At 67.1% G+C, this 57,671-nt stretch carries 32 protein-coding genes and 3 pseudogenes (1 of these 35 running past the window's edge); 24 read left to right on the forward strand and 11 right to left on the reverse strand.

Annotated features, from left to right (window positions below):
* The 4 genes and pseudogenes from EET13_RS32790 to EET13_RS13675 form a co-directional block, all read left to right on the forward strand.
* Positions 1-645, forward strand: a pseudogene (locus tag EET13_RS32790) (phosphopantetheine-binding protein); the annotation flags it as partial.
* Positions 646-1,020: 375 nt separating this feature from the next.
* Positions 1,021-6,495, forward strand: coding sequence for an amino acid adenylation domain-containing protein (locus tag EET13_RS13665; RefSeq protein ID WP_425294241.1), 5,475 nt, complete (start codon positions 1,021-1,023; stop codon positions 6,493-6,495).
* 20 nt (positions 6,496-6,515) lie between these two features.
* Positions 6,516-8,237 (forward strand): ABC transporter ATP-binding protein, encoded by a 1,722-nt coding sequence (locus EET13_RS13670; protein ID WP_122442802.1) that lies wholly within the window; start codon positions 6,516-6,518, stop codon positions 8,235-8,237.
* A 20-nt stretch (positions 8,238-8,257) separates the two neighbouring features.
* Complete coding sequence (locus EET13_RS13675; RefSeq protein ID WP_122442803.1) at positions 8,258-10,609, forward strand: MMPL family transporter; 2,352 nt, start codon at positions 8,258-8,260, stop codon at positions 10,607-10,609.
* Between the two features lie 81 nt (positions 10,610-10,690).
* Here EET13_RS13675 and EET13_RS13680 read toward each other — a convergent pair whose 3' ends face one another.
* Positions 10,691-11,554, reverse strand: a complete 864-nt coding sequence (locus tag EET13_RS13680) for an SCO6745 family protein (RefSeq protein WP_122442804.1) — start codon at positions 11,552-11,554, stop codon at positions 10,691-10,693.
* Positions 11,555-11,693: 139 nt separating this feature from the next.
* Between EET13_RS13680 and EET13_RS13685 the strand changes: the two genes are divergently transcribed.
* The 5 genes from EET13_RS13685 to EET13_RS13705 all read left to right on the forward strand — a co-directional run bounded on the left by EET13_RS13685 (position 11,694) and on the right by EET13_RS13705 (position 18,480).
* The gene (locus EET13_RS13685; RefSeq protein WP_122442805.1) at positions 11,694-13,190 is read left to right on the forward strand and encodes an MFS transporter; all 1,497 of its coding nucleotides are present in this window, start codon (positions 11,694-11,696) and stop codon (positions 13,188-13,190) included.
* A gap of 91 nt (positions 13,191-13,281) precedes the next feature.
* Complete coding sequence (locus tag EET13_RS13690) at positions 13,282-14,022, forward strand: hypothetical protein (protein ID WP_122442806.1); 741 nt, start codon at positions 13,282-13,284, stop codon at positions 14,020-14,022.
* Between the two features lie 170 nt (positions 14,023-14,192).
* A complete protein-coding gene (locus tag EET13_RS13695; RefSeq protein ID WP_122442807.1) occupies positions 14,193-16,046 on the forward strand; it encodes a serine/threonine protein kinase PknE in 1,854 nt (617 codons plus the stop codon).
* Between the two features lie 134 nt (positions 16,047-16,180).
* Positions 16,181-17,044 (forward strand): cyclopropane mycolic acid synthase MmaA2, encoded by an 864-nt coding sequence (gene mmaA2 / locus EET13_RS13700; protein WP_122442808.1) that lies wholly within the window; start codon positions 16,181-16,183, stop codon positions 17,042-17,044.
* Between the two features lie 83 nt (positions 17,045-17,127).
* Positions 17,128-18,480, forward strand: coding sequence for an acyltransferase family protein (locus EET13_RS13705; protein ID WP_122442809.1), 1,353 nt, complete (start codon positions 17,128-17,130; stop codon positions 18,478-18,480).
* Here EET13_RS13705 and EET13_RS13710 read toward each other — a convergent pair.
* Positions 18,447-19,943 (reverse strand): potassium/proton antiporter, encoded by a 1,497-nt coding sequence (locus EET13_RS13710; protein WP_122442810.1) that lies wholly within the window; start codon positions 19,941-19,943, stop codon positions 18,447-18,449. The genes EET13_RS13705 and EET13_RS13710 overlap by 34 nt on opposite strands.
* Positions 19,944-20,090: 147 nt before the next feature.
* Between EET13_RS13710 and EET13_RS13715 the strand changes: the two genes are divergently transcribed.
* Together EET13_RS13715 and EET13_RS13720 are read left to right on the forward strand one after the other, a co-directional pair.
* Positions 20,091-20,795: a potassium channel family protein gene (locus tag EET13_RS13715; protein WP_122442811.1), complete on the forward strand. Its 705-nt coding sequence runs from the start codon at positions 20,091-20,093 to the stop codon at positions 20,793-20,795.
* Positions 20,796-20,869: 74 nt separating this feature from the next.
* A complete protein-coding gene (locus EET13_RS13720; RefSeq protein ID WP_122442836.1) occupies positions 20,870-23,206 on the forward strand; it encodes a Tex family protein in 2,337 nt (778 codons plus the stop codon).
* 27 nt (positions 23,207-23,233) lie between these two features.
* On the opposite strand, the gene EET13_RS13725 is transcribed toward EET13_RS13720, so the two are convergent.
* Positions 23,234-26,452, reverse strand: coding sequence for a chemotaxis protein CheB (locus tag EET13_RS13725; RefSeq protein WP_122442812.1), 3,219 nt, complete (start codon positions 26,450-26,452; stop codon positions 23,234-23,236).
* A gap of 147 nt (positions 26,453-26,599) precedes the next feature.
* On the opposite strand from EET13_RS13725, the pseudogene EET13_RS13730 reads away from it, so the two are divergent.
* Both EET13_RS13730 and EET13_RS13735 read left to right on the forward strand, forming a co-directional pair.
* A pseudogene (locus EET13_RS13730) lies at positions 26,600-28,220 on the forward strand (DUF4185 domain-containing protein); the annotation flags it as partial.
* 424 nt (positions 28,221-28,644) lie between these two features.
* On the forward strand, positions 28,645-33,741 hold the full coding sequence (locus EET13_RS13735) for a beta strand repeat-containing protein (RefSeq protein ID WP_122442814.1): 5,097 nt from the start codon (positions 28,645-28,647) through the stop codon (positions 33,739-33,741).
* A gap of 10 nt (positions 33,742-33,751) precedes the next feature.
* On the opposite strand, the gene EET13_RS13740 is transcribed toward EET13_RS13735, so the two are convergent.
* Both EET13_RS13740 and EET13_RS13745 read right to left on the reverse strand, forming a co-directional pair.
* Positions 33,752-34,192 carry a flavin reductase family protein gene (locus tag EET13_RS13740; protein ID WP_425293680.1) on the reverse strand — a complete coding sequence of 147 codons (441 nt, stop codon included), beginning with the start codon at positions 34,190-34,192 and terminating at the stop codon, positions 33,752-33,754.
* A 115-nt stretch (positions 34,193-34,307) separates the two neighbouring features.
* Complete coding sequence (locus EET13_RS13745) at positions 34,308-35,144, reverse strand: SDR family NAD(P)-dependent oxidoreductase (protein WP_122442816.1); 837 nt, start codon at positions 35,142-35,144, stop codon at positions 34,308-34,310.
* Positions 35,145-35,290: 146 nt separating this feature from the next.
* Between EET13_RS13745 and EET13_RS13750 the strand changes: the two genes are divergently transcribed.
* The gene (locus tag EET13_RS13750; RefSeq protein ID WP_483237988.1) at positions 35,291-36,520 is read left to right on the forward strand and encodes an NRAMP family divalent metal transporter; all 1,230 of its coding nucleotides are present in this window, start codon (positions 35,291-35,293) and stop codon (positions 36,518-36,520) included.
* 9 nt (positions 36,521-36,529) lie between these two features.
* Here the strand turns inward: EET13_RS13750 and EET13_RS13755 are convergent, their stop codons facing one another.
* The gene (locus EET13_RS13755; protein ID WP_122442818.1) at positions 36,530-37,906 is read right to left on the reverse strand and encodes an FAD-binding oxidoreductase; all 1,377 of its coding nucleotides are present in this window, start codon (positions 37,904-37,906) and stop codon (positions 36,530-36,532) included.
* A 157-nt stretch (positions 37,907-38,063) separates the two neighbouring features.
* Here EET13_RS13755 and EET13_RS32295 point away from each other — a divergent pair, with 157 nt between their 5' ends.
* Entirely contained in the window at positions 38,064-40,970 is a 2,907-nt protein-coding gene (locus EET13_RS32295) for an ATP-binding protein (protein WP_122442819.1), read from the forward strand.
* A 3-nt stretch (positions 40,971-40,973) separates the two neighbouring features.
* Here the strand turns inward: EET13_RS32295 and EET13_RS13765 are convergent, their stop codons facing one another.
* Positions 40,974-41,243, reverse strand: coding sequence for a DUF4242 domain-containing protein (locus EET13_RS13765; RefSeq protein WP_122442820.1), 270 nt, complete (start codon positions 41,241-41,243; stop codon positions 40,974-40,976).
* Between the two features lie 112 nt (positions 41,244-41,355).
* On the opposite strand from EET13_RS13765, the pseudogene EET13_RS13770 reads away from it, so the two are divergent.
* From EET13_RS13770 to EET13_RS13780, 3 genes and pseudogenes are all read left to right on the forward strand, one after another.
* Positions 41,356-42,958, forward strand: a pseudogene (locus tag EET13_RS13770) (molybdopterin-dependent oxidoreductase).
* A 285-nt stretch (positions 42,959-43,243) separates the two neighbouring features.
* Positions 43,244-44,269, forward strand: a complete 1,026-nt coding sequence (locus tag EET13_RS13775) for an alpha/beta hydrolase (RefSeq protein ID WP_122442837.1) — start codon at positions 43,244-43,246, stop codon at positions 44,267-44,269.
* 121 nt (positions 44,270-44,390) lie between these two features.
* Positions 44,391-45,842 (forward strand): serine/threonine-protein kinase, encoded by a 1,452-nt coding sequence (locus EET13_RS13780; RefSeq protein WP_122442821.1) that lies wholly within the window; start codon positions 44,391-44,393, stop codon positions 45,840-45,842.
* Between the two features lie 18 nt (positions 45,843-45,860).
* Here EET13_RS13780 and EET13_RS13785 read toward each other — a convergent pair whose 3' ends face one another.
* On the reverse strand, positions 45,861-46,166 hold the full coding sequence (locus EET13_RS13785) for a hypothetical protein (protein WP_122442822.1): 306 nt from the start codon (positions 46,164-46,166) through the stop codon (positions 45,861-45,863).
* Positions 46,167-46,475: 309 nt separating this feature from the next.
* Between EET13_RS13785 and EET13_RS13790 the strand changes: the two genes are divergently transcribed.
* Entirely contained in the window at positions 46,476-49,118 is a 2,643-nt protein-coding gene (locus EET13_RS13790) for an FHA domain-containing protein (RefSeq protein WP_122442823.1), read from the forward strand.
* Between the two features lie 168 nt (positions 49,119-49,286).
* Here EET13_RS13790 and EET13_RS13795 read toward each other — a convergent pair whose 3' ends face one another.
* A complete protein-coding gene (locus EET13_RS13795) occupies positions 49,287-49,862 on the reverse strand; it encodes a GNAT family N-acetyltransferase (protein WP_244603903.1) in 576 nt (191 codons plus the stop codon).
* Positions 49,863-49,868: 6 nt separating this feature from the next.
* Between EET13_RS13795 and EET13_RS13800 the strand changes: the two genes are divergently transcribed.
* From EET13_RS13800 to EET13_RS13810, 3 genes are read left to right on the forward strand one after another with little or no spacing between them, the layout of a single operon-like run.
* Positions 49,869-51,491 (forward strand): class I adenylate-forming enzyme family protein, encoded by a 1,623-nt coding sequence (locus EET13_RS13800; protein WP_122442824.1) that lies wholly within the window; start codon positions 49,869-49,871, stop codon positions 51,489-51,491.
* Entirely contained in the window at positions 51,478-52,251 is a 774-nt protein-coding gene (locus EET13_RS13805; RefSeq protein ID WP_122442825.1) for a class II aldolase/adducin family protein, read from the forward strand. Before EET13_RS13800 ends, EET13_RS13805 begins: the two co-directional genes overlap by 14 nt.
* A 6-nt stretch (positions 52,252-52,257) precedes the next feature.
* Positions 52,258-53,526, forward strand: coding sequence for an amidohydrolase family protein (locus EET13_RS13810; protein WP_122442826.1), 1,269 nt, complete (start codon positions 52,258-52,260; stop codon positions 53,524-53,526).
* Between the two features lie 5 nt (positions 53,527-53,531).
* Here the strand turns inward: EET13_RS13810 and EET13_RS13815 are convergent, their stop codons facing one another.
* Positions 53,532-53,948 (reverse strand): CBS domain-containing protein, encoded by a 417-nt coding sequence (locus tag EET13_RS13815; RefSeq protein ID WP_122442827.1) that lies wholly within the window; start codon positions 53,946-53,948, stop codon positions 53,532-53,534.
* 338 nt (positions 53,949-54,286) lie between these two features.
* Between EET13_RS13815 and EET13_RS13820 the strand changes: the two genes are divergently transcribed.
* Positions 54,287-55,933, forward strand: coding sequence for a PE family protein (locus tag EET13_RS13820; protein ID WP_122442828.1), 1,647 nt, complete (start codon positions 54,287-54,289; stop codon positions 55,931-55,933).
* Positions 55,934-55,949: 16 nt separating this feature from the next.
* Here the strand turns inward: EET13_RS13820 and EET13_RS13825 are convergent, their stop codons facing one another.
* On the reverse strand, positions 55,950-56,732 hold the full coding sequence (locus EET13_RS13825) for an SDR family oxidoreductase (protein WP_122442838.1): 783 nt from the start codon (positions 56,730-56,732) through the stop codon (positions 55,950-55,952).
* A gap of 273 nt (positions 56,733-57,005) precedes the next feature.
* On the opposite strand from EET13_RS13825, the gene EET13_RS13830 reads away from it, so the two are divergent.
* Positions 57,006-57,671, forward strand: the 5' portion of a protein-coding gene (locus EET13_RS13830; protein ID WP_122442829.1) for a class I SAM-dependent methyltransferase. Its footprint extends 153 nt past the window's final position; only the first 666 of its 819 coding nucleotides appear in the window; its start codon is at positions 57,006-57,008; its stop codon lies beyond the right edge, outside the window.

Genomic DNA, 57,671 nt, shown 5'->3' on the forward strand with positions numbered 1-57,671 from the left:
GGGTATTGGCGTCGGGCGGGGTTGAGTGCGTCGCGGTTTGTGGCGTGTCCGTTTGGTGGCCATGGGTTGCGGATGTATCGCACTGGGGATCTGGTGTGCTGGGGTGCCGACGGGCAATTGCGTTACCTAGGCCGCGCGGATGAACAAGTCAAAATCCGCGGCTACCGCATCGAACTCGGCGAAATACGAACGGCATTGGCCGGCCTGCCCGGGGTGGAGCAGGCGGCGGTGAGCGCCCGCGAAGATCGCCCCGGCGACAAACGGCTGGTGGGCTACATCACCGGGACCGCGGAGCCGTCGAAAGTCCGTGCCGCACTGGCCGACCGGCTACCGGCCTACCTGGTGCCCGCCGCGGTGGTCGCGCTCGAGGAGCTGCCGCTGACACCCAACGGCAAACTCGACACCCGCGCCCTGCCGGCGCCCGAATACGGCGACGACGACCGCTACCGCGCCCCGGCCAGCCCCACCGAGCAGATCCTCGCCGGCATCTACGCCGAAGTGTTGGGCCTGGAGCGGGTTGGCGTCGATGAGTCGTTCTTCGATCTCGGTGGGGACAGCATCTCGTCGATGCAGGTGGTCGCGCGGGCCCGGGCCGCCGGTGTGATGTGCCGGCCGCGCGACATTTTCGTCGAGCAGACCGTGGCCGGGCTGGCCCGGGTGGCCCGGGCGGCCGAGAGCCCGGGCGGCGTGGGTGACGACGGTGTCGGTGAGGTGTTGCCCACCCCAATCATGTGCTGGCTGCAGGGTATTGAGGGCCCGATAGGGCAGTTCAATCAGACGGTGGTGGTGCAGGGACCGGTGGGGGCGACCGGAGCCGATGCCCTGGTTCTGTTGCAGGCCTTGCTGGACCGGCATGCCATGTTGCGGTTGCGCGTCGCCGAAGGTGGCGCCGCGGGGTGGTCGTTGACGGTGCCCGAACCGGGTGCGGTGCCGGCGGGCGACTGCCTGCACACCGTGTCGGTGTTGTCCGACGAGGCGTTGGTGGCGGCGCGGTCGCGGCTGGATCCGGTTGCGGGGGTGATGCTCAGCGCGTTGTGGGTGGCCGCCACCCGGCAGCTGGTGTTGATCATTCATCACCTGGCCATCGATGGGGTTTCCTGGCGAATCTTGTTGGGGGACTTGAATATCGCGTGGGTGCAACATCGTGGTGGGCAACCGGTGGCGCTGCCGCCGGTGGGAACGTCGGTTGCCTGGTGGGCATCGCTGCTGCAGGAGTACGCACGGTCTGCCGCGGTAGTTGACCACGCGGGTGTCTGGCGGCAGGTGGCCGCGCTGCCCGCGGTGTTGCCGCCGATACGTGCGGCAGTGGATACCTATGCCAATGCGGGGCAGTTGTCGGCGCTGCTGGACGCGGAGACCACGCGGCTGCTCTTGGGTGAGGTGCCCGCGGCGTTTCATGCCGGCGTACACGACATCCTGCTGATCGGGTTCGGGCTGGCAGTGGCGGAGTTCTTGGGCACCGGCGACGCGCCGGTGGGCATCGACGTAGAAGGCCACGGTCGCAACGAGGAGGTGGCGCCGCACCTTGACCTGTCGCGCACCGTGGGCTGGTTTACCACCAAGTACCCGGTGTCGCTCACGGTGGGCGGGCTGCGCTGGGCGCAGGTGGTGGCCGGTGAGGCGGGCCTGGGGGCGGCGGTCAAGGACGTCAAGGAGCAGCTTCGGGCGCTGCCGGACGGGCTGACCTACGGTGTGTTGCGGTATCTCAACACCGAAGTCGACCTGGCCGGTCCGGATCCGGCGATCGGGTTCAACTACCTGGGGCGGTTGGGCGCCGGGCTGGAGCCCTCAGCTGCGGGTTGGCGTATCTCTCATGAAGGTGCGGCGTTGACCCGTGCTGCGACGGCGGTGGCCATGCCACTCGCGCACACCATGGAACTCAACGCGGTGACCGTCGACACCGAGGCCGGTCCGAGCCTGCACGCCAACTGGATGTGGGCGCCCTCGGCGCTGGATCGGGCGCAGGTCAGTCGGCTGAGCCGGTTGTGGTTTGAGGCCCTGGGCGGGATCTGTGCGCATGTTCGCCGTGGCGGGGGCGGGCTGACCCCCTCCGATATCGCGCCGGCGCGGTTGAGTCAGCAGCAGCTCGATGAGCTGGCGCACCAATACCGGATCGCCGACGTGTTGCCGTTGACCCCGATGCAGCAGGGTTTGTTGTTTCACGCCAGCACCGCACAAGGCAACGACGATGTGTATGCGGTGCAGCTGGAGTTGGCGCTGGCCGGTGCGCTGGATGCGGACCGGTTGCGCGACGCGGTGCACACCGTGGTCGCCCGCCATCCCAACCTGGTGGCCCGCTTCTGCGACCAGTTCGAGGAGCCGGTGCAGATCATCGCGGCTGATCCGGTGCCGGGGTGGCGGCATGTCGAGCTGGAAGCGGCAGCCGAACTCGATGAACAGGTGGTGCGGGTGTGCGCCGCCGAGCGTGCCGCCGTGTGCGAGCTGGGCGGCGGGCCGGCTCTTCGAGTGGCGTTGATCCGCATCGGCGAAGATCGCTATCGACTGGTGCTGACCAATCACCACATCGTGGTCGACGGTTGGTCAATGCCGATCCTGCTGCGCGAAATCTTCGCCGGCTACTACCGGCAGCCCCTGCCTGCAGCCGTTCCCTATCGCCGGTTTGTGACCTGGCTGGCCCGTCAAGACCGCGACGCAGCCCGCGAGGCGTGGCGAAAAGTGTTGGCCGGCTTTGCAACTCCCACCCTGGTCGGTCCCCCGGACCGGTTCGGGCCGGGGCAGCAACAGGTGGCGACGTTTCGGCTAGCCGAGCACACCGCCCGCGCGGTCAGCGAACTGGCCCGCTCGTGTCACACCACCGTCAACACGGTGCTGCAGGGCGCCTTCGCGCTGCTGCTGAGCTCGCTGACCGGCCAGCACGACGTGGTCTTCGGCACCACCGTCTCGGGACGGCCCACCGAGCTGGCCGGCGCCGAGTCGATGGTGGGCCTGTTCATCAACACGGTGCCGGTACGGGCCACCATCACCGCGACAACCACCACCGCCGGCCTGCTCGGCCAACTGCACCACAGCCACCAGAACACCCTGGAGCACCAGCACCTGCCGCTGCCCGACATCCACCGCATCACCGGCCACCACCAACTCTTCGACACCGTATTCGTCTACGAGAACTACCCGATCGACACCGGCGCGCTGCCCGGTCGCGACCACCTCGCCATCACCGCCGTCACTACCCGCGAACGCACCCATTACCCGCTGGTGCTGCAAGCCTCGCCGGGCCGCGAACTGGCCCTTCGCGTCGAGTTCCGTAGCGACGTGTTTGACGCCGCCGCTATCGATGCGCTGATCGGCCGGCTGGAGCGGGTGTGCACGGCGATGACGGCCGATCCGGCGCGGCGGCTGTCGACGCTGGATCTGCTTGATTCCGGTGAGCATGCCCGGCTGGATGCGATCGGCAATCGGGTGGCGCTGACCCACCCGGCACCCACACCGCCGTCGATTCCGGCGCAATGGGCGGCCCAGGTGACGCGCACGCCGGAGGCGGTGGCGCTGAGCTTCGCGGGCCAGTCGATGACCTACCGCGAACTCGACATCGCGTCAAATCGGTTGGCGCACTTATTGAGCGGGCACGCGACCGGGCCGGGACACACGGTGGCGCTGCTGTTGCCGCGCTCCGCGCAGGCCGTCATCGCGATCCTGGCGGTGCTCAAGACCGGGGCGGCATATGTGCCGATCGATCCGGATTCGCCGCCCGCCCGGATCGGGTTCATCATTGCCGATGCCGCGGTGAACGTGGCGATCACCGCCGCGGCGCTGCGCCCGCGGCTTCCTGGACACGACCTGGTGGTCGTCGACGCGGACGATCCCGCGATCGACAGCTATCCCACTGAGGCCTTGCCGACGCCGGCGTCCGACGAGATCGCCTACCTGATCTACACCTCGGGCACCACCGGGGAGCCCAAAGGGGTGGCCATCGGCCATGGCGGCATCGCGCCTTTGGTGACCGCCCGGGTCAAACGATTGGCTATTACGCCGCAGAGCCGGGTGTTGCAGTTCGCGCCGTTGGCCTTCGATGCGTCGGTGGCCAATGTGTGGTCGGCGTTGTTGACCGGGGCGGTGGCGGTCATTCCCGACGATGCGCAGGCGATGCCCGGGGAGGAGTTGGTCGATTTCATTGCCGGCCAGCAGGTTTCGCATGCGCTCTTGACGCCCACAGCCCTTGGTGTGCTGCCCGCCGAGCGACTGCGCGGGGTCAGGCTGAGCGTCGGCGGTGAGGTGTGCACCCCCGAGCTGGTGCAGCGTTATGGTGCGGGGCCGGGCCTGGTTAACGAGTACGGCCCGAGCGAGACCACCGTGGACGTGGCGATCACCGATCCTCTCCTGCCGGAATCGGTGGTGACGCCGATCGGGTGGCCGGTCCCGGAAACAGCGTTGTTCGTGCTGGATGGGTGGTTGCGGCCGGTGCCGGTTGGCGTGGTGGGCGAGTTGTATGTGGCCGGCGCCGGGGTGGGGGTGGGCTATTGGCGCCGCTCGCAGCTGACTGCGTCACGGTTTGTGGCCTGCCCGTTCGGCAGGCCCGGGATACGGTTGTATCGCACCGGGGATTTGGTGCGCTGGCGCCGCGATGGGCAGCTCGACTACCTCGGGCGTACCGATGAGCAGGTAAAGATCCGCGGTTACCGCGTCGAGTTGGGTGAGGTACGCGCGGTATTGGCTGGACTTGCCGGCGTGGATCAGGCGGCCGTGGTCGTGCGTGCGGAGCGCCCCGGCGACAAACGGCTGGTGGGCTATGTGACCGGGACCGCCGACCCGGCCGAACTTCGCGCCGCGCTGGCCCGGCGGCTGCCGGCCTACATGGTGCCGACCGCGGTGGTGATTCTTGACGGCCTGCCGCTCACGGTCAACGGCAAACTTGACACCCGCGCCCTGCCGGCCCCGGAATACCGGCACGACGGTCGCTACCGCGCCCCGGCGACGCCGACCGAGCAGCTGCTGGCCGGCGTCTACGCCCGATTGCTCGGCCTGGAGCAGGTGGGCGTCGATGACTCGTTCTTCGACCTGGGCGGTGACTCACTGTCAGCGATGCGCCTGGTCGCCGCCATCAACACCGCCCTGGATGCCGGTTTGTCCGTGCGTACCGTGTTCAGCGCGCCCACCGTGCGCGCTTTGGTCCAGCAGCTGGGCAAACCTAGCGGCTCGGTCAGCCTCGAGTCGGTGCACGGCCGCGAGCCCGCGCAGGTGCATGCCGCTGATCTCACGTTGGATAAGTTCATCGACGCCGCGACGCTGACGGCCGCCCCGGCGCTGCCGAGACCGGGCACCGAGGTGCGCACGGTGCTGTTGACCGGGGCCACCGGTTTTCTGGGGCGCTATCTGGCCCTGCAATGCCTGCAACAGATGGAGTTGGCCGAAGGCAGGCTGATCTGTCTGGTGCGGGCCGACTCCGACGAAGCGGCGCGGCGCCGGCTGGACAAGACCTTCGACAGTGACCCGCGACTGCTGCGGCATTTCCAGGAGTTGGCAGCCGACCACCTGGAGGTTGTCGCCGGCGACAAGGCCGAGCCCAACCTGGGCCTGGACCCGCAGACCTGGCAGCGGCTGGCCGACACCGTCGACCTGATCATCGATTCGGCGGCGGTGGTCAACGCCGTCCTGCCCTACCGCGAGCTGTTCGGGCCCAACGTCGGGGGCACCGCGGAGCTGATCCGGCTCGCGCTGACCACCAAGCTCAAGGCCTACGCGTATGTGTCGACCGCCGACGTCGGCGCGCAGATCGAGCCGTCGGCGTTCACCGAGGACGCCGACATCCGGGTGATCAGCCCCACCCGCGTCGTGGATGCCAGCGTGGCCAACGGCTACGGCACCAGTAAGTGGGCCGGAGAGGTGCTGCTGCGCGAGACCCACGAGTTGTGCGCCCTGCCGGTGACGGTGTTTCGCTGCGGAATGATCCTGGCCGACCCCGCCTATGCGGGCCAGCTCAACGTGTCCGACGTCGCCACCCGGGTGGTGCTGAGCCTGGTGGCCACCGGCATCGCGCCCGCCTCGTTCTACCGGCTGGGCTCCGACGGCCGCCGGCAACGCGCCCATTTCGACGGCCTGCCAGTCACATTCGTCGCCGAGGCGATCGCCACGCTGAGCGCCCCCGTCGGGGACGGTTACCACACTTACCACGTGATGAACCCGCACGACGACGGCATCGGACTCGACGAGTACATCGACTGGCTGATCGAGGCCGGCTACCCGATCCGGCGCATCGACGACTTTGCGGAGTGGGCACAGACCTTCGAGGCCGCCCTGGGTGCCCTGCCGGAGCTGCAGCGCCGCCACTCGGTGCTGCAGATGATGCTGCTGAACAATTTCACGCGGTTGCGGCCCCTCGAGCCGGCCCGTGGCGCGCACGCCCCGACCGACCGATTCCGTGCGGCGGTGCGAGAAGCAAAAATTGGCCCCGACAAACACAATCCGGACATTCCGCACGTCTCGGCGCCGACGATCATCAACTACGTCACCGATTTGCAGCGACTCGGATTGCTGTAGCCGGGTTGAGAACTCACACCATGCTCACACTGCTTCGCGCTCATTGGGTTTCGATCACGGTGAGCATGACGCTGCTCGGCATCACCACGGTGCTCACCCTGCTGCAGCCCCTACTGGCCGGTCGGCTCGTCACCCGGGCCGCATCGGGCGCCCCGATTCTCTCGCTGGCCGTCCTGCTGTTGAGCATGCTCACCGGACAGTTCCTGCTGGATGCGCTGGGGCATTTTCGGCTGGAGCGGACCGGCGAGAAGATTGTGCTGGAGTTGCGGGCCGTCTTCACCAATCATGTTGTGCGCCTGCCTATCGGGCTGCTGGACCGGGGCCGCACCGGCGAGCTGCTGGCCCGCGGAACAAGCGACGCCGGCCTGTTGCGCGACATGCCACGCGCCGTTGCCGATGTCGCGTTCGGAACGCTGACCCTGATCGGTGCCAGCATCCTGATGTTCTCGATCGACGCGGTTACCGTCAGCGTCGTGGTGGCCGTTATGGCGGTGGCGTTCGCCGCCGGCGGTCCCTTCCTCTCACGAATCCAGCGCGCCTCCCTGGACCGTCAAGTCGCGCTGGGCGACTACACGGCCGGCTTGGACCGCGCCCTGGGTGCCGCACGGACCATCAAGCTGTTCGGCGCCGAAGACCGCGAAGTGAAATCCATTGGCGTCAGCGTGCACTTCGCCTACCAGGCCGGCGTCCGCATCGCGTCGGCCGCCGCCATCGACACCTCGCTCATCCGGTTGGGCGTCACCGGCTCGTTTCTGGCGATCATGATCATTGACGGGCGTCGCGTCGCCGACGGCGAGTTACCCGTCGGCCAATTCGTCAGCCTGTTCGCCTTCGCCATGTACGCGGTCTTTCCGGTGACCGCCGGCATCGCCGCACTCAACGGCCTGCGGACCGCGGCCGGCGCGTATCAGCACCTCACCGCCACCTTGCGGGACCTGCCCGAGGGCGACCCGCCCACCCTGGCCGTTACGGCCGGCGCGGAAATACCGTGCATCCCCCAGCCGGCCCAAAACAGCGCTCCGCTGGTTGAATTCGAGCACGTGTCGTTTTCCTACGGCAAGCATCTCGTCCTCGACGACATCTCCTTCACCCTCGGCGCAGATCGAATCACCGCGCTGGTCGGGCCGTCCGGCTCGGGTAAGTCGACCATCCTGGCCCTGCTGTGCCGTTTCCACGACCCCGACGCCGGCACGGTGCGCTGGGAGGGCCGCGATCTGCGTGGTGTCGGGCTGACGGAACTGCGCGGCCGGCTCGGGCTGCTGGAACAGGACGCGCCCGTGCTCAACGGCACCATCCGCGACAACCTGCTCATCGCCGATCCCGGCGCCGCCGACGCCGACCTGTGGCACGTACTCGAACAGGCCAACATCGCCAACGAAATCGCCCGTCTGCCTGAACAACTCGACACCGCAGTGCTGGAGCGCGGTCGCGGCCTCTCCGGTGGCCAACGCCAACGGCTGGCCCTGGCCCGCGCATTCCTGTCGCGGTCGCAGCTGATCCTCATGGACGAGCCCACCGCCCATCTCGACCGCGCCAACGAGTACGACGTCATGACCAATCTGCTGCGGGCACGCGGCCGGCGCAGCCTCCTCGTTGTCACCCACCGGCTCTCCACCGTCACCCACGCCGACCAGATCCTGGTTATGCAACACGGCCGGATCAAGGCAACCGGCACCCACTCCGAACTGTTGCGCACGCCCATCTACCGCGCCCTGATCGAGCACGAACTGGCTCCCGGGTAACGACTTCGAAAGGAAGTGTCGTGCTGCACGCAATCGCCCGGCTAGCCATCGCAGGCCCGCGCCGGGTCATCGCCGTGGCCGTGCTGCTCATGATCGGCGCCGCGGCCTTCGGCATCCCCGTGCTCGGCTCGCTGTCGGCCGGCGGCGGGCTGGATCCCGACGCCGAATCGTCGAAGGCATCCGAACTGCTGTCGAAGAAGTTCGGTCAGGGCGACATGAACCTGCTGATCACGGTGACCTCACCCGGCGGTGCGCTCGGGCCCCACGCAACGGCGGTCGGCGCCGATATCGCGCGCCGGCTGCAAAACTCGGCGCATGTCGGGCGCGTGGTTTCTCCGTGGACCGCGTCGTCAGCGGCGGCAGGCAAGTTGATCAGCAACGACGGTACTACGGGATTGATCGTGGCCCCCATCACCGGAGGCGAGAAAACCGCCCCAAGTTATGCCCAGAGCTACGCGCGGCAGCTTGCCGACGAACTGGTGCATGACCGCGACGGCGTCACGGTGCGCGCCGGCGGGGACGCCGCGGTGGCGTGGCAGGTCAACGAGCAGACCCAGAAAGACTTGCTGCTCATGGAGTCGCTGGCGCTGCCGGTGAGTTTTGTGGTGCTGGTCTGGGTTTTCGGTGGGTTGGTCGCGGCGGCGCTGCCGGTGGCCGTCGGCCTGTTCGCAATTTTCGGCGCGCTGGCCTCGCTGCGCACCATCTCGCTGTTGGCCAACGTGTCGATCTTCGCGCTGAACCTCACCGTCGCCTTGGGCATGGCCCTGGCCGTCGACTACACGTTGTTGATTTTGAGCCGGTACCGGGATGAGTTGGCAGCGGGGCAAACTCGGGACGCGGCGCTGATCACCACCATGGCCACCGCCGGTCGCACCGTGCTGTTCTCGGCGCTGACGGTCGCGCTGTCGATGGCGGCGCTGGTGCTCTTTCCGCCCTACTTCTTGAAATCATTCGCCTACGCGGGGGTGGCGGTGGTCGCCTTCGCGGCGGCGGCCGCGATCGTGGTGACACCCGCGGCGCTCGTGCTGCTCGGCGGCAGGCTCGACGCGCTGGATGTGCGCCGGGTCCTGCGATCGCGCCGCCAAGCCCAACGCCGCAACGCACCGGTGGAGCAGCGGTTCTGGTACCGGTGGACGAGGTTGGTGACGGGCCACGCGGTGCCCATCGGAATCGCCATCACCGCACTGTTGCTGCTGCTCGGCGCACCGTTCCGCGAGGTGCGATGGGGCTTTGCCGACGACCGGGTGCTGCCCAGCTCGGCTTCGGCGCGCCAGGTCGGCGACACGCTACGCAACGGCTTCCCGGGCTACCGGACCCCGGATATCACCGTCGTGCTGCCCGACACGGCCGATCTGAGTCCGGCCGATATGGATGCCTACGCCGCCGCGCTGTCGCGGGTCCCCGACGTGTCGTCGGTGTCGTCGCCACAGCGCACCTTCATCGACGGCCGGCCGCAGCCCGGGCCGCCGGCGTCACCGAGCGCAATCAAAGACCGCAGCGCCTTTCTGACCGTGACCACCACCGCACCGCTGTACTCCACCGCCTCGACCGTTCAACTCGACCGGCTCCACGCCGTTCGGGCACCGGCGAGCCGACCGGTGCTGCTGGCCGGCGGAGCGCAGAGTAACCGCGACAGCGTGCACGCGGTGTCGTCGCGCGTGCCACTGGTGCTCACGATCATCGCGGTGGTCACCATGGTGCTGGTGTTCGTGCTGACGGGCAGCGTGGTGTTGCCGATCAAGGCAGTGCTGATGAACATGCTGTCACTGACCGCGGCGTTCGGTGCGCTGGTGTGGGTGTTCCAGGAGGGGCACCTGGGCGGGCTGGGCACCGCGGCGACCGGCACCCTGGGCGTGCAACTGCCAGTGCTGTTGTTCTGCATCGCATTTGGCCTCTCGATGGACTACGAGGTGTTCCTCATGTCGCGGATTCGGGAGTACTGGATGGCATCACACCGCGGATGGGGTGCCAACGACCGCAGCGTTGCGCTCGGTGTGGCCCATACCGGCCGGGTGATCACGGCCGCGGCGCTGATCATGGCGATCTCCTTTGCGGCGTTGATGGCCGCGCGGGTGTCGTTCATGCGGTTGTTCGGGTTCGGGTTGACGGTTGCGGTGCTGGTCGACGCCACGCTGGTGCGGATGCTGCTCGTGCCGGCGTTCATGCACGTGCTCGGCCGATTGAACTGGTGGGCGCCCAAACCGTTGGCGCGCCTGCATGATCGGTTGGGCTTCGGCGAGCACGTCGGCGCGTTCGGCACGCCACAGCGTCCAGCAGCGTCGCCGCGAACCGGCACTTCCACCTGGCGGGTGGTCGGCCGCCGAGTGCTGTTCGGCCAGCAAAACCAACCGCAGGGCGGCTCGCATCCTTGACGGTATCAGTGCGCCCCGGGGCACCGTGCCGAAGATGTTTGATCGCAACATGTTTCGAGGCGCATCCGCGGGATGTCGCGGTCAGAAATCCCGGCGCAGGCTCATCGGCGTGACCGCCGGCATGTCACCCCCGTCGATCACCGTCCGGGCGATCGGCGTCAGCGCATCAAGCAACGCCTGCAGCTCGCTGTCGTCGAGACCGTCGTAGGCGCGCAGCGCCAGCGCATCGGTGCTGGCTTCGAGGCGCTGCTTGAGGTCACGCCCGGCGGACGTCAAGGATCCATCCTCGCCGAGCAGACCGCGGCCGATCAGGCTCTGCTCGCAGGCGCGCCACTCGGCGTCGTCGTAGTGGCGGGTCTGCATGAGGTAGTCGCGGGGCACCGAGCTCGCCGCGCAGTGCAACACATTGGCCTCTCGCCCGGAGATACCGGCAGCGACCAACACCGCGACATGACCGTCGCCGCGCTGCTCGCGCAGCAACGTGGTCGCATGCCAGAGCGCGGCAACCGGATCCTGCGGCCAGGGCAAGGCGAGGTTGGCCGCGAACAATGCTCGACCGTCAACCGGCGCCCGCCGCGCCGCGTCGCCAACCAAACGTGCTGCGGTGCGGACGTTTTCGTCGTCGTCGCGCAGCCCGTAGCGCCGCAGCGCCGCAACCGCCGACGTTGCGCGGGCCCGCAACGCTAGGGGCGGCCCGGCAATTTCCCACGCCGTCGGTAGCGCCTTGCTCACCCGCGCGTGGGCGAAGTTGTAGAACAGCGCGGTCACGACTTCGGGCGGCACCTGGCCCAGCGGGGCCGATCGAGCGGCGAAATACCCCATCCAAAACCCCCGGTAACCGAGATTTGTCAAGGCCGCACGCGCCTCCGGCGCGAAGTACGTTACGGCATGGACGGGTTCGAAGCGGTCGTAGAGATGACGGGCGAGCTCAGGCGCGCGGTGCATTCCTGGAGCTAACCACTCGGTTGAGGTACGTCTGCCCGCGCATCGCTGGTCCGGCGACGAGCGCAGGTCGAGTATTGACCGCGAGTTGGCTAGTGTCGCGGACGGTGTTTGGTGCTGCCCACCCAGAACGGAGTCAGCCATGAGTGCGAGCGCGCAAACCGGAACCATCACCACCCACGTACCGGCACGGCTGGACCGGCTGCCCTGGGGGCGGTTCCACTGGCGCGTCGTTGTCGGGCTGGGCGGCGTGTGGATTCTCGACGGCCTCGAAGTCACCATGGTCGGCAACGTCTCGTCGCGCCTGACCGAACACGGCAGCGGCATCGCGCTCAACGCCGCCGACATCGGGTTGGCGGCGTCGTTCTACATCGCCGGGGCCTGCCTGGGAGCGTTGTTCTTCGGCCACCTGACCGACCGGTTCGGCCGGCGGAACCTGTTCCTGCTGACCCTCGCGGTGTACTTGATCGCTACCGTCGCAACCGCGTTCGCGTTTGCGCCGTGGTATTTCTTCCTGACGCGCTTTTTCACCGGTGCGGGCATCGGCGGTGAATACGCCGCCATCAACTCCGCGATCGACGAGCTGATCCCGGCGCGGGTGCGCGGCCGGGTGGACCTGGTGATCAACGGGACCTACTGGCTGGGCTCGGCGGCCGGCGCGGCCGGCGCCCTGTTCCTGTTGGACACCTCGCACTTCTCGGCGAACATCGGATGGCGGCTGGCCTTCGGTGTCGGCGCCATCTTCGGGATCTTCGTTCTGCTCGTCCGGCGTAACGTTCCGGAAAGCCCCCGCTGGCTGTTCATCCACGGGCGCCAGCACGAAGCCGAGCGGATCGTCGGTGAAATCGAGGCGGAGGTGGAGCGCGACACCGGCCAACCGCTGCCCGAGCCGCAAGGGCGCCCACTGCGAGTCTGTCAGCGTCATGCGATTTCGTTCTGGGAGATCGCCAGGGTGGCGTTCACCCGCTACCCCCGCCGCGCGGTACTCGGGCTGGCGCTGTTCATCGGGCAGGCTTTCCTCTACAACGGCGTGACGTTCAACCTCGGCACCCTGTTGAGCGGCTTCTACGGGGTCGCGTCCGGCCACGTGCCGGTGTTCTTCATCGTGTGGGCGCTCAGTAATTTCGTCGGGCCTCTGGCGCTGGGACGGCTGTTCGACACCGTCGGCCGCAAACCCATGATCACGTTTTCATACATCGGGTCCGCGGTCGTGGCCGTTGTGCTCGCGGTGCTGTTCGTGACTCGCACCGGTGGTGTCTGGACATTCATCGTCGTCCTGGCGGTGGCGTTCTTCCTGGCCTCGGCCGGGGCCAGCGCCGCTTATCTGACCGTGAGCGAGATCTTCCCGATGGAGACCCGGGCGCTGGCGATCGCGTTTTTCTACGCCGTCGGCACCGCGATCGGCGGCATCAGCGGCCCGTTGCTGTTTGGTCAGTTGATCAATTCCGGCCAGCGCGGCCAAGTGTTCTGGTCCTTCCTCATCGGAGCAGTGGTGATGGCGGCGGCCGGTCTGGTCGAATTGTGGCTTGGTGTGGCGGCCGAACGGCGTCCGCTCGAAGAACTGGCGTTGCCACTGACGGTCGCCGACGCAGGGCACGACGACGAAAGGGCGGATATCCGCGATGGCCAGCCCTCATGACCCGCACCGACGGGGCCGACCGGCCAGCGCGCACGCTGACCATGGTGTTCGATTACTCCGATGAGCACCGATCGACGCCGAGGATGTGGCAATGACGAGCACCCTGCTGGATGAGGCGTTGGAAGCCCACGGCGGGCCGCAGCCATGGCGATCCGCCGTCAGAATTCATGCGCGGGTACGCAGCGGCGGGCTGCTGGTCCGTACCCGCGTCCCGGGCAACCGGTTCGCCGACTACCGCGTCACGGTCGACGTCCAGGAACCGCGCACGGTCATTGACCCGTTTCCGGTTGCCGGGCAGCGCGGGGTCTTCGACAACGGGGTAGTGCGGATCGAGAGTCACGACGGCCATGTCCTCAGCTCACGGGCAAACCCGCGGCCGATGTTCTTCGGCCGCCCGGGCCTGCGCCGGAACTTTCGGTGGGATCCGCTCGATTCGGTGTATTTCGCTGGCTACGCCATGTGGAATTACCTGACCACGCCCTACCTGCTGACGCGTGAGGGCGTCGAGGTCGACGAGGCCGGGACCTGGCAGCAGAACGGGCAGACCTGGCGGCGGCTGAATGCGACGTTCCCGGCCCACATTCCCACCCACTCGCCCCGGCAGAGTTTCTACTTCGATGCCACCGCTCGGCTGCGTCGGCACGACTACGTCGCCGAGGTCGTGGGCCAGTGGGCGCGGGCCGCGCACTACTGCACCGAGCCAGCGCGTGCCGGCGGGCTGGTTTTCCAGACGCGGCGGCGGGTCTACCCGATCGGCCCTGGCAATCGTTCGCTGCCCGGCCCGACGCTGGTGTCGATAGGGCTGAGCGACCTGCGGGTGGACACCGAATAGATTCGCTGTCGCCGCCCGGCATTCTCGTTGTTCGCCGCGCCTCCTGGATGGCCAAACCGTTAGCCTTATGCCTGCACGTCACCGCGTACCGCTCGGTGGCGCCGGCAGTGGGCACAGGCGTAGGCGCTGGTCGTCGGTTGGTGGGCGCGGAAGGCGGGTGAGGAGTCGGGATGGGTGATTCGGCCGCGGATTCGCGGGAGGGTTCGGAATTCGGTCCGTATCGACTGCGTCGTCTGGTAGGTCGCGGCGCCATGGGCGACGTCTATGAGGCCGAAGACACCGTGCGCGAGCGCGTTGTGGCGCTGAAGCTGATGTCGCCGACGCTGTCCAGCGATCCGGTCTTTCGCACCCGGATGCAGCGCGAAGCCCGCACCGCGGGCCGGCTGCACGAACCGCACGTCGTGCCCATTCACGACTACGGCGAAATCGACGGGCAGCTCTACGTGGACATGCGCCTGATCGACGGCAAGGATCTGGCCACCATTTTGAAGCGCTACGGTCCGCTGACCCCGCCGCGAGCCGTGGCGGTGGTACGCCAGATCGGCTCAGCCCTGGATGCCGCACACGCCGCCGGGGTGACGCATCGCGACGTGAAGCCGGAAAACATTTTGGTCAGCGGCGACGACTTCGCCTACCTGGTCGACTTCGGAATCGCCAGCGCCACCACCGACGAGAAGCTGACGCAGCTGGGCAGCACAGTGGGCACCCTTTACTACATGGCGCCGGAGCGTTTCGGCAACGCCGAGGTCACCTATCGGGCCGACATCTACGCCTTGGCCTGCGTCTTGTACGAGTGCCTGACCGGATCACCGCCGTACCGGGGCGACCAGCTCAGCGTCATGGGCGCACATCTGAGCCAGGCCATCCCAAGGCCCAGCGCCGCTCGACCGGGGATCCCGGCCGCTTTCGACGAGGTGATCGCCCGCGGAATGGCCAAGAATCCGGCAGACCGATATGCCACCTGCGGCGACCTGTCCGCGGCCGCGTACGCGGCGCTGGCAACCCCCGACCAGGACCGGGCCACCGACATCTTGCAGCGCAGCCAGGTGGCCCAACTGCCGGCGGCGGTCGTCGGCCAGCCGCCGGCGACTTTCGCGCCGCCACTGACTCCCGCCGGGTCGCTGCCACCGACTCCCGCCGGGTCACCACCCACCGGGTGGCTCCCGCCGTTGGCGCCCGGATCGCCGGTGCCGACGGGCGCAGCAGCGCAGCCCGCGTCCTGGGCCGGCGCCACCGGATGGGCCACGGGTTACAGCGGTAGCACCGGGGCACCGTCATGGGGCCAACCGCCGGGGCCACCTTCAGTTCCGCCCGCCGGCGGCGGCAAGCCGTGGCTTTGGGTGGGTGTTGCGGTGGCCTTCGTGGTAGCCATAACAGCTGGTCTGGGCATCATTATCGCGCAGCCGTGGCGGTCGTCGGCACCGCGGCCGGGGCCTACGTCGTCGCCGCCGGCGGCCGACGCGGTTGAGCTTCGGGTGCTCAATGACGGCGTCTTTGTCGGCAGTTCCGCCGCCGCGACAACGATCGACATTTTCAACGAGCCGATCTGCCCGCCTTGCGGCGCCTTCATCAGGTCGTATGCGAGCGACATTGAAACCGCGGTGGCCGATAAGAAGCTCGCGGTGCGCTATCACCTGCTCAACTTCCTCGACGACCAATCGCACACCAAGAATTACTCGACGCGTGCGGTGGCGGCCTCATACTGCGTCGCGGCCCAAAATGATCCGAAGGTCTACAGCGATTTCTATTCCGCCTTGTTCGGCAGCGACTTCCAGCCCCAGGAAGGCGCCGCCTCCGACCGCACCGACGCCGAACTGGCACATCTGGCCCAGACCGTGGGCGCCAACACCGCGGCGATTAGCTGCATCAAGTCGGGAAGTGACCGTGGCACCGCCCAGTCGAAGGCGGCCGCTGCCAGCGAGACCCTCGCCACGTTCAGCGCCAATGGGACCCCGTTCGTGTGGGACGGCAAGAAGGCCGTGGATCTGCAGAATTCGAGCTGGCTGACCAGGCTGACCGGATGACGTGGTCCGCTTGGAATTAGCGACGCGACACGGAATCGGCTAACATTTCCCGGGCACGCCTTGGGGGATATTGTCGGTGCGCATTCGTGCGTGCACCATAATTGGTCTCTGGGCCGGAAAGGCACTAGCAACCCATGGCTGGACAGCTGACGCCGCATTTCGACGACGTGCAGGCGCACTACGATTTGTCCGACGACTTCTTCCGGCTGTTCCTGGACCCGACGCAGACCTACAGCTGCGCCTACTTCGAGCATGACGATATGACGCTGCAGGAGGCCCAGCTCGCCAAGATCGACCTGTCGCTGGGCAAGCTGGGCCTGCAGCCGGGCATGACGCTGCTCGACGTCGGCTGCGGCTGGGGCGCCACCATGCGCCGGGCGATCGAAAAGTATGACGTGAACGTCGTTGGCCTGACGTTGTCGAAAAACCAGGCCGTCCACGTCCAGACGACCTTCGACGAGTTCGACAGCCCGCGTAGCCGGACGGTGTTGCTGGCAGGCTGGGAGCAGTTCGACGAGCCCGTCGACCGGATCGTGTCCATCGGCGCCTTCGAGCACTTCGGCCACGACCGTCACGCGGACTTCTTCTCGCGGACATACCAGATGCTGCCCGCCGACGGCACCATGCTGCTGCACACCATCACCGGCCTGACCATGCAGCAGATGGTCGATGCCGGCCTGCCGCTCACCTTGTGGTTGGCCCGCTTCCTGAAGTTCATCCGGACCGAGATCTTCCCGGGCGGTCATCCGCCGACCATCGAGATGGTGGTGGAGCAGTCCACCACGGCGGGCTTCACCCTGACCCGGCGCCAATCGCTGCGACTGCATTACGCGCGGACCCTGGACCTGTGGGCCGAGGCTCTGCAGGCACACCAGGACGAGGCCATCGCGATCCAGTCCGAAGAGGTCTACGAGCGCTACCTGAAGTACCTCACCGGCTGCGCCAAGCTGTTTCGCGACGGCTATATCGACGTCAACCAGTTCACTTTGCAGAAGTAGGGATTTCGGCTGGGGCCACCTGACAACCTGGGACGGGTAGTCCTACTCATCCCAGGCGCTGTGCGGCTGCCCATGCTGGTCGCATGCCCGCGACCACGTTGAAGTCCGCTGTCAGTGCGCGTGCCATCGCGCGCCACACACCCGCTGACCGTGACCGCGCCGTTGACGTCGCCCGCCTCGGCGCGCTGGTCGTCGTGATGTTCGGTCACTGTGCGCTGCTGCTGGCCACCATCGACTCCCATGGTGTCCGAATAGCCAACTTGCTTGGCCAGCTGCCGGCGCTAACCCCAATCACCTGGCTGGTTCAGGTGATGCCGCTGTTCTTCCTGGCCGGCGGTGCCGCGGGCGCATACGGCTGGCGCCGCGGCATGCCGTGGGGCACCTGGTTGTTCACCCGGGCGCAGCGGCTGTGCCGTCCGGTGTTCTGGTACCTCGCCGCGTGGACCGCCGCTCTGCTCGTGGTGCGCGTAACCGTCGGCTCCGAATCCGCGGCGGCACTCGGGAGCGAATGCGTCGCACTGTTGTGGTTCCTCGGCGTCTATCTCGTGGTGCTTGCCTTCGTGCCGGCGTTGACCAGGTTGGGGACGGGCCGCGGGGTGGCGGTTTCGGTCGGATCGCTGCTGCTGGCAGCCGCCGTCGTCGACCAGACGCGGTTCGCGGTCGGCACTGCCGAGTCGGGTGTGGCGAACTTCGTGATCGTGTGGCTGATCCCGGTGGCCGTCGGTGTTGGCTACGCGCGCGGGCTGATCGGCCCTCGCACGGCGATCGCGACGGCCGTCGGTGCGCTCACCGCGCAGCTCACGCTCGCTCTGGTCGGGGTGTACGACGTGTCTTTGGTGGTGACAGGTGCCGAACGGACCTCCAACGTGTCGCCGCCGACGTTGTTGCTGGCGCTGCATTGCACGTGGATGTCGTGCGCGTTCGTCGCCGCCGCGGGCGTTGTCCGGCGGTGGGCTGCCCGCCCGCGCGTCTGGCACGCCGTCGCGGTGGGTAACGGGGGAGCGATGACGCTCTACCTCTGGCACATCCCGTCGATCGCGGTTGCCGCCGTTGCCCTGCACGCCGCGGGCCTCGACGCATACGACGTGCACGCGCCCGGGTTCTGGGCTCGCCTGATGCTGCGCGCAGTCGTGTTCGCCATCGTCATGGCTGTGCTGTTTCGGCTGCTCGCGCCGCTCGAGCATCGACGGCTGCCCTGGTGGGACGGGCCGGCTCACGCCACCGGCGCCCGGGCGGTGGCCGCCGGCGCACTGGTGGTCGCCGCGGGCGTGGCGCTGGTGGCGATGGCCAAGGACGGGCTCGGCGAGATCGCAGGGTGGACAGCGCTGGGATGCTTCTTGGTGGCTTTGCTGGCTGCCCGGACGAGCTCGGGTCCGGTGTCGCGGCCGGTGCCGGCCAGGCATCAGTCGGGTTCGCCGTACTCGTCGAACCAATAGGCCAATTTGCCCCGCCGGCTCACCGCGCGAAGTCGCGACTCCGCTTGCGCCCGCATCTTGCTGGTGGTGACGATGAGCAGTTCGTCGCCCCGCTCGATCCGCGTGTCGGGCATCGGGACGAAGGTGTGACCGTTGCGGATGATCAGGGTGATCACCGCCGGGTCCGGCAGCCGCAGCTCCAGCACGGTGACGTTGTGCAGGCGCGACGGTGGCTGCACTGTCATGGTCAGCAGCTCCGCGTCGAGCACATCCAGCGGCGCCGCCTCCACCTGTATCTCGCGGGTGGCTTCGCGGGAAATCAGTCCCAGCCGATGCGCGATCGGGCGCAGGCTGGGACCTTGCACCAGCGTGAACACCACGACCAGCATGAAGACGATGTTGAGCAGGCGATAACTGTCCGGGACGCCGGCAACGACCGGAAAGGTGGCCAGCACGATGGGCACCGCGCCGCGCAGACCCGCCCATGACAGGAAGACCTGGTCGCGCCACGGGATGCGAAACGTTGCCAGCGATGCCACCACCGACAGGGGCCGGGCAATCAGCAGTAACAGCAGTCCGACGACGACGGCGGCCACCACGTCGTGCGCCACGTCGCTGGGGTCCACCAGCAGTCCGAGCAGCACGAACAGCCCTATTTGTGCCAGCCAGCCGACCCCCTCGGCGAACGATCGGGTTGCCGACCGGTGCGGAAGCCCCGAGTTGGCCAGCACCACGGCGGCCAGATAGGCGGCGATGAATCCGCTGGCATGGCTTGCCCCGGCAGCCGCGAACGCCACCAGACCCAACCCGAAGGTAGCGATCGGGTAGAGGCCGGAGGCGGGCAGCGCGATCCGACGCAGCGCGAAAGCGCCCAGGTAGCCGATGGTCAGCCCCACCGCGGCGCCGGCGAGGAGCTCGAACAGTAGATCGGCGATGGCGCGCCCGGGCTCGACCGCGAAGGGCACCGCGCTGAACATCAGCACCAGGATCACCGCGGGGGCATCGTTGAACCCGGATTCGGCCTCGAGCAGCCCGGCGACCCGCCGCGGCAGCGGCAGCACCCGCAGGACCGAGAACACCGCCGCGGCGTCGGTGGAGGAAACGATGGCGCCGAGCAACAGGGCCACCTGCCAGTCGACGCGCAGCAGCAGGTGCGCGCCGACGGCCGTGACGGCCATGCTGACGAGCACCCCGACGGTGGCCAGGGTGGCAGCAGGTCTGAGCACCGTGCGGATGTCGGTGAACCGCGTGGTCAACCCGCCCTCCACCAGGATCAAGGCCAGCGCCGCCGTGCCCACGTTCCGGGCCAGCTGGACGTCGTTGAACTGCAGCCCCAGCCCGTCCTCACCGACCGCCACGCCCACCAGCAGGAAGAGCAGCATGCTGGGAAATCCCACCCGAGTCGCCAGCCGGGTGCCCACAATGCTGGCCAGCAGCACGAGGCCACCGATCAACAAAGCCAGATACAGCTGCTGCAAACTCATTTTGTTTCCGTCCAGATGGGAACTCGGCGGCGATAGCTCGGGGCGCGACGTGCTGCCAGTAAATCAGTACGGGTCGGCTCCGCTGTCGGGCGTACAGCCGGAACTGCCGCAGCCATGAGACAAGATGATTGGGTGGCGACGGGAAAAATGCGGATCGGGATTGCCGGCGCGGGCAAGGTCGGCCGGTCGGTCGCCCAGGAATTGCTGGATCGCGGGCACAAGGTCTTGCTGATCGAGCGGCAGCGGAACAACTTTGAACCACACACGGTTTCCGCCGCGGACTGGTTGCATGCCGACGCGTGCGAACTGTCGACGATGCACGAGGCGGGGGTACAGACGTGCGACGTGCTGATCGCCGCGACCGGAGACGACAAAGCCAATCTGGTGGTGGGGCTGCTGGCCAAGACCGAGTTCGGGGTGCCCCGGGTGGTGGCGCGGATCAACGACCTGCGCAACGAGTGGCTGTTCGGCCGGGCGTGGGGCATCGATGTGGCGGTCTCGACGCCGGGGGCCATGATCGCCGGTGTCGAGGGTGCCATCGACGTCGGCCACCTGGTGCGGATGATGGTGTTGCGCGAAGGCCGGGCGGCGCTGACCAAACTGACGCTGCCCGAAGACAATCCGCTGGTGGGAATGCGGGTGTGCGAGTTGGACCTACCAGCCAACACCGCGTTGGTCACCGTGCTGCGAGGTGACGCGGTCAAGGTTCCGCAGGCCGACGAGGTCCTGCGGGCCGGCGACGAGATGCTGTTCATCGCCGACAGCTTCCTGGAGCGTTCGGTGTGGGCCGCCATGTACAGCGCGCTACCGGCGCGTGCACCGACCAGGCCGGCCCGGCCGCCGTCAGCCTGAGGGATCGGCGGCTAGCGACGCGCCGTGCCCGGTTGCCCCAGCTGCGTCGGGACAATTCGGTAGGGTTCCTGCGCGTGAATCTAAGCACCGCAATCAAATCCGTCACCGCCCGGCTCGCTGAGGAACTCGCCATCGGGGAGGCCCAGGTGGCCGCCGCGGTAGGCTTGCTCGACAGCGGCGCAACGGTCCCGTTCATTGCCCGGTACCGCAAGGAGGTCACCGGAAGTCTCGACGACGGGCAGCTGCGGACGCTGGCCGAGCGGTTGCAGTATCTGCGGGAGCTCGACGAACGCCGGGCGGCGGTGCTGGCATCCATCCGCGAACAGGGAAAGCTCACCGACGAGCTAGCGGCAGCGCTCTGCGGCGCCGACACCAAGGCCCGCATCGAAGACATCTACCTGCCCTACAAGCCGAAACGTCGGACCAAGGCGCAGATCGCCCGGGAGGCGGGGCTGGAGCCGCTGGCCGATCGACTACTTTCCGACCCGGCGCTGGTTCCGGAGGCCGCGGCGGCGGCCTTCGCGTGCGCTGATGTCGCTGACGGTGTACCCGATGCCGCTGCCGCGCTGGAAGGCGCCCGGCACATCATGGTCGAGCGAGCCGCCGAGGACGCCGAGCTGGTCGGCGCAATCCGGGAGAAGTTCTGGGCGCAAGGCTCGCTTCGCAGCGCGCCGTGGTCCGATGATATCGCCAATGACGCTGCCGCACAGAACTTTCGGGACTACTTCGGGTTCGCCGAGTCGCTGCAGACGATGCCGTCACACCGGGTGCTGGCCGTGCTGCGCGGCGAGAAGGAAAAGGTCCTTGCCCTGACCTTCGACGGCGGGGCGGACGACGGATACGAAGCCATGATTGCCGCCGGCCTCGGCGTGGACCTCTCGGCTGACGCATCGGCGAAGGCGGCGACGCCGTGGCTGGCCGCGACGGTGAGGTTGGCGTGGCGCACCAGGCTGATGTCGTCGGCAGCCGTCGACGCCCGTATCCGGTTGCGGCAACGCGCCGAACAGCAAGCCGTCGCGGTGTTCGCCAAGAACCTGACCCACCTGTTGCTTGCGGCTCCGGCCGGAGCCCGCACGACCCTCGGCCTGGATCCCGGGTTCCGGACCGGCGTCAAGGTCGCCGTGGTTGACCCGACCGGCAAGGTGATCGACACGTGTGCGATCTACCCGCATCAGCCGCAACGGCAATGGGACGTGGCCAAGGCGACGTTGGCCGCGCTGGTGGCGCGGCACGGCGTCGAGTTGATCGCCGTGGGCAACGGCACGGCCTCGCGTGAGACCGAGGCGCTGGCAGCCGAACTCATCAGCGACATCCGCGCTGCCGGAGCCCCCGCCCCCACCAAGGCGATGGTGAGCGAGGCCGGCGCCTCGGTGTATTCGGCCTCGGCCTATGCGGCGCACGAGCTGCCCGGGCTCGACGTGACGCTGCGGGGGGCGGTGTCGATAGCTCGGCGGCTGCAGGATCCGCTGGCCGAGTTGGTGAAGATCGACCCGAAGTCGATCGGGGTGGGGCAGTACCAGCATGACGTGACACCGGCGGTGCTGGCCCGCAGCCTCGACGCGGTGGTAGAAGACGCGGTGAACGCGGTGGGCGTCGACCTGAACACGGCGTCGGTTCCGCTGCTGGCGCGGGTGTCGGGGATATCGGAGTCCTTGGCCGAAGCAATCGTCGCCCATCGTGACGAGGCCGGTCCGTTCAGCAATCGTCGCGCGCTGCTGGACGTTCCTCGTTTGGGCCCCAAGGCATTTGAGCAGTGCGCCGGGTTTCTGCGGATCCGTGGCGGTGACGACCCGCTGGACGCGTCCGGTGTCCATCCCGAGGCATACCCCGTCGTCCGTCGCATACTGGACCGAGCGGGTGTCACGCTGGCCGAAATCATCGGTGAGGCAAACGCTTTGAGATCACTGCGGCCCGCCGATTTCGCCGACGACCGGTTCGGCGTTCCCACGGTGACCGATATCCTCGCCGAGCTGGAGAAACCCGGACGCGACCCCCGGCCGACCTTCGCCACGGCCACCTTCGCCGCCGGTGTGCAGAAGGTGGCCGACCTCAAGGTCGGGATGGTCTTGGAGGGGGTGGTGACCAACGTCGCCGCCTTCGGCGCTTTCGTCGACGTCGGCGTGCATCAGGATGGCCTGGTGCACGTCTCCGCGATGGCCGAGCGCTTCGTCGCCGATCCGCACGACGTCGTCCGGTCCGGACAGGTGGTCCGGGTCAAGGTCATCGATGTCGACGTCGAACGCCGCCGGATCGGGCTGAGCCTGCGGCTCGACGACGATCCGCAACGCCAGCCAGCCAACCGGACCGAGCGACGAAACCGACAGTCCGGCAAGGACTCTGACCGCCAACGAGCCCACGCACCCGCCGGCTCGATGGCTCGGGCGTTGCGGGACGCGGGCTTCGGGAAGTGAGCAGGCCTGCCCGGCCCGATACCGCCGCTACCGGGTCGGGGGCTGCGTGGCCGCGGCTTTGAGGTCGGTGATGTCGCTGGCGGTTCCGACCCACTCGATGATGGCGCCGTCGTCGTCGAGGACCGGCACCGCGCGCGACAGGGTCCAGCCGAGCGTGCCATCGGTGCGGCGCACGCGGTGCTCGAGCTCGAAGGTGCCGCGAGTGGTGATCGCGGTGTTGATGGCGGCCAGGACTTCGGGCTGGTCGGCCGGGTCGATGTAGGTTTCCAGCCAGCTCTTGCTGGGAGCTGAAGTGTCGGCGATGAACCCGCGTCCGTCGAGGGCATGCATCTGGGTCCAGTCGGGGCTCATCCGATAGACGGCGTCGAAACTGGCGTCCATGAGGGCACGGAAGCGTCGCTCGCTGCGACGGCGCAGCTCGGCCAATTTGATCTGCGCCGCGACGCGGGCCAGCAGCTCCCGGCTGGAAAACGGCTTGACGATGTAGTCGTCGGCGCCCGCCAGCAATCCTTCGATAGCGGCGGTTTCGCCGGCGCGCGCGGTGACCAGCACCACCGGGATCGATGCCAGCAGCGGGTCGCTGCGAGCCAGGCGCAGCAGATCCAGACCGTCCAGGCCGGGCATCATCACATCGGCGACGATCAGGTCGGGCACCTCGCTCCTGGCCCGGTCGAGTGCCTCGGCCCCGTCCCGTGCCTGCACGACGTTCCATCGTTGCGACAGCAACCGGCTCAGATAGTCGCGCATGTCGGGGTTGTCGTCGACGACCAGGACACGCGCGCACGACACCGGCTGCAAGAGCGGCTCGGGCGGTACCAGAGCGTCGGTGACCTCGCGTTCCACTCTCTCGTCACGCTGGGCGTCCCACTGCTCGGCCTCTTCGGCGAGCGCGGCGGCGATCTCGCCGGTCCGTGGCGGTTGGTCTTCGGCGGTGTCATCGCGCAGCCGCCGGCCCAGCGGCATCCAGACCGTGAAGGTGGTGCCGACATGGACTTCGCTGGCGACCCGGATCCGGCCATGGTGGCGGCGCACCAGTTCGTCGACGAATGCCAATCCGATGCCGGCGCCCTCGTAGGTGCGTCCGCGGGCTCCCCGGACGCGGTGGAACCGCCGGAAAATGAACGGTAGGTCGGCGTTCGGTATGCCGATGCCGGTGTCGCGCACCGTCATCTCCACGTGTTTGGGCAACGTGCGCAGCGCAACCTCGATGCGGCCGGCGAAGGTGAACTTGAGCGCGTTGGACAGCAGATTGGACACGATGTTTTCCCACATCTCGGCGTCCACCCACACCGGTTCGGGGATCGGCTCGGCGGTGACCTGCAGCGCTATCCCCGCGCGCTTGGCGGCGCTTTCGAATTGCGCGACGATCTCGCGGGTGCGTGCTTCCAGGTCGGTGGGTGCGAAGTGGGCACGCAGCCGACCCGCTTCCAGCTGGGAGAAATCCAGCAGCGTACCCACCAGGCGCAGCAGCCGCTGCGTGTTGCGCCGGATCAGCTCGAGATCCTTGCGGCGCCGTGCCGGGTCGAGTTGGTCGTCGGCGAGCAGCTGGTCCAGCGGGCCGAGCATCAGCGTCAACGGGGTGCGGAACTCGTGGCTGACGTTGGAGAAAAACGCGGTCTTGGCCCGGTCGAGTTCGGCCAACCGCTCCAGGCGTTCGCGTTCGCGGCGGCGGGCATGTGATTCGGCTACCTTTGCCGACACCGTTTCGGCGGCCAGCCCGAGAAATTCGCGGTAGCGGTGGTCGAGCCGCATCCGCGGATGAGCTCCCAGGATGAGAACCCCGATCACGCGTTCGTCGGCTTCGTCCGACAGCGGGGCGATCAATGCCGATTGCGGCGGCAGCGATTCCGGGCCGACGGTGTGGCCGCGGAACCGGGTGGCCAGGTTGTCCAGAATCCGGGCGTTGCCGGTGTCGACGACCTCCCGTAGCTCCCAGGCGTCCCGTGGGATCGTCAACTCGCGAGGCGCCATCGCCCCGCCCTCGCCGACGCCGCTCGCCGAGACCAGGCCGGCTCGTCGAGTGGTGACATCGAGCAGGTAGGCAATGGCGAATGGGACGTCGGGAGCCTGCGCCAACACCGTCACCGCGTGTTCGAGAGCCTCGCGCCTACCGTGCGCGACCGGTGCGGCAGCGAGGGCATTGATGGTGGCCAACCGGCGCGCGGCCAAAATCCGTTCCGTGGTCTCGAACACCGGTCCGACCGCTCCTGCGATCACGCCGTCGTCGTCCTCGACCGGTGTCCACATGATGGTGAACCACGCGTCCTGCAGGGCTCCGTCACGCACCAGGGGAAATAGCGCGTCCTCCAACGCCACGCTTTCACCGCTGAACACCCGGTCGAAAACGGGTCCGTTGATGTGCCATACCTCTGGCCAGCACTCCCGCGTGGGCTGACCAAGTCCCGCGGGGTGCCGCGGGCCCATCAGCGCCCGGTAGTGGTCGTTGTACAGCTGAATGCGGTCGGAACCCCAGAGGATGCTCATCGGCATCGGGCTGGCCAGCACGATCCGCAGCATCATGCGCAGCGAGGCCGGCCACGTCTGCACCGAACCGAGCGCCGACCGGGTCCAGTCGATGTCGCGCAGCCGCGCGCGGACTTCCCCCGGGCCCGCGAACAGGGCTGCGGCGGCTTGGACTTCACGTGGCGGTAGCGGAAGTGTTCCGCCGGAGACCACGTCGGCGATCACTCCGGCGATCTCGTGCAGCGGCAGCACCACATCGGCGCCGGCCTCGGCGGCCGCTAAGGGCATCCCCGGGGCCTCGGCGGTGTCCTCGCATTGCGCGATCGCAATGCCGCCTGCGGCTTTCAGCGCCACCACGCCGGCGGCGCCGTCGCGCCCGAAGCCGGTCAGGACCACCGCCAACGCACGGGCGCCGAAGGAATCGGCCACCGCCGTCAGCAAGGCGTCATGCGGAAGCTCGAGGGCGCTGCTGGCGTCGTGCAGCATGCATGTGCCGTCCGGGAATAGCTCCAACCGCTTCAAGGGGGGACAAACCGTCACCTGCCCGGGCTCGATGCGCTGCCCGGATACGGCCCACTCGACGGGTGCATCGGTGCGGCGCCGCAGCAGTTGTACCAAAATGCTGCCCTGGCCACCGAGATGCTGCTGGACCACAATCGCAGCCGGCAGGTCCGGGGGTAATCCCTGCAGCACTGTCGACAACGCGGCCAGACCCCCGGCCGAGGCCACCAACACCACGATGTCGATGGCTTGGGCGGCCTGCCAACTTTCACTGTCGCTCATGATGACCCTGCCCTGCGCGGCACGCGTCGCTTGCCTGTCTGCGTGGTGGCGAACCCGTCGCTGCGGCGCTCTACCAGGCTCTCACACCGGTCACCGCGGGCGGGCCGACGCTGCGGGGATGTCCTTTGAGGGCCATGCGGCGCGGGAGTTGCGACACGGTCACGGACGCATACCTATCCTGGATCAGCGATCACAAGCGCCACATGAATCACTATCGTCACATCAGCCAACTGCGGACGTCAATCTGACGTTTGTGCCCCTGGAAGGTTGTGACATGTCGGCGATTCATCGAGTCGTGTCGGTATCGGTGGCGTCGGCGGCCGCATTGGGACTCATCGGTGCGGTCGGCCTGGCGCCGGTGGCAACGGCGGTGCCTTGCAGCGGGGACGCGGCCAACGCCCCGCCGCCTCCGAACGCCGTGGTGACCAACCCGGGAGGTACCACGCTCGGCCCGATGACGCGAGGCCCCAGGCCTCGTGGTGCGAACGACCGGGCGCCGTTGCCCAGGCTGGGGCCCCTGTCCAGGTTGCTCAATCCGGGGCCGCGGTCTGCGCCGCTCCAGCAGCAAGCGGCGACTCCACCGCACCAGGCGGCGGTCCCTCCGCCTGCGCCGCCCAACCCGGGTAACCAGCCTCCCAATGCCGCCCAGTTGGCCCCCAATGCGGCGCCGCCAGCAGCGCCGGCGCCGGCCGCGGTACCGGCGCCCGGGGCACCCGATCCTGGCGCCGCACTCGGGGGTGCCACGACCTCGCTTGCCGAGTGGGTAACCGGAGCCGACAGTCCTAACAAGACTCTCCAGCAATTCGGCATCTCCGGGACCGACCTCGGAATCATCTGGGACAACGGCGATCCCGCCAACCATCAGGTGCTCATGGCCTTCGGTGACACCTTCGGCTATTGCGCTGTCAACGAACACCAGTGGCGCTACAACACCCTGTTCCGCAGCCAGGACCGTGACCTGGGCGACGGAATCCACGTGGCGCCGGGCGATGCGGCCAACCGGTACTCCGGCTCACCGGTGCGCCAACCGGGCTTTTCCAAACAGATCATCAGCAGCATCAAGTGGGCGCCCGACGAGACCGGCATCATTCCGACGTCCGGAGTCTCCGTCGGGAAAACCCAGTACGTCAGCTTCATGTCCATTCGCGACTGGGGCCGTGACGGTGAATGGACCACCAACTACTCCGGCATCGCGGTGTCCAAAGACAACGGCCAGAACTGGGGGGTCTATCCCGGCACCATCCGCGCATCCGGACCCGACAGCGGGCGAGCCAGGTTTGTACCCGGCAATGAGAATTTCCAGATGGGGGCGTTCGTCAAGTCTAACGACGGTTACCTCTACTCGTTCGGCACGCCCCCGGGACGTGGCGGGTCGGCGCATCTGGCGCGAGTTCCCCAGCAGTTCGTACCTGACTTGAGCAAATACCAGTACTGGAACGGCGATTCGAATTCCTGGGTACCCGGCAAACCGGACGCCGCGACGCCGGTGATCCCGGGACCGGTGGGCGAAATGTCGGCTCAATACAACACGTATCTGAAGCAGTACTTGGTGATGTACACCAACGGCATGAACGACGTCGTGGCACGGACCGCGCCGGCCCCTCAGGGTCCATGGAGCCCGGAGCAAATGCTCGTGTCGTCCTGGCAGATGCCCGGCGGCATCTACGCGCCGATGATGCACCCCTGGTCGACGGGCAAGGACGTGTACTTCAACCTGTCGCTGTGGTCGGCGTACAACGTGATGTTGATGCACACCACGCTGGGATAACGACGCCGAGGCGTCGACTTTCAGCGCTTACGCGGCTGGCCGCCGCCAGCCCGCCGGCAACTGCCACACGTCGCCAAGAACGTCGCAAAAACACTGAGCATTAAGGCTTTCGTGACCAAGGGGATGCACAACCGCAGTTGCGGACATGTCGCCCGGAGCAGCGGCTGGCACCTGATTTCGGTACGGCGAAGGGAATTCACACAAACGCAGATAATGCGGGTCAAAGCCGGTTATGTTCGTGCTGCCATGCCGTTCGATGGCCGCTCGGCGACGTGGCTCTTTGTGTCGGCAGGTGCGCGATGGCATGGGGTCACGAAGGGCGCGCTTCCGAAGGGGTTGCACATTGCCTGGGCGACAGATCCGCGAGACCTGGTGATCCCAGCAGGGTCGGTACAAGCCCTGCAACCAGGAACGGGCGCATCCCATGAACTTTTCCGTGTTGCCACCGGAGATCAACTCGCTGCGGATGTTTGCCGGCGCCGGAGTACAACCAATGTTGGCGGCGGCGGCGGCCTGGGGAAGCCTGGCCGACGAGCTACACGCCGCGGCGTCGTCGTTCACCACGGTGACATCCGGCCTCGCCAACGGCGCGTGGCAGGGCCCGGCCTCGGAGGCCATGGCGGCCGCGGCAGGGCCCTACGCCGCTTGGTTGAGCGCGGCGGCAGCATCGGCCGCGGGGACGGCGGGGCAGGCCACCACGGTCGCGGCGGTGTTCGAGGCCGCGCAGGCCGCGATCGTGCATCCGGCTGCAGTCGCGGCCAACCGCAACGATCTGGTGGCGCTGGTGATCTCGAACCTGTTCGGCCAGAACACGCCCGCGATAGCCGCGACCGAGGGCTTGTACGAGGAGATGTGGGCTGCCGATGTCGCCGTGGTGTCGGCCTACCACACCGGTGTGTCGGCGGCGGCGGCACAGCTGGCCCCCTTGCAGCGGGCGCTGGCACTTCCGGCCGCCGTGGATTTCAGCATTTCTATCTTCGGTCTTCAGCTGGTGCAGGGCGGCACCGCGAACGCCAACTCGACCCTTGGCGGACTGGCCGTCGCATCCGGGGCCAACAGCACGGCCAACGCCGGCGTGACCGACATCGCTCTTGCCTTCGGCAGCGGCAGCATCGCCGAAGCCACCGGGGGCGTCCTGAACGTCGCCGGCTCGTTCGGCAGCAATAGCTCCACCAGCGCCACCGGGGGCGTCAACCTGGGCACTGGCGCCCTGGCGTTCGGCAACAACAACACGGTCAAGGCCAACTCGATCGGCGCCGTCAACATCGGCACCGTTGCCGCCGCCTTCGGCAACGACAACTCGGTCACCGCTATTGCCAACGGTGTGGAAAACAACGCCACGGTGGCGGCGGTGTTCGGCAACAACAACACCGAGGTCTCAGCCGTCGTCAACGGTGTGGAGAACACCGGTGTCGTGTCCGCGGTCTTCGGCAGCAACAATTCCGGCGTCGCAGCCAACGCATTCGGTGTGGAGAACAATGCCGTCGTGGCCACCGTTGCCGGTAGTGGCAACAACACGGTCCTGGCCCAGGCGGGTGGCGCGGGCCTCAATGAGATCGTTCTCGCCAGCGCCTTCGGCGACAACAACTCCGCCGCGGCCACCGCGACGGGCGTGGGCGGCAATCTGGGCACCGTCGCCACCGCGTTCGTCGGCGACGGCAACACGGTTGCCGCCAGCGCAACCGGTGCGCACACCCTGACCGCGGCCACCGCGCTGTTCGGCGACAACAATGTGGTCAAAGCCAACTCGTTCGGTGTGGAGAACATCGCGACGGTGGCCACCGCGGGCGGCAGTGGCAACAGCGCAGTCAGCGCCGACGCCAATGGCACGGCCAACATCGCCACCGTGGCCACCGCGTTCGGCAACAACAGCCCGAACGTCGCGGCAAGCGCGCTCGGCGCGGGCAATATCGCCAACGTGGCAACCGCACTGGGCAACGGCAACTCGGCCACCGCAAAAGCGATCGGCGTCGACAACATCGCCACGGTGGCCACCACGGCCGGAAGCAACAATGCGGTCGGAGCCAGCGGCGTGGGCGTCGGCGGCAATATCGCCAACGTCGCCACCGCCTTCGGCAGCGACAACAGCCAGGTCAGCGCAGACGCCGGCGGCGCCGGCGGCAATATCGCCACCGTGGCCACCTCGTTCGGCAACGGCAACAAGGTCACGGCCAGCGCGTTCGGCGCCGGCAATATCGCCAACGTGTCCACCGCGTTGTTCAGCAACAACAACACGATCTCGGCCAGCTCGTTCGGCGTGGAGAACATCGCCACGGTGGCCACCTCGATCGGTGACAACAACGGGGTCTCGGCCACCAATTCGCTGGGTGTCGGCGGCAATATCGCCACCGTCGCCACCGCGATCGGTTTCGGCCAGGGCGACAATCAGATTGCCGCCGAATCCGGTGCCGGGGGCGGCAATATCGCCTCGGTGGCCACGGTGTTGTTCGGTGGCAACAACACTGTTTCGGCCAGCGGGCTGGGTGCGGGAAATATCGCCGACGTGGCGACCGTGCTGTTCAGCAGCCATAGCACCGCCAACGCCAGCGCGTTGGGCGTGGAGAATATCGCCACTGTGGCCACTTCCTTGGGTGACGGCAACAGCGTCTCGGCCAGCGCGCCCGGCATCGGGGCCAACATCGCCACCGTGGCCACCGCTCTCGGCCAGGGCAACACCGCGGTTGAGGCCGTCGCCGGCCCCGGAGGCGCCAACATCGCCACCGTGGCGACCGCCTTGGGTGACGGCAACAGCGTCACGAACAAGGCGCTGGGCGCGACCAATATCGCCAGCGTCGCCACCGTCATCGGGGACAAGAACACCGCCGACGTCAATGTCATCGGCGTGGAAAACATCGCCACCGTGGCTACGGCAATCGGTGACAACAACGGAATTTCCGCCGGCGCGCCGGGACTGGGCGCCAATATCGCCACCGTCGCCACCGCCATCGGCAGCGACAACAGTCAGGTCAGCGCCGTGTCCGACGCCGGGGGCGGCAATATCGCCTCGGTGGCCACCGTGATCGGTGACAAGAGCACGGCTTCGGCCAGCGCGCTGGGCGCCGGCAACATCGCCACGGTGTCGACTGTGTTGTTCAGCAGCAACAACACGTCCTCGGCCAGCGCTCTCGGCATCGAGAACATCGCCACGGTGGCGACCTCCTACGGTGACAACAACAACGTCTCAGCCAGCACGCCCGGAGTCGGCGCCAACATCGCGACGTTTGCCACAGCCATCGGCCAAGGCAACACTTTGGTCAGCGCCACCGCCGGCGGCGGTGGCGGCAACATCGCCACCCTGGCCAACGCCTTCGGCGACAACAACAAGATGGATGTCAGCTCGATCGGCCTGGGCAACACGGCCAACCTCGCCACCGTCTTCGGCAGCGGCAACACCGCCAAAGTCTCGGCGTTCGGCGTGGAAAATGACTTCACCATCGCCACCGCCATCGGCGACAACAACGGCGTCGCTGCCAGCACTCCCGGCATCGGGGCCAACCTGGCCACCATCGCCACCGCGATCGGCGACGGCAACAGCCAAGTCAGCGCCGAGGCCGGGGGAGGCGGCGGCAATGTTGCCACCCTGGCCAGCGCCTTCGGGGACAACAACAAGATCGACGTCAGCTCAACCGGTATCGGCAACACCGCCAACGTCGCCACCGTCATCGGCACCGGCAACACCGCAAAGGTCGACACTTTCGGCGCGGAGAACGACTTCACCTTTGCCACGGCAATCGGTGACAACAACGGGGTCGCGGCCAGCGCACCCGGGATCGGCGCGAATATCGCCACCATCGCCACCGCGATCGGCGACGGCAACAGCCAGGTCACTGCCTCGGCTGGCGGCGGCGGCGGCAACATCGCCACCCTGGCCAACGTGTTCGGTGACAACAACACTGCCAACGTCAGTGCCACCGGGCTGGGCAATATCGCCACCATCGCCACCGGTGTCGGGAACAACAGCGGGCTGGTAGCCAACTCGTTTGGCCTGGAGAACATCGCGACCATGGCAACCTCCTGGGGCGACGGCAACGGCACCGTCGCCGCCGAGTCCGGCGGTGCCGGCGGCAATATCGCCACCCTGGCCACGGTGTTCGGCAGCGGCAACACCACCACGGGCGCCACGGCAGTCGGCATCGGCGGCAACATCGCCACGCTGGGCACCGTGATTGGTGACGGCAACACCACCGTCTCGGCCACCGCGATCGGTTCGGGCAATCTCGCCAGCGTTGCCACCGCCATCGGCGACAAGGGCTCGGCGGAAGTCAACGTGTTCGGCCTGGAAAACATCGTCACCGTAGCCACCTCGGGTGGCGACAGCAATGGGGTGTCGGCCAGCGCGACCGGCGCGGGCGGCAACATCGCCACCGTCGCCACCGCGATCGGCAACGGAAACAGCCAGGTTAGCGCCGCGGCCGGGGGCATCGGCGCCAACATCGTCACCATGGCCAATGCCTTCGGTGACAACAACATCGCCACCGCCAGCGCGACCGGAGTCGGCAATATCCCCACCGCCACAACGGTTTTCGGTAGCGGCAACGAGATGAAGGTCAGCAGCTTCGGGGTGGAGAACATCGCCACCGTGGGCACCGTGATCGGAGACAACAACACCGGCGGCGTCACCGAAGCCGGCGGTCTGGTGGGCGGCAACATCGCCACGCTGGCCACCGTGATCGGCAACAACAACACCGCCGCGGTAGCCAGGGCAGTGGGTATTGGCGGCAATATCGCGACCCTGGGAATCACGATCACCGACGGCAACGCGGTCTCGGCCACCGCCAACGGCGCGGGCAATACCGCGACCGTCGCCACCGCGTTTATCGGCGGCGGCAACTCGGCCACGGCCGCGGCGTCCGGCGTGGAGAACATCGCTACTTTGGCGACCGCCGCCGGCGGCAACAACGGCGCCTCGGCCACCGCATCAGGGCTTGGCGGCAATATCGCCACCCTGGGTAGCGCGATCGGTGACGGCAACACCAACGTGGCGGCCCAGGCCGGTGGCGTGGGCGGCAACATCGCCATCGCCGCGACCGCCATCGGCGACCACAACGCGGTCGTGGCCAGTGGGGGTGGGGTCAATATCGGCAGCTTCGCCACCGCCGTCGGCGACTCCAACATCAACGTCGCGGCCCGCGGGCAGGGCGCCGCGGATCTCGGCACCGTCGCGACCGCCGTCGGCTTCGGCAACAACGGCGTCGAAGCCGTCGGCAACGGCCCGGCCAACATCCTCAACGTCGCCACCGTGGTTGGTGACAAAAACCACGGAGTCCTCGCCGGCGCCAACGGGTTGCTCAATGTCGGGGTCGTCGTGGGAGGCAACAGCACCGCTGTGGCCGGCGACCCAGCGGTCGGGTTGGCGGGCGCCAACCTCGCGATCGTCGGCGGCACCGGAGCCGGAGCCAAAGCCTTCAACGGCATCCTCAATCTCGCCGTAGCCTTCGCAGACAACGTCCAGGCGACCGCGGGCCCGGGCAACCTGCACGTCAGCATCCGGCCCTTCATGGATATCCTGCCGGGCGCCTGATCCGCGCAACCTAGGCCTCGTGGCCCGGCGGCAGGTCGCGAACGTCGCGGAAGGACACCCACTGTTCCAGCTCGTGCGGCGGGCTACCGTCCACCGGTTCCAGCAAATACCCGACGTGGTCGCCGAGCGGAAACCGATCCAGAATCCTGCCGACGAACCAGGCCGCCGCGTCCTCGAGAATGGGTGTCTGTGCCGGCCCGAGATGCCACGAGCACCGGTCGAACTTGTTGATCGTGTCGCCACTGCGGCTGCCGAAGAGCTCCACCACGTCGAGATGCTCACGGTCGAACAGGTGCACCGCCAGATGCGTGGCGCCGGCCGCCACCCGGAACGTGTGGTTCTGCTCGGACAGGCCGACCAGGAAGCGCGGGGGATGGATGCTGGCCTGACTGGCGAACCCCACCAGGCATCCGGCGCGGATGCCACCGGCGGCTGCGGTGACCACGAACATCGGATAGTTCAGAAAAGACACCAGCTTGTCGAAAGCTTCGACTTCCGGCTTGCTCACCCGCTCAGTCTTCCCGTTCCCACCGAATGGGAATCCCCGGGGCGGGGGTGCCGGCGTGCTAGGGGGCGATGGGGCGATTCGTCCATTCCCGGTCGGGCCGGCGCGAGGAGCGGAACCATCCGCCGGCTGCGCCGGTGCCGCCGTCGGTCGCGATGGTGTGACCGGTGACGAAGGCTGACAGATGACAGGCCAAGAACAGAATCGCACGGGCCTGATCCAGGGGCACGCCCATCCGTCCGACCGGAACCCATTGCGGCCACTGGGTTTGTTCGTCGTCGGACAACCATTGCGAATAGGGCACCTGCAGTGATTCCGTCACGTCGGGAGCGATCGCGTTGACCCGGACTCCGTGGTGGCCGACCTGGACCGCAAGACTGCGGGTGAAGTGGATGACGGCGGCCTTGAAGGCGGCGTACACGGGATCCTCCGGATAACCGCGCAGTCCCTCCACGGACGACACGTTGACGATCGCGCCGGCATGCCGATCGATCATCGCCGGCAGGAACGCGTGAGTGGCCAACAGCACGTGGTGCAGGTTCACCCGGTAGAGCTCGTCCCACAGTTCCGGGTCGGTGTCGGCGAAATCGCCGGGGTGGCGCAGCCAGTGGCCCACGTTGTTCACTAGGACGTCCACCCGGCCGTAGCCATCGAGCACGGTGTGAGCCAGCGCCCTGACCTGCGCGGCATCGCGGACATCGGTGACCACCGCGACGGCCGCGTGGCCGATCGCTTCGGCGGTTTGGCCGGCGAGGTCGGCGTCGATGTCGGCGATGATCACCCGGGCGCCGTGTTCGGCGAACAACCGCGAGGTCGCCGCCCCGATACCGCCGCCGCCGCCCGTCACCACCGCCACTCGGTCGGCGAGCAGCGGATGGCCGTACGTTGGGTCCTTCATGCCTCACCATCTTGGAGTATCGGCCAGGCGGTGTCGGCTTCGGCAGGACGCGGTGTGGGACATTACGGGGGTGCCACATCCAGCGATCAGGTCAAGCCGTGGCTGAGGCCGGTAGAGCAGCCGAGGAGCGTTCGTCGCCGCAATCGGTGCGCAGCCGCGGGCGGTGGGCGCTGCTGGCGGTGTGGGGTCCGGGCCTGGTGGTAATGCTGGCCGACACCGACGCGGGCTCGCTGATCACCGCCGCCCAGTCCGGCGCCCAATGGGGCTACCGGATGGTCCTGCCGCAGTTGATTCTCATGCCGATCCTTTATGTCGTTCAGGAGATGACCGTGCGGCTGGGCATCGTGACGGGCCGCGGCCACGGCGCACTGATCAGGGAGCGATTCGGCCGCGGCTGGGCGTGGCTGTCGGCTTTTACGTTGTTCGCGTCGGCCATCGGGGCGTTGCTGACGGAGTTCGTCGGGGTCGCCGGCGTCGGCGAACTTTTCGGTGTCTCGCGCTGGGTCAGCATCCCGATCGCGACCGCGATGCTGCTGGCGTTGGCGCTGACCGGCAGCTACCGGCGCGTCGAGCGCATCGGTCTGGCCGTCGGCGCGGCCGAGCTGGCATTTCTGGTCGCCATGGTGATGGCTCGTCCGCAATTGGACGCGCTGCTGGCCGGCTTGTCGTCGATGCCGCTGGGCAACTCGTCCTATCTGCTGCTGGTCGCGGCCAACGTCGGCGCGGTCATCATGCCCTGGATGATCTTCTATCAGCAGGGGGCGGTGGTCGACAAGCACCTGTCGGCGGCCACCATCCGGCAGGCCCGTTACGACACCGCCACCGGCGCGGCGCTGACCCAGCTGATCATGATCGCGGTGGTGCTGACCGTCGCGGCCACCATCGGGAATCATCAGGAGGCGGCGCCGCTGCACACCGTCGGGCAGATCGCCAATGCCTTGACCCCCTATCTGGGCAAACTGGGCGGCACCGTGCTGTTCGGATTGGGCATGCTCGGCGCGGCGCTGGTGGCTGCGATCGTCGCCTCGCTGGCCGGCGCCTGGGGGCTCTCGGAAGTCTTCGGGTGGCAACACACCCTCAACCAGCGGCCCAATCGGGCCACCGCGAAGTTCTACATCACCTACGCCCTGGCTCACGTCGTCGGCGCGGCACTGGTCCTGGGCAGCGTCGACCTGGTCAACCTGGCCGTCGACGTCGAAGTGATGAATGCCCTGCTGCTGCCGATCGTGCTGGGGCTGCTGCTGGTGCTGGAGGCCCACGCGCTGCCCGAACAATGGCGCATGAGTGGGGTACGCAAGTACACCACTCGTGCGCTGTGTCTGGTTGTCATCGCCTTCGGGCTCTATATGGTTCCGCAGGCCCTCGGCTGGAGGTGAGTCGTCCGCTCACCGCGCCGGCACGATGTTCTGGTTGATGTGGAACACATTGTCGGGGTCGTATGTCGTCTTGACCTCGCTGAGGCGCCGATAGTTGGGACCGTAGGTCGCGCGGACCCGGTCTTGGCCCTCGTCCATCATGAAGTTGACGTACGCGCCGCCCGCCGAGTACGGGTGTGTGGCGTCCCAGTAGTCCACGGTCCAGCGCTTCAGGGCCGCGGCGTTGGCCGGGTCCGGGTCGACCCCCGCGATCACCTGCGAGAAGTTGACGTCCCGGTATGCCCACGCGGTGTCGCTCTGGCCGACCCGATGGACCGCGCCGTCGACCGGGTAGAGGTGCATGGTGGAGTGCATGGTTGGCAGTTCCTGGGCGAACCGGGCATGCGCGTCCACCGCACCGTCGGCGATGGTCCGGAAGAAATCGCCGCGCCAATACCATTGCAGCCCTTTGGGATACAGCGCATCGAAGGTGGACTGCAGGGCGGGGTACGGCGCCGGGCCGAGCCCGTCGAACGCCGGTTCCATCTGGCGCACCGGCGCGAACGCCTCCTCGGTGGCCGCGGGATCGCCGGTGTAGCACCACACCACCGCGCAGGCCTGGTGCAGATGGAATGCCTCGGGGAAGGGTGCCGCCGGCGGGACGGTCATGGCGGCGAAGAACCCGTAGAGATCTTCGTCCTGGGCGGGCAGGAAGTCGCGGTACCAGCTGAGAATGTCGGCGGTGGCCGATGCCGGCCACGCGGTGGGGCCGCAGATCACGGTGGGCACCGGATGTAGCCGGAACGTGAACGCTGTGACCACGCCGAAGTTTCCGCCGCCGCCGCGCAGCGCCCAGAACAGGTCGGGGTGCTGTGACTCCGAGGCCGTCACCATCCGGCCGTCAGCCAATACGAGCTCGGTCTCGAGCAGGTTGTCGATGGTCAGGCCGTACTTGCGCGACAGGTAGCCGTGGCCGCCGCCGAGGGTCAGGCCGCCGACGCCGGTGGTGGAGATGATGCCCGACGGCGTTGCCAGGCCGTGCGCGCTTGTCGCGGCATCCACCTGCCCCCATGTCGCGCCGCCCTGCACCCGCACGGAACGCCGGTCGGCGTCCACGTCGATCCGGTTCATCGGCGACAGGTCGATGACCAGGCCACCGTCGACGGTGCCGAATCCCGGGCCGTTGTGGCCGCCCCCGCGGACGGCGACCGCGAGTTTGGATGTCCGGGCGAAGTCGAGAGCCGCCGTGACATCGGCGGCGGATGCGCAGCGCGCGATCATGGCGGGCCGTTTGTCGATCATGGCGTTGTGAACCGCCCTGGCCTCGTCGTATCCGGGGTCGTCGGGCAGGATCAGCTGCGCGCCCAACCGGCTGCGCAATTCATCGGTGTCGGTGGTGAGGCTCATGTCGATATCTCCCTCTCGGCTCTGCAGGTCTTGATGGGACAGACGCTACGAGGTGCCCGGGCTTCGTGGCATGACCACAACGAGGCATTGTCGGGGCTTGCCGGGATAGTCAACTCTGACTATCGACCGGCCGCGATGCCGCGGTTACGTTGACACCATGGCCCAGTGGGTGCCGCCACCGCTTCCCGCCGAGCTGATCGCCCGTCGTGGCGGTCCGATGGTGGGCCGCGCAGCCGAACTTGCCGTGTTCGAACAGGTATGGGAGCGGGTGGAGGGCCGCAACCGTCAGGCCGTGTTCGTCGGCGGTGAACCGGGGGCCGGCAAGACGCGATTGGTTGCCGAGGTGGCCGGAACCCTGGCCGAACACGGGGTCGCCGTGCTGGTGGGCGGTTCGACCGCCGACGCGGGCGTGCCCTATGCACCGTTCGCCGAGGCGATGGATCAGCTGCTTGTCGGCAATCCACCAGGGTCGCTAGCGGAGCTGCTGGACGGAGTGGGCGCCCAACTGCGCCGGCTGACAACCGAGGTTGACCGGCAACTGCCCGGTGTCGCCACCGAGGACGACGTTGGTGCGCCCCGGCGGGCTCTCTTCGACGCACTGACCGGCTTCCTACGGCGGCTGAGCGTCGATCGCCCGATTGCGCTGATTCTCGAAGATCTCCATTGGGCGCAGCTTCCGACGCTGGCCATGCTCGAACACGTGCTGGTCGGCTGCGCCGATGTCCGCATGCTGGTGGTGGCCACCTTCCGCACGACCGAACCTGACCGCACCGAGGAGCTGGTCACCCGGCTGGCCGACCTGCACCGCTTCGACGGTGTCCGGCGCCTCGACCTGGAGGGCTTGGATACCGAAGCGATCGCCGAATTCGTCCGCCGCACACAGCAATTGGCAGCGCCGTCGCTGCGCAGCACCGCGGCTTTGTTACGCGACAAGACCGGGGGCAACCCATTCTTCCTCAACGAGCTGTGCAACCACCTGGAGATCCGCGGCGGAATCGCGGCACTGAGTTCGCAGCGGACGGTCCCGGCGTCTATCGGCGATGCCATCGCTCGCCGCCTCGGCGGACTGGGCACCGCCGTCCGCGAAATCGTCGAGCAGGCAGCGGTGCTGGGCCAAACGTTCGACCTGCCCGCGCTGATTGCGACCAGCCAGACCGACCTGACCGCGACACTGGCGGCAATCGATTCGGCCGAAGCCGTCGGGCTGGTCCGGGCGCTGCCCGACTCCGACGGTGAGTTCGCCTTCGTGCACGCGCTGACCCGCGAGGCTGTGCTCGGCGGGATGGCGGCGTCCCGGCTGCGGATCCTGCACGCGCGCGCGGCCGAAGCGCTCGAGGGGCGCGCCGATCCCTCGGTGGTTCCACGCCTGGCCAACCACTACCTGGTGGCGCACGTACTGGGCTACCACGAGCAGGCATTGCGCTACGCGCGTCAGGCGGCGCGGATGGCCGAACACAGCCTGGCCTACGAAGAGGCAGCGAAATGGTTCCAGCGGGCGGCGTCGCTTCCGGAGCTGGGCCTGACGGACCGGGCGAGGTTGAGCCTCGACGCGGCCACGAACCACGTGCGCGCCGGTGATTTCGCGGGCGCCCGGGCGATCTATGAACGCATCAGCACCACCGACGATCCGCTGGTCCGGCTGGAGGCGGCCGTCGGCTACGAGGACGCGAGTTGGCGTCCAGGGCTAGCCGACTCGAAGGCGGCCGACCTACTGGCGTCGGCCCTGGAAACCTGCGGCCTGGGCAGCCGCGACCCGCGATATGTGCATGCTCTCGGCAGTTTCGGGCGAGCTCTGGGGTTCGCCGGCGAAGCGGCGCGTGCCCGCGAGATCAGCGACCGCGCAATCGAACTCGCGCGCACAGCTGAAGATCCGGCAGTGGTTCAGCATGCCTTGATGACCAGCTTGTGGCATCTGACGCCCGATATGTGCGACATCCAGGAGGAGCGTTCGACCGAGCTGTTGCGTGCGGCGCAGGCTCGTCGCGACTACGACGCGCTGGGTTCGGCCGCGCACTTTCGCGCCATGGTCAGCTATCTGACGGGACGGCCCGAAGCCCTGGCCGCCTCGGCCGCCGACATGCAGCGTTCGGTGCAAGCCTGCGGGCAACCGTTCTTCGGTTTCATCAGCGCGTGCGTCGACCAGGCGCTGGCCTTTCTGCGCGGCGACTTCGCAGTCGCGGAACGGTGGGCCGACATCGCGTTGCGCACCGGCAATTCGTTCGGCGCCGACGGAACCGAGGGCTCGCACGGAGTTCAGATGTTCATGATCCGCCGGGAGACCGGGGGACTCACGCGGTTCATCGGCTATGTGGACGGCACCGAGACGTTTGCCGGCCGTTGGGTTCCCGGCCTGCTTGCGCTGTACACCGAGCTCAACTGCGAACGCGGCATGGACCGCGCCCTCAACCACTTGCTCAACCGCAATCTCGGCGACCACACCGACGAGGCGCAATGGCCGATGGAGCTGGTGTTCATGGTGGAGGCGGCGTTAGAGCTGGGTAACCGGGAAGCGGTGCATGCACTGCGCCCGCTCGTTGCCCGCTACGCGGGCAAGAACCTGCTGGCCGGCCAGTTCGTCGCGCTGTTCGGCAGCGCTGACCGATATCTCGCCCGAATGGCGGCACTCAGTGGTGACGCACCGGCAGCCGAGCGTCATTTCGCCGCCGCGCTGGAGATGGATCGGCGCATGGGTGCTGTCGTCCATGTGGCCGAGACGCTGGCCCGGCACGCGTTGTTTGCGGCTTCCGGCGGTCGCACGGAGGCGGCCCGGCGCCTGGCCGAGGAAGCCCGCCGGGTCGCCGCGCCGATCGGGCAGACCAGGGTTCTGGATCTGGTGGATTCGTTGCGGACCACGGATCTGCACGGGCCGGACGGATTGACCGACCGAGAGGTCGAGGTGCTGCGGCTGCTGGCCGCGGGATTGAGCAACCGGGCCATCGGCGCACGCCTCTACATCAGCACCAACACGGCCGCCAACCATGTGCGCAGCATCCTGATCAAGACCGGTGCCGCCAATCGCACGCAGGCGGCCATGTATGCCGCCGATCACCAACTGCTGGGGTGACGATCAAATGTCGGCCGACGCGCCGTCGGGCAAGACGCGTCCGGTGACTTCGACAATGACATCGGCGGGGAGACCCGCCCGGGTGGCAGCGGTTCGGATCGCTTCGGGCGACGGTGCCTCGTAGAGGCAGTACGTCTTTCGTTTATCGGCGGACAGAAACGAGTACAACCAGCGAACGCCTTCTTGCGCGTTGATGCGATTGATCCCGTCGGTGGCCTCGAAGCTGGGTTCCAGCTGTTCGGCATAGGTGCGCTCGACCATGAATATCGGCACGGGGGCCTCCTTCTCACCGGCTCGCGGCCGAACGTGTCGCCGAGTCGGTTCATCATACGACCGCGCTCCACGGACACTTCCGCTACCAACCGTAGCGGAATAAAGTGGGACAATGCCAAACGCTGAACCCGGCAGGCATCTGCATACGTGTCCGTTGTGTGAAGCCATGTGCGGCTTGGAGATTCGCGTCGACGAAGGCTCGGGAGGTGGCCGAGTCGCAAGTATCCGCGGTAATCGTGACGACGTGTGGAGCCGCGGCCACATGTGTCCGAAGGGCGTGGCATTGGGAGCGCTGCACCACGATCCCGACCGGATCCGGCGTCCCAGGCAATCCGCAAGCGCGGCAAGGTGATCGTGGTCGACCCGGTGCGCACCCACACCGCCGACCGGGCCGACGAATGGCTTCCCATCGTCCCGGGTACCGACGCGGCGCTATTGCTGGCCGTCGTGCACACGCTTTTTGCCGAGGGCCTGGTCAGGCCGGGGCCGCATGTGGACGGGATCGACACCATGCGCCGCGTGGCGGCGGACTGGCCGCCCAGCCGGATGAGCACCGTCACCGGTATTGGCGCAGACCGCATCCAGCGGTTGGCCCGTGAGCTCGCCGCCACCGAAAAATCCGTGGTGTATGGCCGAATTGGCTTGTGCAACCAGGAGTTTGGCAGTCTAGCCAGCTGGCTGGTCGATGTGGTCAACATTGTCACCGGACATTTCGACACTCCCGGCGGCGCAATGTTCCCGCGGCCCGCGGCGTGGTCGATCACCACGCAGCCGCTGCCCGGCCTGGCGGGAGGTGTCGCCGAATTCGGCCGCTGGCGCACGCGGGTCCGTGGCGCCAAGGAGGTCCTCGGGCAGGTTCCGGTGTCGTGTATGGCCGAAGAGATCGCCACACCGGGGGAGGGACACCTTAAGGCCCTGATCACGGTCGCGGGCAACCCGGTGCTGTCCACACCGGGTGGCGACAAGCTCGACGAGGCATTGCCGATGCTGGACGCAATGATCTCGGTTGATCTTTGGCTCAACGAGACGACACGGCACGCCGACGTGCTCCTGCCCGGCCTATCGCCGCTGGAGCAGCCCCACCACGACGATCTGGTGCTGCAATTCGCGATCCGCAGCTTCGCGAAATACTCGCCGCCGGTGTTCGACCCGGGTGATCGCCCGCACGAGTGGGAAATCCTGATCCGGTTGACCGGACTGTGCACCGGCACCCCGGCCGAAGACGTGCCGTCGCAGCCATCGACGACGGCTTCTTCGACTACCTGGCCTTCACCCGAGGGTTCGACGGTGCGACGATCCGCAAGCGCTACGAGGATGCCGGGGTGACGGGCGGCCCGGAGCGGATCCTGGACCTGACGTTGCGAACCGGCCCGTTCGGGGACCAATACGGAAAGAACCCCGGCGGTCTGACCCTCGACGAGCTCAAGGCCCATCCCCATGGAATCGACTTCGGACCGATGGCGCCGCAGCTGCCGGACATCCTCGGTACCCCCGGCAGGAAAACCCGGCTCGCGCCGCGGTATCTGCTCGACGACCTGCCCCGGCTTGCCGCGCGTATGCACCGCCCGGCGGAGCAGCTGGTGCGGGTGAGCTGGCGCCAGCCGCGATCGAACAGCGCACCGGGGGCCAACACCAATGTGTTGTCCCCACCGACTTTGCTCGACGAGCCGTCTGGCAATGGCGTGCTCAACGGAATCCCGGTAACAGTCGATTAACCGGGATCGGCCACCCGGACTGGCCGGCGGGAATTATAAATCTGCCACAGTGGCATTCGCACCGCGCGCCGCTCATTTGCTGTAGTCGTCGCTGCGCAGGATCACCGATTGGTTTGCGAGAACGCGTCTGAAGCGCTTCGCCGGCCACAGGCATTGTGTCAGGTATACCCGCCGATTGGTCAGCTAAACGTGAGATTCCCCGCCGCAGTGCGGGCGGATGTCTTCGTTTGGTGGGCACCGGCCAGGGTATTCATTGGCCATCATTAGGAGTTGATCGCAATGGTCATGGTAAAAAATGCCCGCCGTGCCCGAGGGGGGAAACCCGACGGCCGCCGCATTCATCATCGCCACAGCCCGCAATCAATTGCCGTCTCACTTGCCACTCGATTGATTGTGAAGAATGCGGTGCGCGCCTGGGCCATCCAACCGAATCTGCGCTGGCCATTCGACTACGTCGATGGCTTGGCAGGTTTGCTGCCGCGTTTTGGGACGGCGGCCCGCATTGATCCGGTTCGCCTCGATCACTGCGCTGCGGAATGGGTTCGGGCACCCGGTGTTTCCCCGAAGCGGGCAATTCTTTACCTCCATGGCGGGGCCTTCCTCACGTGTGGGCTCAACACACACCGGTCCCTGGCGTGCCGGTTGTCGAAGGCCGCGGATGCCGGCGTGCTCAACGTGGGATACCGCAAACTGCCTTCGCACCACATCACCGACGCGATCGAGGATGCGCTGAGCGGCCTCGCCTGGTTGCAGGCCCAGGGCTTCGAGGGTGACCAGGTCGTCGTGGCCGGCGATTCGGCCGGCGGGTACCTGGCATTCATGACAACGCTGTCGGCGATTCGCAGCCACCTGCCCAAGCCAGCTGGCATTGCCACCGTCTCGCCCTTCACCGATGCGGACCCGGCCCGCAAGCTCGCTCACCGCAACGCACGCCGATGCTCGATGTTCACCCGCGGTGCCCTGTCGATGTTCGCGCGCTATCTCGGCGAGGTGCAGCTGCCGCCGAGCCGGTCGCAACCCGCACGGCGCGTTGAGTCCCCGGTGGATGCGGATTTGTCGCCGCTGCCGCCCGTCTCCATCCATGCGAGTTCGGACGAATTGTTGCTCGCCGACGCTGAGCTCATGGCCAATCGGCTCAGCGCCGCGGGAATCCGATGTGATCTACACCTATGGGACGGCCAAATTCACGACTTTCCGCTGGCTGCAGACGTATTGCCGGAAGGCAGGCGTGCCATTCGGTATATCGGCGACTTCGTCAAAGAGGTCACCGGCGCAGGTACGGGCCGCCTTCCGGCGGCCGCGGCCGGCTAACGCACCCAGCGCTCGCGCGCGAGGGTAGGCGCTGGTGTGATCGATCACAGCTAGTGGCCGTGACCTGGCCGGACACCCTGATCTTCGGCGTCGCGACCGCATAGCGGGCTACGATGCCGCCATGCCGCTCGCCGAAGGTTCGACGTTCGCCGGCTACACCATCGTCCGACAGCTGGGTTCCGGCGGGATGGGCGAGGTCTACTTGGCCCGGCACCCGAGACTTCCCCGCCAGGACGCATTGAAGGTACTCCGGCCGGAGGTATCTGCCGACACGGAGTACCGGGAACGCTTCAACCGCGAAGCCGACGCCGCGGCTTCACTGTGGCACCCGCATATCGTCGCGGTGCACGACCGGGGCGAAACCGACGGTCAGTTGTGGATCGACATGGACTATGTCGACGGTGTGGACGCCGTGCGGTTGCTGCGCGAGCGGTATCCCCACGGGATGCCCGGCCCCGAGGTCACCGCGATCATCACCGCGGTGGCCGAGGCGCTCGACTACGCCCACGAACACAGGCTGCTGCACCGCGACGTCAAGCCCGCCAACATCCTGATCGCCAAGCCCGACTCGCCGGACCGTCGAATCATGTTGGCCGACTTCGGGATCGCCGGCTGGGTGGGCGAAGCCAGCGGGTTGACCGCGACCAATATGACGGTGGGCACCGTGTCCTACGCCGCGCCCGAACAGCTGATGGGCCAAGACCTCGACGGGCGGGCCGACCAGTACGCGCTGGCAGCGACGGCGTTTCACCTGATCACCGGTTCTCCGCCGTTCCAGCATTCCAACCCCGCCGTCGTGATCAGCCAGCACCTGAGCGCAGCGCCCCCGCCGATCGGCGATCGCCTGCCGGCCCTGGCGGACCTCGACGCGGTGTTCGCCAAGGCGCTGGCCAAAGACCCCAAAGACCGTTATCAGCGGTGTGTCGATTTCGCCCGGGCGCTCGGTCATCGCCTGGGCGGCGGTGATGCCGACGAAACCATCGCCCGACCGGTCGCGACGCCCGCGCCGCCGGCCAAACGGTCGCTGATGCGACCAGCGGTGCTGATCCCCGCCATGCTGGCGATATTGCTGGTCGTCGCGATTGTCGTGGCGCTTCGCGAGTTCCAGCGGGCCGACGACGAACGCGCGGTGTCCGCGACGACGTCGAGCTCGCCGGCGACCACCACCTCGGTGGTGACGACGACGACACCGCCGCCCACCACCACCTCCACCTCCACCACCTCGACGACGACGACACCGTCGACCACCGCGGCGGCAGAGACCGAGACCACGACGTCGGCTGCCGCGGCGCCGGTGGTGGTCATCGGCGCCGTCTGCTCCCCGCTGGGCAGTACCGGAGTCACCAAGACCGGCGCGACCGCCTACTGTTCGACCCTGCAGGGCACCAGCACGACCATCTGGTCACTCACGCCGGGCACCGTGGCGAGTCCGACAATCACCGCCACGGCGGAGCCCACCGAGACGCCGCTACCCACGGAGCAGGAATCGCCGATCCGCATCTGCATGCAACAGACGGGCCAGACCCGCCGTCAATGCCGTGAGGAGATTCGCCGCAGCAACGGCTGGCCGTGACGGCTTTGGCCGCGGGGGCTACACGCAGCCGCTGACGCTGATCCGGCGACCGACATTGGCGCAGACGTTCACATTGGGCGCCGGGGGTGGGGGAGGCGGATAGTCCTCGGGCAACGGGGCGTATTCGGACGGGGGCGGAACGTAGGGGGCCACCGCATCGGCAACATTGGCGCACCCGCTCACCGAAACTCGCCGCCCGGCGTTGACGCACACGTCTGCGCGTGCTTGGCCGGACGGCGCCATGACGGCGAACACTTCAGGAACGGCGGTCAACGCCAATGCCGCTGTCGCCACGGCGGCCACCGGTCGCTTCCAGGGACGCATTGAGAATCTCCTTGCTGCCGGCTGCCACGTGTCCGGCGTCTGTTCGACTGGAGTGTCTGAAGTGTGAGGGGCCCCGTTGGGCAACGAATTATATCCGCGCCCGCGTGTCGTCAACCCCGAGTTCGCGCTGCGCGCCGCCGAATTCGGCGAACCGATCGAAGTCGCCCACCGACGTTAGCCACCGAGGCTGCCTCAGGTAACCGCGCCAAGACATCCGATGGCCCAACTGATTGCCTGCCACCAGGTAACCCCGCGACGTATCCACGTCTTGTTCTGCAGTTGGCGCCGCTGCCGTTACAGTTGGTCCCGATGACCCAAACAGTTGCGCCGCCAGTGCTGACCGTGCGATACAACGGAGCCGAGCGCACCTTCGCAGCAGGCCACGATGTCGTCATCGGCCGTGATCTACGCGCCGACGTCCGCGTCGCGGACCCGCTGATCTCGCGGGTGCATCTGCTGTTGCGCTTCGACCAGGGCAGGTGGATCGCCATCGACAACGGCAGCCTCAACGGGCTGTATGTCAACAACCGCCGGGTACCGGTCGTCGACATCCACGACGGCCAGCGTGTCAATATCGGCAACCCCGACGGTCCGGCGCTCGACTTCGAGGTTGGCCGGCGCCAGCAGGGTTCGGTCGGGCGGCCCCCGCCGACGACGGCGATGCCGGTGCCGCCCATCCCGACTGGGGCACGGCCGGCCCACACTCCGCCGCATACCGGTGCCCAGTGGGCGGCGCCGCCGCAACAGCCGCAATCGCCACAACAGCCGCAATCGCCGACGACCGCCCGGATGCCTGCTCAACCGCCCGGCGGGCCGCAGCACGCCCCGCCGGCGGGGCCGCCGCCGCACTACCCGACCGGCGCTCAACCGGCCCGCCCGCCGTCGGGCCCACAGCCCGCACCGCAGATTTACCGCCCACCCGCCGGGGCTCCGCCGCCTCCGGTCGCCGTTCGTCCCAGCGGGGAAACGGGCAACATCGCGACGTCGATGATGAAGATCCTGCGGCCCGGCAAAGCGGCGGGGGAATTGCCGCCGGGCTCGCTTCGGATCGGCCGGGCCGACGACAACGACATCGTCATCCCCGAGGTGCTGGCATCGCGCCACCACGCGAGCCTGGTCCCGACGCCCGGTGGCACCGAAATCCGCGACAACCGCAGCATCAACGGCACTTTCGTCAACGGGTTGCGGGTCGAATCGGCGCTGCTGCGCGAGGGCGATGTCGTCACGATCGGCAACATCGACCTGGTTTTCGCCGGCGGCACGCTGGTACGCCGCGAAGAGACCCTACTGGAGACGCGCACCGGCGGTCTCGATGTGCGTGGGGTGACGTGGACGATCGAGAACAACAAGACGCTGCTGGACAACATTTCGTTGACCGCGCGCCCGGGCATGCTCACCGCCGTCATCGGTCCGTCCGGCGCCGGCAAGTCGACCTTCGCGCGGCTGGTGGCCGGCTACACCCATCCGAGCAGCGGCACAGTCGCGTTCGAAGGACACAACGTGCACGCCGAATACGCCTCGCTGCGAAGCAGGATCGGCATGGTACCGCAAGACGATGTGGTGCATGGCCAGCTGACCGTCAAACAAGCATTGATGTATGCCGCCGAGCTGCGACTGCCCCCCGACACCGCCAAGGAAGACCGGGAACAGGTGGTCGCCCGGGTACTCGAGGAACTCGAGATGTCCAAGCACCTCGAGACCCGCGTCGACAAGCTGTCGGGCGGTCAGCGCAAACGTGCGTCGGTGGCGCTGGAACTGCTGACCGGGCCGTCGCTGCTGATTCTCGACGAGCCCACATCGGGTTTGGACCCGGCGCTGGACCGCCAGGTCATGACCATGCTGCGGCAACTGGCCGATGCCGGCCGGGTGGTGCTGGTGGTCACCCACTCGCTGACCTACCTCGACGTCTGCGACCAGGTGCTGCTGCTGGCGCCCGGCGGCAAGACGGCGTTCTGCGGGCCGCCCAACCAGATCGGCCCGGCGATGGGCACCACCAACTGGGCCGACATCTTCAGCACGGTTGCCGACGACCCGGACGGCGCGCAGTCCCGGTACCTGGCGCGCACGGGTCCACCGCCCCCACCGCCGCCGGCCGAGCAGCCCGCCGAGCTGGGCGACCCCTCGCACACCAGCCTGTTCCGGCAGTTCTCGACGATCGCGCGGCGGCAGATCCGGTTGATCGTGTCCGACCGTGGCTATTTCGTCTTTTTGGCAGTGCTGCCGTTCATCATGGGCTCGCTGTCGATGTCCGTCCCTGGTGACGTCGGTTTCGGGTTCCCCAATCCGATGGGTAACGCACCCAACGAGCCGGGCCAGATCCTGGTGTTGCTCAACGTCGGTGCGGTGTTCATGGGGACCGCGCTGACCATCCGCGACCTCATCGGAGAGCGGCCCATCTTCCGGCGAGAACAGGCGGTGGGCCTGTCCACCACCGCATACCTGATCGCGAAGATCTGTGTCTACACGGTGTTCGCGGTTGTCCAGTCAGCGATCGTGACGATCATCGTGCTGATCGGCAAGGGCGGCCCGACGCAGGGTGCGGTGGCATTGGGCAAGCCGGGTCTGGAACTGTTCGCCGACGTCGCGTTGACCTGCGTCGCCTCGGCGATGCTGGGGCTGGCGTTGTCGGCCATCGCCAAATCCAATGAACAGATCATGCCGCTGCTCGTGGTCGCGGTCATGTCGCAACTGGTCTTCTCCGGCGGCATGATTCCGGTCACCGGGCGCGTCGGCCTGGATCAGATGTCGTGGGCCACACCGGCGAGATGGGGTTTCGCGGCGTCGGCCTCCACCGTCGACTTGATCAAATTGGTGCCCGGCCCGCTGACGCCCAAGGATTCACACTGGCATCACACGGCCGGCGCGTGGTGGTTCGACATGGGCATGCTGGCCGTGATCAGCGTTTTCTACCTCTGCTTCGTGCGGTGGAAGATCCGCCTTCCGCGCGGCTGATCGGCCATCCACGCGCCTCCGGACAAGGCATCGCACCTCGGCATCATCGCCGGCGCCGCGAGCGGCTAGTGGGCACACGTGCACCAAGAGGGACGAATCAGCCCCGGCTTGTGCATCGATGCAGGGTGAAACCTATCTGGGGCACGGCCAGCAGGCCCGGTATCAGGGTCAGCAGGACGGATCGTCCGTCGCGCTGGAAGCTCCTTTCTGGTAGAGGGGCCGCGTCCCATGGTTCATCTCGGTACACCACAGGACGGCATCGTGCGCGGGCTCGGAGCTGAGCGCATGATCGAGCAGGAACCCGCCGATGCCCCGGCGCTCGTCTCCCACGGTCATAGAGAGCGCGTCGATCTGGAGATGGTCAGGATTTCCCGGCTCCGGCCCGAAGATGCTCATGCCGACAATTCGGTCCCGCGACTCGCCAAGCCACCTGGCCCATCCGGGCCGGCTGACCGTTAGCGGGTATTCCCGATCGACCCACGTCTGCCAATCGAACAGGTCGAGCAGCTCGCTAGCCACGATTCCCCGGTAGGACAGTCGCCCACTCCGGTAGTGCATCGGCGCGACGTTCGCGTAGTCCGCCGGTTCGGCTCTCCGGATCGAGCTACCGTCGGGTATCTGCGTCACGGTTGCTCCGCTGGTTTGTCTGAGCCCGATGGTGAGGGCGAAGTAGCGCAGATCCCCGGCACGCAAGTTTCGTCCCGGAGCGGGCCGGATCGAGCGCCGCGCTGCTTTCCCTATCATTTCGTTATGGATGCCGGTGGGCTGGATACCGCGGGATCTTGGGCATTCAGCGCCGAAGACTCGGCCCGGTACTACGCGGCCGGGTGGTGGTCGGACACCACGCTGTCTGATGCGGCACGTCGTAACGCCGAGCTCTCGCCCGACCGGACCGCGTACATCGAACATTCCGGCCCGTCCCTAACCGGGCATGAATTCGACTGTGCCGCTACGGCATTAGCGAAACAGCTGGCGGGTGTCGGGCTGACTTATGGGGACCGGGTGGCGGTGTGGCACGGCGACTCGGCGGCCATCCACGTGCTGTTCGTCGCGATCGAGCGCTGCGGCGCCGTCGTCGTCGGGCTAGGTGCGCGTGCCGGTCCGCGTGAGGTCGTCGACATCCTGCGTCAAACCCGGCCGAAAGTTCTGATCAGCGATCGGCACCACAACGGCGTCGCAGCGGACGTAGCCGCCGAGTACCCGGTTTCGTTGCTGGTGCTCGGCGGGCACCGGGCCGCGCCGGCACTGAACGTCGAGACCGAACCCGGGGTGCTGGACAGCGGCTGCCGGCTCGGGCCCGACGACGTCTTCCTGATCAACTCCACCTCCGGCACCACCGGGCGTCCCAAATGTGTCGTGCACACCCAAAATCGTTGGCATTACTTTCATCTGAAGGCTGTCGCACACGGGCTACTGACCGCTGACGACGTTTTCCTGCCGGTCATCGCGACACCGTTCGGGTTCGGGATATGGACCAGCCACACGTCGCCGATCCATCTCGGTGCCACCGTGGTGGTCCTGGACAGGTTCAGCACCCGGGCCGCGGCGGCAGCGATAGCCGCCCACCGGGTCAGCGTATTATGTTGTGTCAGTACGCAGTTGACCATGCTGATGGCCGACGCAGCTTGCCGGGATTACGATCTGAGTTCGCTGCGGGTGGCGTTCACCGGTGGCGAAGCGGTGCCCTATCGGCCGGCCGCCGAGTTCGAGGAACTTACCGGGGCCAAGATCTTGCAGTGCTACGGTTCCAACGAGACCGGTCTGCTCAGCGGGACCACGCTGGACGACACGCAGCAACGGCGGCTGCGGACGGCTGGACGCATAGTGCCGGAGATGTCGGTCCGGCTTTTCGACAGGGATCGCGACGTCACCGGGACGGGCCGCGGCCAACCCGCCTGCCGGGGCCCGGCGACCAGTCTCGGCTATCTGGACGGTACCGATCGCGACAAGCTGTTCACCACCGACGGGTGGATGCGCATGGGTGATCTCTGTGAGATCGATGCGCAGGGATACCTAAGTGTCGCCGGCCGCATTTCCGAGTTCATTGTGCGCGGCGGCAAGAACATCAGCGCGGCACACGTCGAAGACGCCGCGCTGACCCATCCGGCGATCGCGGTGGCCGCGGCCGTCGCGATGCCCGATCCGGTGTTCGGCGAAAAGGTATGCCTCTACGCCGAACTCGCCGGCTCGAACTCCCTGGGGCTGGCCGAACTGGTTAACCATCTGCTGGACCTGGGCTACGGCAAGGAGCTGCTGCCCGAACGGCTCATCGTGATCGAGGAACTGCCGCGCTCCTCGGGTGGCAAGGTTGCCAAAAGCGTGCTGCGCGAAGACATTCGCGCCAGGATGGAGGTCGATGATGAACACCGCTGATGCGCGCCCGGGCGGCGTGCGGGTGTGGACGCCGTCGGTCCTGCCGCCGATCGGAGTCGAGCTGTCCAACGAGCAGGCGCTGGCGGTGGCCTTCCGCCACCTCGCCGCGATCGGGTTCGCCGAGAACATGGCCGGACACATCACCTGGCAACCCGACGGCGACACCGACATGTTGGTCAACCCGTGGGGCCTGTGGTGGCAGGAGCTCACCGCATCGGATATCTGCGTGGTCGACGCCGACGCACAGGTGGTACGCGGCCGGTGGGATGTCACCCCGGCGATCCACCTCCATACCGAACTGCACCGCGTCCGAGAAGATGCCCGGGTGGTCATTCACAACCACCCTTACTACGTGTGCGTGCTGGCCGCGCTGGGCCGGCTGCCCGAGCTGGTGCACCAGACCGGTTCGCTGTTCCTGGATGACCTGTGTCTGGTCGATACGTACGACGGTGAAGTCGACAGCCGTTCGCGCGCAGCCGATCTCGCGGCACATATCGGCGGCGCCAACGTGACGATTCTGGCCAACCATGGCGTCATCGCCACCGGCCGCACTCTAGCCGAAGCCGTCTACCGCGCCGCATCGATCGAACGGGTATGCAAACTGGCCTACGACGTCATGCTCACCGGTGCGGCACCCGCGCAGATGACATGGGCGGACATGGCAGGCATGCAATCCTCGCTCATCGAACGTGCCGCCGCTGTGTACTGGGCGGGTGCCGCGCGGCTGACCATCAAGGCTGATCCGGAAGTTCTGCGGTGAATCGCCATGAAATCAATTGACCAGCTAGCGGCGGACCCGAACTTCACGACCGCCAAAACCGGTGCAAGCCGTTCGGTTTCATTTCTGCCCGACCCGCCCCGGGCCGAACGCCACTACACGGTGATCTCGGTGGACGATCACATCGTCGAACCCCCCGACACCTTCACCGGCCGTCTGCCCCGCAGGTTCGCCGATCGGGCGCCGCGCGTCGTGGACACCGACGCCGGCGGCCAGACGTGGGTCTACGACGGCCAGGTGTTGCCCAACGTCGGGTTCAACGCCGTGGTCGGACGCCCGGTCGCCGAGTACGGTTTCGACCCGATGCGCTTCGACGAAATGCGCAGGGGTGCATGGGATATCCATGAGCGAATCAAAGACATGGATCTCAACGGCGTCTACGCCTCCCTGAACTTTCCGTCGTTTCTGCCCGGGTTCGCCGGCCAACGGCTGCAACAGCTGACCGCCGATCGCGACCTGGCGCTGGCGTCGGTGCGGGCGTGGAACGACTGGCATCTGGAGGTGTGGGCGGGCTCTTATCCTGATCGGATCATTGCATGCCAGCTGCCGTGGCTGCTGGATCCCGACGTCGGCGCGCAAATGATCTATGAGAACGCCGGGCGCGGCTTTCATGCCGTCACGTTCAGTGAGAACCCAGCGATGCTGGGGTTGCCGAGTATCCATTCGGGCCATTGGGATCCGATGATGGCGGCGTGTGCCGAAACCGGTACCGTGGTCAACCTGCACATCGGCTCTTCGGGTTCGTCGCCGTCCACCACCGACGACGCGCCGCCGGATGTCGTGGGCGTGCTGTTTTTCGCCTATGCCATCTCCGCCGCGGTCGACTGGTTGTACTCCGGTCTGCCCTGCAGATACCCCGACCTCAAAATCTGTTTGTCCGAGGGGGGAATCGGCTGGGTCGCGGGGTTGCTGGACCGTCTCGACCACATGCTGAGCTACCACCGGATGTATGGAACTTGGCAGGGCCTGGGTGAAAGGCTCACTCCAGCAGAAGTTTTCACCCGCAACTTCTGGTTCTGCGCGGTGGAGGACAAGTCGTCGTTTGTTCTGCATGAGCGAATCGGCGCCGACAACATCATGCTGGAAGCCGACTACCCGCACTGTGATTCGACGTGGCCGCACACCCAGCAAACGATCCACGATCAGATCAGCGGGCTGCCCGACGACGTGGTGCGCAAGGTCACCTGGCAAAACGCCGCGCGTCTGTATCGTCATCCGGTGCCGGTGCATATTCAGCAGAACCCGGACGGATTCTGAGCCGGTTAGTCGAGCTTCAAGTCGGCCTCGGCGCAGTAGACACCGAGCAGGTCGCGAGCCGAAACGATCCCACCCGGAACGCCACCGTGTTCCACCAGAATATGGCGGATGTAATGCTCCATCATCTGATTGGCCACCTCGTCGACGGTGGCCTCGGAGTCGCACCACACCAGCTTGGTGGTGGCTACATCAAGTGCCCGCACCGCGTTCGGGTCTTTCCCGGCGGCCACGACCCGGACGATGTCGCGCTCACTCACCAACGCTGCAGGGCGTTCGTCGTCGCCGATGACAATCGCTCCGACGTTGTCGGCGACCATCGCGTTGGCGACGTCGGCCACGGTGGCGTCGGCCACAACGCGCGCCACTGGGTCGCCCGTGACGGTGGAAATCGGCAGCGATCCGGCAGAAGGAAGGGTAGTCACGCCACCATCTCACCCGGACCCGGCCGCTGGTTCTAGTGACTTGAGTCCTCAAATCGGATGGCCTTAGTACCGGTGCCATTGCCAGGTTTTCCGACAGCCGTGCCGACGGGTCCAGGGACTGCGGCGGACCGCGCGGCAGCGCAGGTGTCGGGTAGCTGTCGACGCCCGAGTCGATGTCGAGTCATTGCCGACCTTCGCCTCGCAAGTTTTCTGCCGAGTTCAGTAGCAAACCCTGGGAAGTCGCTGTGAGTTCGGAACCTTACCCGCGAGTAGGTTTAGCGTCGGATTTGCCCCGATGACCGTCCGGTCACCGTCGGTGCTAGGCGAGGGAGGCCGAAATGTCATTCATGTTCATGGTGCCGGAATTGGTTGAGTCTGCGGCGCAAGACCTGGTTGGTCTGCGCTGGGGGATCAACGAGGCCACCGCGGCCGCCGCGGCGCCCACGACCGGGATCCTGGCAGCCGGCGCTGATGAGGTATCGGCGGCTATCTCGGCGTTGTTCAGCGCACACGGTCAGGAATTCCAAGCCGTCAGTGCTCAGGTTAAAGCCTTTCACGACGAGTTTGTGGGCCTATTGAGCGCTGGCACCAGTGCATATGCCAATGCGGAGGCCGCCGGCGCACGGACTCTGCTGAATGCGGTGAACGCGCCCGCCGAGGCGTTGCTGGGCGCGCCGTTGATCGGGACCGGCACCGCCGCGGCGAGGGCGCTTGCGAGCAGCGCCGCCGCGCTGGCGCCCGGCTCGATCCAGGCTGAGCTGCAAAGCATTTCGGCAACGATCAGCAACGCACCCGCCGCGCTTGGCACCTTCGGGGCCACCATCGCCGGACCTTACCAAACTTTGCTCACAAATACGGTCGCCAACCTGCAAAGCCTCGGCAGTGCCGTGGCTGCCAATCCGGCGCCGTTCCTGCACCAGTTCATCACCAACCAGTTGGATTACGGCCACTTGGCCGCGACTGCGGTGCACAACGCCGTCACCAACTTCCCGGCGGTGTTGGCCAATGCGCCAGCGAATATCCAAGCCGCCTTCCGTGTCCTTGCGACTGCTGATCCAACAGCCTTCATACACCAGGTGATCACCAACCAGATGGGCTTTGCGCAGACGGTCGCCACGTCGCTGCAGAGTGCCGCCCACGACTTCAATACCGGATGGCAAGCCCTCCCGACGGCCTACCAAACGGCCTACCAGCAATTCATGGCGGGCAACGTCAATGGTGCGGTGGACACGCTCGGGTCCGGATTCGGAAAGCTGTTCATCACGGGATTCGATGTCTCCGTAGGCCCAATCGACCCCGCAGGTGATCCGCCACTGTTAACCATCACGCCGACAGGCACGCTGGGCGACTTACTACCCATCTTCGCCATCCCAGGACAGATGGCACAGAACCTCACCAACCTGATCCCCGCATCCATTCCTGCCCAGATGGCGCAGAACGCTACCAACGTGATCAAGGCCTTCACGAACACATCCCTGACGTCGGTCCTGCAACCGTTCGCAGATCCGACCAGCCCGATAGGTCTTGGAATTGTCATCGACGCCAACATGGGGTTGCCGCTGGCGCTGGCGATTGATGGGCTGGGCGGTCCGATCAGCGGGCTGAACGCGCTGGGATCCAGCGTGAGTACCTTTGTCAACGCGGTGCATACCGGAAATGCCTTGGGTGCCTTGGGCGTGACCCTGGACGCTCCGGCCGTCGTCGCCAACGGCTTCCTCAATGGTCAAATGACGTTCCCCCTGACGATTGACGTGGTGGGCATTCCCACGACCCTCAACCTGCCGTTCAGTGGAATTCTCGTTCCGCCGGGTACTTACAGCGCGGTCGAAGACCTCACAGGGCTTGGGCTGGGTCCGCTCTTTCTCAACTCAACCGTCACGGGCACGCCCCTCGGCGGTATCGTTCCCGGCCTGCTGGACTTTCTGCCAGAACAGCTAGTGGTGGCAATCGGCGCGCCCGCCCCGGCCGGATCGCTCGCTTCCTAAGCCTGCCGTCGCTGGCCTACGTGACCCAGTCGGGCTGCTGGTCAACGTCGACGGCGGAGAAGTCTTTGTGGCCCAGGCCGGCCACCGTGCCGCCGTCGACGACGAATTCCGAGCCGGTGGAGTAGCTCGACTCGTCACTGGCCAGATACACCACGAGGTTGGACACTTCCTGCGGTTCGGCGGCGCGGCCGAGCGCGGTTTGGAAAAGGTCCTCGGGCACCCATTGCGTCATGGGCGTCTTGACAAGCCCGGGATGAATGGAGTTCACCCGGATTCCGCTGACTCCCAGCTCTACCGCCGTCGACTTGGTCAATCCTCGCACCCCGAACTTGGTCGCGGTGTAACCGTGGGAGGCCATGGTGCCGGCCAGCCCCTCGATCGAGGAGATGTTGATGATGGATCCGCGGCCGGCAGCCTTCATGGGTTTGACGACGGCGCGAATGCCCAGGAACACCCCGGTGAGGTTGATGTCGAGAATCCGCCGCCATTCCGACAGCGCATAGTCTTCGATCGTCCCGATGTTGAGGATGCCGGCGTTGTTCACCAGAATGTCGAGCCTGCCGAATCTGTTCAGCGCCGCCTCGACTGCCGCCTCCCACCGAACGGGATCGGTGACGTCGAGGTGGACGTAGTGGGCGGCGTCGCCGAGTTCGGCGGCTACGGCGGCGCCCTCGTCGTCAAGAATGTCGCCGAAGACGACGTTGGCGCCCTCGGCCACCAATGCCCGCACGTGCGAGGCGCCCATGCCGCGGGCGCCACCGCTGACGAGTGCGACTTTGCCGGTCAGTCGGTTTGGCATGGGAAACTCCTTGGCATTGTCTGACATTGTCTGACATTGTCTGACATTGTCTGGCATTGTTTGATCTTGGGTTGTGATCGGTAACCGCGGTCGCTCGGTAAGACTTGTCCTGCTCCAATAGTCGATCACGCGGGCAATCGCTTGGCGAGATTGGGCGCCGGGGCGCGAGCTCACATCCGCGAAGGCGACGGCCTCATCGGCGCGAAGTCGGCTTGAGTACGCTCGAGGTCGTCTGTGCGCGGGCCGGGGAGATCCGGAGATTGGTGGGCGCTTGTGGCCTCAGCCAAGGTCGACTTCAGTTCGGTCGCTTGGGGTTCCGTGGAATGGACCAACTTGGTGACCCTGTATCTGCGGGCCTATGACAGTCGTTGCCGCAAACCCATCCTGGGTGATCGGGCGGCCGCCGAAGCGGTGGACCGTATCGACTACGACTTCAAACGGATACATCGCACCTCGTTGCCGGCCACCAATCAGTATCTGGTGGTGCTGCGCGCCAAACAGTTCGACGAGTGGTGCGCGGACTTTCTTCGCCGCCACCCGGACGCGGTTGTGTTGCACCTTGGTTGCGGGCTGGACAGCCGACCATATCGCCTCGCGGTGCCCGCGACGGTGCTGTGGTTCGATCTCGACCAGCCGGGCGTCATCGACCTGCGCCGCCGGCTCTACGACGAAACGGACAGCTACCGCATGATCGGCTCGTCGGTGACCGACCCCGGGTGGCTGCAGCAGATTCCGGCTGGACGTCGCGCGTTGGTCGTCGCCGAAGGGCTGCTGATGTACCTCACCGAAGGCGATGTTCGACAGCTGCTCACGCGCCTGACCGACCGATTCGACCATGGCGAAATGCTTTTCGACACCACCTCTGCGCTAGGGCCGCGGCTCTCGAAGATCTTCACGAAAGGCATAGTCAAGTGGGGCATCGGCGATCTCCGAGACATT

Origin of the sequence: Mycobacterium attenuatum, assembly GCF_900566085.1 — a bacterium.
Classification (GTDB): Bacteria; Actinomycetota; Actinomycetes; order Mycobacteriales; family Mycobacteriaceae; genus Mycobacterium; species Mycobacterium attenuatum.

What these genes read in the sequence shown, in the direction of transcription:
- EET13_RS13715 (WP_122442811.1), top strand. Translation starts at nt 20,091, where the DNA reads ATGCGGATCGGGATTGCCGGCGCGGGCAAGGTCGGCCGGTCGGTCGCC.
- EET13_RS13690 (WP_122442806.1), top strand. Translation starts at nt 13,282, where the DNA reads ATGACGAGCACCCTGCTGGATGAGGCGTTGGAAGCCCACGGCGGGCCG.
- EET13_RS13820 (WP_122442828.1), top strand. Translation starts at nt 54,287, where the DNA reads ATGTCATTCATGTTCATGGTGCCGGAATTGGTTGAGTCTGCGGCGCAA.
- EET13_RS13705 (WP_122442809.1), top strand. Translation starts at nt 17,128, where the DNA reads ATGCCCGCGACCACGTTGAAGTCCGCTGTCAGTGCGCGTGCCATCGCG.
- EET13_RS13745 (WP_122442816.1), bottom strand. Translation starts at nt 35,144, where the DNA reads ATGAAGGACCCAACGTACGGCCATCCGCTGCTCGCCGACCGAGTGGCG.
- EET13_RS32295 (WP_122442819.1), top strand. Translation starts at nt 38,064, where the DNA reads ATGGCCCAGTGGGTGCCGCCACCGCTTCCCGCCGAGCTGATCGCCCGT.
- EET13_RS13755 (WP_122442818.1), bottom strand. Translation starts at nt 37,906, where the DNA reads ATGAGCCTCACCACCGACACCGATGAATTGCGCAGCCGGTTGGGCGCG.
- EET13_RS13805 (WP_122442825.1), top strand. Translation starts at nt 51,478, where the DNA reads ATGAACACCGCTGATGCGCGCCCGGGCGGCGTGCGGGTGTGGACGCCG.
- mmaA2 (WP_122442808.1), top strand. Translation starts at nt 16,181, where the DNA reads ATGGCTGGACAGCTGACGCCGCATTTCGACGACGTGCAGGCGCACTAC.
- EET13_RS13775 (WP_122442837.1), top strand. Translation starts at nt 43,244, where the DNA reads ATGGTAAAAAATGCCCGCCGTGCCCGAGGGGGGAAACCCGACGGCCGC.
- EET13_RS13810 (WP_122442826.1), top strand. Translation starts at nt 52,258, where the DNA reads ATGAAATCAATTGACCAGCTAGCGGCGGACCCGAACTTCACGACCGCC.
- EET13_RS13665 (WP_425294241.1), top strand. Translation starts at nt 1,021, where the DNA reads ATGCTCAGCGCGTTGTGGGTGGCCGCCACCCGGCAGCTGGTGTTGATC.
- EET13_RS13695 (WP_122442807.1), top strand. Translation starts at nt 14,193, where the DNA reads ATGGGTGATTCGGCCGCGGATTCGCGGGAGGGTTCGGAATTCGGTCCG.
- EET13_RS13735 (WP_122442814.1), top strand. Translation starts at nt 28,645, where the DNA reads ATGAACTTTTCCGTGTTGCCACCGGAGATCAACTCGCTGCGGATGTTT.
- EET13_RS13670 (WP_122442802.1), top strand. Translation starts at nt 6,516, where the DNA reads ATGCTCACACTGCTTCGCGCTCATTGGGTTTCGATCACGGTGAGCATG.
- EET13_RS13785 (WP_122442822.1), bottom strand. Translation starts at nt 46,166, where the DNA reads ATGCGTCCCTGGAAGCGACCGGTGGCCGCCGTGGCGACAGCGGCATTG.
- EET13_RS13780 (WP_122442821.1), top strand. Translation starts at nt 44,391, where the DNA reads ATGCCGCTCGCCGAAGGTTCGACGTTCGCCGGCTACACCATCGTCCGA.
- EET13_RS13685 (WP_122442805.1), top strand. Translation starts at nt 11,694, where the DNA reads ATGAGTGCGAGCGCGCAAACCGGAACCATCACCACCCACGTACCGGCA.
- EET13_RS13795 (WP_244603903.1), bottom strand. Translation starts at nt 49,862, where the DNA reads ATGATAGGGAAAGCAGCGCGGCGCTCGATCCGGCCCGCTCCGGGACGA.
- EET13_RS13710 (WP_122442810.1), bottom strand. Translation starts at nt 19,943, where the DNA reads ATGAGTTTGCAGCAGCTGTATCTGGCTTTGTTGATCGGTGGCCTCGTG.
- EET13_RS13800 (WP_122442824.1), top strand. Translation starts at nt 49,869, where the DNA reads ATGGATGCCGGTGGGCTGGATACCGCGGGATCTTGGGCATTCAGCGCC.
- EET13_RS13725 (WP_122442812.1), bottom strand. Translation starts at nt 26,452, where the DNA reads ATGAGCGACAGTGAAAGTTGGCAGGCCGCCCAAGCCATCGACATCGTG.
- EET13_RS13790 (WP_122442823.1), top strand. Translation starts at nt 46,476, where the DNA reads ATGACCCAAACAGTTGCGCCGCCAGTGCTGACCGTGCGATACAACGGA.
- EET13_RS13740 (WP_425293680.1), bottom strand. Translation starts at nt 34,192, where the DNA reads ATGTTCGTGGTCACCGCAGCCGCCGGTGGCATCCGCGCCGGATGCCTG.
- EET13_RS13680 (WP_122442804.1), bottom strand. Translation starts at nt 11,554, where the DNA reads ATGCACCGCGCGCCTGAGCTCGCCCGTCATCTCTACGACCGCTTCGAA.
- EET13_RS13825 (WP_122442838.1), bottom strand. Translation starts at nt 56,732, where the DNA reads ATGCCAAACCGACTGACCGGCAAAGTCGCACTCGTCAGCGGTGGCGCC.